We start from the raw sequence: 56,556 nt of genomic DNA on the forward strand, positions 1-56,556 counted from the left end.
TCGGCGTGATCATCGTGGCCAGCTACCCGCAGTACTCCAGCCAGGCGGACACCACCGCGGCGAACCTCCAGGTCGCGCTGAAGAGCAGCAACATCGTCCTACCTGTGGTCGGCGGCACCGCCGCCGCGCACGCCGCCGGCCTCTGACCGGCTGACCGGCGGGGCCGCCCTGCGCGGCTCGTCACCGGGGCGGCCCGGCGATCAACCCTCCGCGGAGGGTCGACGATCGCCGGGCCGTTCGGTCGTCATTGGACAGCTGACGAGGGCTGCGGCAAATGCCGGTCGTGCTCGGCCGGCACTTCGGTGTGCGGTGGGGGAGAATCGAGTCATGTTTGTCATCAAGGAGCGGTTCTTCTCGATCGGCGACGACTTCGACGTGCTCGACGAGCACGGCACCAAGGTCTTCCACGTCGACGGCATGGTTCTCAGCGTCCGCAACAAGGTCGTCATCGAGGACGCTTCCGGCCAGGAGGTCGCCACGCTGCACCGGCACCTGGTGGCGCTGCGCCCCACGTACGAGATCCGGATCGGCGGCGAGAAGGCCGCAGAGGTCCGCAAGAAGCTGCTCACGCCGTTCCGCGACAAGTTCACCATCGATGTGCCGGGGCCCGGCGACCTGGAGATGAAGGGTGACCTGCTCGACCACGAGTACGTGATCGAACGCGACGGCAGCGAGGTGGCCTCGGTCTCCAAGCGGTGGCTGACGATCCGGGACACCTACGCCGTGCAGGTCGCGGCCGGCGTCGATCCGCTGCTCATCATCGGCAGCGTCCTCGCGCTCGACCTGGCCATGGACCGCGACAAGAAGAAGGACGACGAGGGCTGACCCCCTCGGCGGTAGCCGCGCTGTTCGGACCGGCCGCGTCGCGGCGGACGCCGAGCGCGATATCGACACCGCGACGGCCCAACCCCCTGGCCGCGCCCCGGTAGCGACAGCGGTCTGCCGGTTCGTGGCCTGGGCGGGCGGTCCGGACCGCCCGCCCCGAACGTTGCCGACATCAACACCGCATTGACACAGATTTATGTCTCGGTCACACTCTTCATGCGAGAGAGCGCTCTCTGCGTTGTCCGATGCCTCCTCCGCCACCGTCGATCCGCAGTCGACGCGTGGCCGGGAGCTGGAAGGATCGCAATGAACCGTCTACCGAGGATGTTCGGCATCGCTGCCGTGGTGCTCGCCACGCTCGGACTCACGCCGGCCGTGGGCTTCGCCGACGGGGGCCCGGCTCCTGACGCGCCGACCGCTTCGCCCACCCTGGACATGGATCCCGCGATGGTCGCCGCCATGCGGCGGGATCTGCGCCTCACCGACGCCCAGATCGTCAAGCGGGCACGGGTCGAGGCCGTCGCGCCGGCTGTCGAGCGGCGGCTGCGCGAGAGGCTCGGCTCGTCGTTCGCCGGGGCCTGGATCCCGGAGGGCGGCGATCGCCTGACCGTCGCGGTCACCGACACCTCCGCCACCACAGTGGTACGCGCGCAGGGCGCGGACGTCAGCGTCGTCTCCCGCAGCGAGAAGCAGCTCAACGCCACGCTGGCGGCGCTCGACCGGCACGGCGTCAAGGCCGGCAGGAGCGTCCACGGCTGGTACGTCGACGTCCAGGCCAACCGCGTCGTCGTACGGGTGCAGCCCGGCGGCGAGCCGGCCGCCAGAGCGTTCGCCCGGGCGAGCGACGTCGCCGTCGACGCCGTCGCCGTCGTCGAGGCCCCCGAAGCCCCCCGGCCCCTGTACGACGTCCGCGGTGGCGACCAGTACGTCATCAACGGCAACACGCTCTGCTCGGTCGGCTTCGCGGTCGTCGGTGGCTTCGTCAGCGCCGGACACTGTGGCGGCGTCGGTAGCCCAACCCTCGGCTACAACAACGTCGCACAGGGCAGCTTCGCCGGCTCGTCCTTCCCCGGCAACGACTACTCGTGGATCCGTACCAACAGTTCCTGGACACCTCAGCCGTGGGTCAACAACTACTCCGGCGGCAACGTGACAGTGGCGGGTTCGCAGGACGCCGCGATCGGCAGCTCGGTGTGCCGGTCCGGCCGTACGACCGGCTGGCGCTGCGGCACGATTCTGGGCCGCAACGAGACGATCAACTATGCCCAGGGCGCCGTCTCCGGCCTGAGTCGCAGCAACGCCTGTGCCGAGCCCGGGGACTCCGGCGGTTCGTGGATCTCGGGGAACCAGGCGCAGGGTGTGACCTCGGGCGGGTCCGGTAACTGCAGTTCCGGTGCCACGATGTGGTTCCAGCCGGTCAACGAGATCCTCAGCACCTATGGACTCAGCCTGATCACCACCGGTGGTGGCGGGAACACCCGCTTGATCAGTAACTGGAACAACAAGTGCATAGACGTACCGTCGTCCAACTTCTCCGAAGGAGTACCGCTGCAGACCTGGGTGTGCAATGGCACTGCCGCCCAGGCCTGGACGTTCAGTGGCGGGGCGCTGCGGACCCAGAACAACAAGTGCATGGACGTCTCCGGCGGGTCCACCGCCAACGGGGCGGTCGTCCAGCTCTGGTCCTGCAACGGCACCGGTGCTCAGCAGTTCGTTCTGTCGGCGGCCGGCGACCTGGTGAATCCGCAGGCCAACAAGTGCGTCGACATCGACGGTTGGAACGGCAACGACGGCGCCCGTCTGATCATCTGGGACTGCGCCGGCACCGCCAACCAGAAGTGGCGCCAAGGCTGACCGTTTCACGAGTTGGGCCCGCGCACGGGAAGGCAGAGTGGTCCGACGTCGACCGGCTGCAGAGCCGACGTGACGGCCGCACACCTGGACGCCGCCGCGCAGCCGGCCGGTCGATGATGGTCGCCGTCCGGCTGCACAAAGCTGGTGGTGCGCTGTCGGGCCTACCGTCGCATGGCGGGTCGTCTGCCGTGGGTCCATGCGCGCAACGCCCATTCGAGGGGGCCGTACCGGAACCGCCGCATCCACCAGTAACTGGCAGCCACCTGGACCACAAAGATCGTCAGTGCGATGAGCAGCGTCTGCGCCGGCGAGGTGTGGCCGGCCAGGCCCAGCCCGACGCCGGTGAAGACGAGCACGCAGATGAGCGACTGGCCCAGGTAGTTCGTCAGCGCCATGCGCCCCGCAGGCGCCAACGCGTCCGCGACGCGCGGACGTCGTGTGAACAGACGCAGCAGAGTCGCGGCGTAGGCCGCCGCGAGGAACGGAGCGGTGACGATGCTGACCATCAGTCCGGTCATGTTCGCCGTACCGCCGCCGATAGCGAACACGGCGGCGCCGGCCAGACCGACCGGATAGCCGACCCGCTCGCATCGGCGCAGCAGGTCCTCGTGGGCGTGCGCGGCGGCGAGCATCCGGTGCTTGCCAGCGGCCAGACCGACGAGGAACGCGGCGAAGGCCAACGGTCCTTGCACGGCAAGTGCGCCGAGCATCGCCGGCAACGAGCGCAGGTGCTCCAGGACGACATCACCGAACCCGCCGCGTAGAGCCTCCGTCGAGTGCGCACCGGCGGTGACGGCAGCGGCCTGGTCCGGGACCACCGCGGCACCGAGAACCGCGGCCAGACCGACAACGAACGCGGTAACGCCCACGATGATCGCCGCTGTACGCAGGGCGGTGCGCGGCTCGATCCGTCGAACGGCGAGCAGCACGAGACCGAGCAACGCGTACGTGGTGAGGATGTCGCCGTGGAACAGCAGCACCGCGTGTAGCGCCCCGAGCACGAACAACCCGGACAGCCGGCGCAGGAACGTTCGGCCGAAGGCGGTCCCACGCCGAGCCGCCGAGTCGAGTTGCAGGGTGAAGCTGTAGCCGAACAGGAAGGAGAACAGCAGGTAGGCCTTCATCGCGAACAGCAGTTCAACCGCACCTGCGACCAGTCGGTCGAGCGCGCCGTAGGTCGGGTCGCTGACCAGTTGGAACGCGTATCCGGAGCTGAAGTACCACACGTTGACCAGCAGGATGAGCAGCAGCGCAATCCCGCGCAACGCGTCCACAACGTTGATCCGGGCGCCGTCAGTGTTTTCTGCGGCCCCATCCACGGCGTGGCCGCCGCGCTGGTCGGCGAGCACTGGGCCACCGTAGGTCCCGCGAAGCGGCTTCAGAGGATCGAAATCAGTCATGTCGTACAGCGTATGAGTGCACTAGCACCCGACAATAGTGAGGCTGTCCCCCATATTCGTCTACGGGGTACCGTGACTGCACTAGTGCACGGGAGGCTGCTGTGGAGGAACCGCCGTACCGCCGGATCGCCGCCGATCTCGCGAACCGGATCGCGTCAGGCGAGCTCGCGCCCGGGGCGAGGGTCCCGTCGACCCGGCAGCTCACGGCCGAGTACGGGATCGCGATGGCGACCGCGACGAAGGTCCTGGCAACCCTGCGCGAACGGGGTCTCGTTGAGCCCATGCGGGGCGTCGGCACAGTGGTCGCCGCGGCCGGCGTGGGTAGAGCACCCGACCCCGACCGCGAGCAGGTGGTCGCCGCCGCCGTTGCCATCGCCGCCGCCGAAGGGCTGCACGGTCTGTCGATGCGCCGGCTCGCCGGCCAGCTCGGCATTCCGACGATGGCGATCTACCGGTACGTGGCCGACCGGGAAGAGCTGGTGCTGTTCATGATCGACAAGGTCATGGCCGACAACCCGCCTCCGGCCCTCACTCCGGACCGCGACGGCTGGCGGGTCTGCCTGGAGGCCGTCGCCCAGCTGCAGTGGGCGATGTACCGTCGGCACACCTGGCTGGCCCAGGCACTCTCCTTCACCCGGCCACTGCCAGCCCCGCACGCCATGGCCCACACCGAGTGGGCGATGCGGGCCCTGGACGGGCGCGGGCTCGACCTGAACGCACAGTTCACGGCGGCGGTGACGGTGGCCAACTACGTGCGCGGCACGGCGGTGAACCTGGCCGAGGAGGCGCAGGCCGAGCAGGACAGCGGCCTGACCGACACCCAGTGGATGGCGGCCCACGGAGAGCGGATCGGCACGGTCCTGGCCGACGGGCGGCTCCCGCTGATGGCCCGCTTCATCACCGCCGACGACATGGTCTGGAGCCTGGACACGCTCTTCGAGTTCGGCCTCCAGCGCCTCCTCGATGGCCTCGCCCCGATCCTGCGATGACGTCAGGGACCTTTACCGGGCCGGCGGCGATGGAGACCGCCGGCGCGGCGCGGCGTCAGAGTCGGGAGGTGAAGGTGGCCAGGAAGCGGTGTGGGGCGACTGCGCCGGTGTTGTCGAAGCAGATGACGTCAACGTCGGCGTTGGTGGTGTACGTCCAGGGTTGGGTGAGGTGGCAATAGTTGCTGCCAGTGCCCTGCGCCACCACCTGGGCGTGCGTCTCCTTGAGGCCGACCTGCGGGAAGGTCGCCAGGTAGCGGCCGGCGGGTGCCAGCGGCGCCACGGTGTTCGCACCCACACCGAGCACCGAGTTGTCATTGGTCGGCCCGCCGACGGCGGTGCCCAGGTAGCCGAAGTGCGACGGCGGTCCGAGCGAGCCGATCACGGGCCGCCGACGGTGGTACGAGAGGACGAAGTCGGTGTTGACGAACGCGCCGGCCTGGTCGTAGCAGGAGACGTACACCTGCACGCCGCTGCCGACCGCGCTCCAGGTGTAGACCTTGCAGCGACGCGGACCGGCGTTCGGCTGCACGGCGGTGACCTGCACGTTGCCGGCGAGGACTCCGGCCAGTCCCACCCCGGGCAGCCGCACCAGGTACTGCCCGACGCCCAGCGGCCCGACCGTGTTCACCGCACCCGTGGAGTTGTATGACTGCGCCACCAGGCCGCTGCTCCACTGCACGTACGCGTGGGAGGTGCCGGCCGGCAGCACGCCCGAGCTGGTTGTCCAGAGCACTGTGAACGGGGTGTCGTCGCGCGTGCCGCCCGGCTTGTGGCACTGCACGTCGACGACCTCGTCGGCGCCGGACTGGAACCAACGGACCACCTCGCAGTAGTGCCCGGTCCGGTTCACCGGGGTCACGTGCGGCACACCCCGTGCGCCGGCACCTATCTGCGGGAAGCGGACCTGGAACCGGCCGGGTGCGAGCTTGATGCCGTCGGCCCAGGCGGCGGGGAACGCGGTCTTCCAGCTACCCCACTGCCGGCTGGTGTCCAGCACGGTCCAGACCGACACTGTGGGGTCCTTGACGTACGCGAAGCCCCAGCGGTCGGCGGTGGCCGCCGCGGCCGGCGTCGGCGGCGCGAGTGCGCCGGCGGCCAGGACGGCGGCCAGTGTTGCGGTGACGAATGATCGGAGACGCATCTGTCCTCCAGTCGACGGGAACATGTCGGAGAGGAGTGTGCGCGTAGTGATTTCATGGTCACAGTCGGCTACCTCGTGCTGCGGTGTCGGCTGTCCGCTACTGGTGGCCGAATTTCTGCGCAGTGCACGACGCACGTGGGGGCGCCTCGAGTCGGCAACAGCACCTCAGCGGAGGTGGTCGGCGAGATCACGCACCGCCTCATCGAACGCCTCATCGGATTCGCAGGGCCGATGCCCTTTGATCGGTGGCGGAAAGATGTCGCCGGCCGGAGCTGTGACGTCGGACGGGTCGCGAAGTCGTCGGTCCACCGTCGCCTCCCGGTCGGATGCGGCGGGTGCCTCGTCGGGCCGTTGCGGCGGGAAGACGCGGCCACCAATGGGATCGGTGTCTCGCCACAAATTCACCCACCGCCAGTCCACCCGGTTGGCGATCTCGTGAATCACCTCGTCGCTGACGTACGCGGGAAAGAGCCGGGCGTACAACCGTCGAAGGGGCGAACCGTGGGTCAGCAGCGCGACCCGGTCGGTGACCCGTGGCGGCAGTTGGAGCACTGTCGCGGCAAGCAGGACGGAGCCGTGGCTGTGTCCGGTGAGCACCACCACGTTGCCGGAGTCGACGAGGTGAGTGATCCGGCAGGTCAGTTCGGGAACGGCCCGCTCGGCGTAGCAGGGTGGCGCGAACGGGTGTGCGGCTCTGGGCCAGAAGGTGCCCAGGTCCCACAGCACGCCGACGTACCGGCGGAATCCGGGGGTGCGGTAGGCGAAGATTCCACCGACGATCAGGCCGACGATGAGGGCGGCGATCAGATAGCTGCCGACACCGATGCTGAAGTTGACGAAGCTGACCGGCAGCCCGACGTAGCGCTGGATCAGTTCGCCGGGAGGCGTCGGCAATAGGCCGAGCGCGACCGCTGCCGAGCCGATTCCGGCAAGGCAGGCGTAGAGCACCGCGAGCGGCACCAGCCGCTCGGTGAACCGGGCACGGGCCAAGGCTCTGCGCACCTGCCGCAGCCGTAGCGTCGCGTCGGTCGGCGCGTCTGGGAAGTCACGAGCGACGATCGCCGACGCGGCCCGAATCCGTCCCGGTCGTGACGCCACCGACACCACGCCGGCGACGGCCAGCGTCACCAGCACCGCCAGCGAGAAGCCGAGGATCGCCCAGATGCAGGCGCGCGGTGGGCTGGTGATCAGCGCCTCGGCGGTCGGCGCGCCCCTGTTCAGGACGTCGGACACCCGATAGGCCAGTTCAGCGGAGAACGTGAGCGCCAGACTGATCGCGGCGACGGAGGTCGCGAGGGCGCCGAACCCGAGCGCGGGCGCGACATCCGGCTCTCGACGCCGGTGCCAGAACAGCACCACCCCCAGGGCAGCCAGCAGCACCGCCTGAGCGACGAACAGCCCGACGACGGTCAGGTTGTAGCCGGGCAGCCCGTTGCGCTCCGGCCAGGAGGCCGAACTGTTCAGGACGTGGATCCAGACCAGCACGGTCAGACCGAGGGCGATCGTGCGCAGCACGCTGACCAACCGGTCGAGCCGCCCCTCCGTGGGCGTGGTCAGGGGTGGGGTGCAGAGCAGAACCGCACACATGATCAGCAAGAGCCCGGAAATTGCCGCCAGCGCGACGGTGCCGATCGACAGACCCTGTGCGGCCCGGGCGCCGAGCAGGCTGAGGTCCAGCGTGGCAAACGCCGCCGCGACGTGAATCGAGCGCAGACGACCGACCAGCGGCTCATTGTCCCAGCGGCCGACGGCGGTGAGCCGGTTCGCCGCAAGAGGCTGGTCGGCCGCGCGGAAGACGTGAGACGGGAGTGCCGGGCGAGCGCTGAGCCCCCACACCAGGCTGATGGCCGCAGCCGGCACCAGCGCGAGTACCGCCAGACGCAGTCCGGCAGGACGCCCCCCGAGCCAGGAGAGCCAACTGCGTCCCGCCAGGCACTCCGGTGAGGACATGCACTTCCACGCAATCACATCCAGCGCGATCCCCACCATGCTCAGCACGTACATCCCGGTCAGGCTGAGCGCCAACAACCGGCACAGGGCCTTGATCACCGGGTCGGAGCCGGCTCCGGCCGGACGCATCCAGATGGCGAGGTTGATCAGCATGAAGGGCAACAGGATCACCATCGACAGCGTTCGCACCGCGTTGCCGGCGGGCAGATTGTTCCAGCGGTAGGCCTCCAGCGTCACGCCGTCCGCCGTGCCGCCCTCGTGGTTTCCCGGCCGGGGTCGGTAGAAGCCGCCCCTGTGGTCACCCGCCACCTGCTGCACGTGCGGTCGATCCAGGAGGTCATCCGGGCCGGTGGAGGACACCCCGTGCACCCGCAGTTCCACGAAGCCGTCAGCCCCAGCGCGCCCGCCCGCGTCTCGCTGATCCATCCGGTTCCGGCCCCCCGGCGTGTACGCGGCTCACACCGACCCGCTCGGCTGATCCGACGGCACCCGCGTGGCGCAACGGGCGTACCCCACGAAGGGAGATGCAACCCCGTGCTCGTAGTGCGCCGTTCGCGCCGATTACCACCGGCATTCTTCCGGTATCGACTCGACGACCCGCCCGGCGTGGTACCAATACCCGGATAGGCGAAGCCGGCAGGAATGGGCGGCCCATGTCGACAAGGGCAGCAGCGCTGCTTCGAAAACCCGGGCAACCCCAGCGACCGAGCCTTTTGGAACTCTTCTTCGACCTGGTCTTCATTTTCGCCCTCAACCGGGTCTCACAGCGGCTGGTCGAGGAGTTGACCGAGCGGCCTGTCGTCCTCATCGACGTCGGCGAGACGCTCCTGTTGCTGCTGGCCTTCATCGTGCTGTGGTTCGTCACCGCGTGGGTCACCGACCTCTATGATCCGCAGCGGCCGCAGCTTCAGGTGCTGGTCTACACGGCCATGCTCGGCGCGCTGGTGATGGCAGTCGCGGTGCCGCATGCGTTCGGGGACAGGAGTCTGGCCTTCGCTGGCGCGTACGTGGCCGTCCACATCATTCGTGGGCTGGTCATCGTGCCGCTGCTGCGCGGCCACGAAGCGCAGCGCCGAGCGGCTGGGGTGTTCTTCTGGTTCACGTTGTCGGCAGTGCCGTGGATCGCCGGCGCGATCGTGACGGATCTGGCCCGCACCCTGCTGTGGACGCTCGCGATCGCCATCGACGGCACGGCACTGCTGCTGTTCTATCCCGCGCCGTGGTCCCGCCCCACCCAACGGCAGTGGCCCGTCCTGGCCGAATACCTGTCTGAGCGCTACCGACAATTCTTCATCATCGCTCTGGGTGAACTGATTCTGACGACCGGCTCGGCCTACAGCGACACATCTTTTCGCCAAGGCGGAGCCGCGGCGGCCTTCGCGGTCGCATTCATCACCACTGTGCTGCTGTTTCGCGTCTACATCTTCAGGGCGGGCCAGCTGTTGCCCGAAGCCATCAGAGTCGCCGCTGAGCCCGCGCACCTCATCCGGGAGGCTTTCCTCGCGCACGTACTCATGGTGGCCGGGATCGTCGCTGTTGCCGTCGGATACGAGATCGTGATCGAACATCCGTTCGGGCACACCAACGCGGCGTGGATCCTCGTCGTCCTCGGCGGACCGATGCTCTTCCTGATCGGGCGGGCCTTGGTGGAACATGCCGTATTCGCCCGGGTGTCCCGCTCTCGGATCGTCGGCGCTGTGGCGCTTGCCGGCGCCTCGCCGTTCATGATCCTTCTGCCGCCGCTGGCCGTGGCAGTCATCGCCGTCATCGTCCTCGCCGGCATCGCCGCTTCCGACGCCGTCCACGCCAAGGGAAAACCACCCGAACGACCGCATCCGGCCAACTCCAGGCTGTGAGCGTAGAAGCTGTCACCGACCCGCACGCGTCCGTCGGTCGTGTGGAGGCCGCTGCCAGGGCGCGGCGTGCTCCCGCATCCTGGCAGCGGCGTCGACACCGGACGGGGCGAGATACCCAAGCGCACGGCTCATCGTCGTACTCCCTCGCTCGTCGTCGACCGGCGACGCCAATTGCTGACACCGATGTCAGCGGCAAGGATGTGCAGCCCGGCTCACAATGACTGGACCGGCCTGGTCTCGCGCGCCCTAGCTTCGAGGAAGCACTGTGATGGCCGCGATGGCGCTGTTGACGACGGTGGCCGTCACGGTGCGGGTCACGGCTGCCGCTGCAGCGTCGGCACCCCAGGTGCCCCGCTCGAGTTCCTTGGCCCGGCTGATCACCGATGACGTCCACGGGATCTCGCTGTGGAACTGCGGGAGTGTCCCGCTCGCCGAGAGCAGCGCCGCGAGCGCGGCGACCCGCGCTTGCGGCTCCGCGCCGTCGACGAGGACCCGCCGAACGTCGGCGAGCAGGGCGGCCCGTCGTTCGGTCCTGCCGCCCCGCAGGGCCGTCGTCCGGAACAGGCCGAGCACCTTTCGGGGCTCCTGGTCGATGTCCCCTCGTTCGATGAGCCGCTCCAGCACCGGCTGGCGCAGGGCGGGACCGATCGCGGCCAGGGCCGTCTGCACCCCTCTCGGTTTCTCGGCGAGGTAGTCCCAGGCCGGGCGCAGGAGGCCGTCCGACGGTGGGTGACCCGCCACGCTCCCTAGCCGACCCCGGTCCGCCGTGGTCAGGTGGTCGCCGAGGGCGAGGTCCGCGAGAATGGCTCCGCCGAGGACGTAGAAGAGGGTGTTCTCTCCCGCGATGGTCCCGGACCTGGGTTGGAACAGGAGCAGCAGGAGATCTTCCACCAGGGTCGGCGCGTCCGACCGGGCTTCAGTGGTCATCGGCGGGGCTCCCAGCGGAAGAGTCGGGTGGCCAGAGCGACGGCGATGACGACCCAACCGAGCGTGGGCGCGAGCAGGAGCAGGGAGTCGGTCACCGCGACGCCGCCGTTCCAGGCGTTCATTGTCAGTTCGGTGGCCGCACCGCCGGGCAGCAGCCGCTTGAGCCAGGCGAGGTTCTCGGTGCCGGAGATGCCCACCCAACTGGCCATGGCGATCACTCCGAGGGTAACGGGCAGGGTGGTGACCTGGGCGTGTTCGGGGGAGTTCGTCAGCCCGGCCGTGGCCAACGCCAAGCCGATCATCATGGCCACTGTCGCGAGGAACGCCACCACCAGCAGAGCGACGTTCGCCGGTCCGCCGGCGACCACTGCCAGGGCGGTCAGGATCGCGGTCACCTGCACCACGGCGAGAAGGAGTACGGGCAGCAGCAGGCCGGCGAGGATGCTGGTGTCGCTTGCGGCGGTGGAGCGCAACCGCTTGAGGAAGAGGTTCTGCCGTCGGGAGGCCAGGGTGGTGACGGCGGTGGCGTAGAGCCCGAACGCGGTGATCGTGAACAGGACGATCGCGGCGATGTAACCGAGGCTGCCGAGGGCGGCGTAGGTCTCGTGCTGGCGGACGAAGAACGCGCTGACGACTACCGGGATGATGAGGCTGGTGATCAGTACCAGCCGGTTGCGGAAGATCTGGATCAGTTCGCTGGACGCGATGGACAACACGGTGAGGCTCCTCGCGGAAGATCGGATCAACTGTTGATGGCGCGGAAGACGTCGTCGAGCCGGGTCGGCCCTGCCGCCAGGTCCCGCATTTCCACGGCGTGGTCCTGCGCCCAGCCGAGCAGGAGGTGCAGGTCCTTCTGCAGCTCGAAGGTCTCGACCACGACCTTGCCGCCCGCGTCGACGGCGGCTCGCACCGGCAGCGTCGGCGCCGGTGCCGGGAGGGAGAAGCGGATGACCGCGGGCAGGGTGCGGGTCAGCTCGGAGACGGTGCCTTCCCGGTGGAAGGCGCCCTCGTGCATCAGCCCGATCCGGTCCGCGCGCTGTTGCGCCTCCTCCAGGTAGTGCGTGGTGAGCACGATGGTCGCGCCGTTCTCCCGGAGCCGGTCCACCGTCGCCCAGACCGCATCGCGGGACTGGATGTCGAGGCCGGTGGTCGGCTCGTCCAGGAAGATCAGTTCCGGGGTGCCGTAGACCGCTGTGGCGAAGTCCAGCCGCCGCTTCTCCCCGCCGGACAGCTGCGACACCTTGCGGCCGGCTCGGCCGGTGAGGTCGACCATGTCGAGCACCCGGTCGACGTCGTCGGTGCGTCGGGTGAGCCGACCGACCAGACCGACGGACTCGCGGACGGTGAGGTCCGGGGAGAATCCGCTCTCCTGGAGCATGACGCCCATTCGGGGACGTACCGCTCGCCGGTCGTCGGGGCTGCGCCCGAAGACGCGTACGGTGCCCGAGGTTGGCTTCCGGTGTCCCTCGACGACCTCCAGGGTCGAGGTCTTCCCGGCTCCGTTGGTGCCCAGCAGTGCGTAGAGCTCTCCGGGTCGTACCTCGAAGGAGAGGTCCTTCACGGCGTGGAAGTCGCCGTAGGTGAGGTTCAGCCGTTCGACTTCAATGATGGGTGTGGTGGACATGGACCAATGACAGCGCGGGCGCGGCCGACCTGTCAGTGGCGCCACGTCATCACCGCATGTGACGTGGTGTCACTGGTCGGGGCCCCTGGCTGCCGGATACTGACATGGTGACCGCGAGATCGCAGCGCTTCACCGAGTCGACGCAGGGAAGACTGCGCCGGCTCAACCTCGCCACGTCACTGCCGCCGGTGGTGTTCGCCGCTGTGGTCCTGCTCTGGACCGACGCGCGTGCCTGGTGGCACATTGTCGTCCTTGCGCCCGGGGCCGTGGCGGCCGTGGTGGCCTTCGAACGGTGGACGGCCAACGACCTCGCCCGGGTCGCGCTGCCCTGCCTGGTCGTAGCGGCAGCGGTCTGGCCGCTCGGGGTCCTGGTGACTGGCAGCCCCAACGCCTACTGGGGTGTCTGCGCCGTGGGTTCGCTTGCCCTGCGCGAGGTGCGACGACACCGGGCTCGGACGATGGCCGGGCTGTTCACCTACGTCGCCGCCGTCGGCGCGGCGCGGCTGCTGGTGCAGCCTGACGACATTGGTGGCGTCCTGGTCACCTACGTTCTCATCCCGACAGCTCTCACCGTCCTCGTGACGCTCTTCACTGTGTTGGGCGAGCGGTTCTACGACCTCATCCGGGAGCTCGAACAGACTCGGGAACGCGAGGCGGAGCTGGCAGTCGTCCGGGAGCGCGTGCGGTTCGCCAGCGACCTGCACGACATCCAGGGCCACACCCTGCACGTGGTCAAGCTGAAGATCGCCCTGGCCCAGCGACTGCTGCTGCGCGACACCGCTCGGGCCGAGAAGGAGCTGCGGGAGACGTACACGCTGGTCAGCGACACCATCGCGCAGACCAAGGAACTCGCCTACGCGCAACGGCGGCTCAACCTCACAGCGGAGATCGAGAACGCGAAGAACCTGTTCGAGGCCGCCGGCATCCGGGTCCGGGTGACCCGGGAGGCCGAGGTCGATGCCCGCGCCAGCGAACTGCTCGGGCAGGTGCTGCGGGAGACGACCACGAACATCCTGCGGCACGCGCAGGCGACCCAGGTGCAGATCACGCTCGCCGCGTCGGGCATCACCATCGCCAACGACGGCGTGACCGCCAGCGCGCCCCCCGAGCTCCGGGGACTGGCGGCATTGAGGCAACGGGTGGCGGGCGACGGGGGTGAGCTGACAGTGGAACAGAAGGACGGGCGGTTCCTGACCGCAGCGGTCTTCCCACCCGCTCGGGCCGACGCGGCCCCGACCGTCACGGGGGACGGCCGATGACCACCATCGTGCTCGCCGACGACGAGGCCCTGCTGCGCACGGCCCTGGCAGCGCTGTTGCCGATGGAGGGCGACATCACCGTTCTCGCCGAGGCGCAGGACGGCCGGACGGCGATCGCCGCCACCCTGCGGCACCGGCCCGACGTGCTGGTCATCGACCTGGAGATGCCGGGCGTGGACGGCCTGGGCGCGGTCGCCGAGATCCGCCGGGAGCGACCGGAGCAGGTGATCCTCATGCTGACCCGGCACGCCCGCCCCGGCGTGCTGCGCAAGGCGCTGAAGCTCGGCGTCCAGGGCTTCGTCAGCAAGTCCGCCGAGCCAGCCCACATCACCTCGGTCATCGCCACCCTGCACGCGGGGAAACGCTGGATCGACCCGGACGTGTCAGTGCTCGCCGTCACCGACGACTCCCCCCTCACCGACCGTGAAGCCGACGTCCTGCGGGTCACCGGCGAGGGCTACTCGGTCGCCGACATCGCCGCTCGGCTGCACCTCGCTCCGGGCACCGTCCGCAACTACCTCTCCAACGCGATGCGCAAGACGCAGACCCGGACCCGCCACGAAGCGGCCCGCTACGCCCGCGAACACGACTGGCTGTAATCGCCCTGGCGGCCGAGGCCGCGATCCCCACCTTGTGACGGTGGTCGGGACGCGTACGGCCAAATGTCACGGTGACGTGGTGACGCGGCGGCACTGCCGGCGAGGCGCGGCGAGCGCTGCAATGGGGATGCCCACCCCTTCGAAAGCAAGCACCCCGATGAACGCAGGAAGCTCGCGCCTCCGACCCGATGCCAGCGACCTTCACGCCGTTGAAGTTCCTGGCCGTCAACCTCAGCATCGGCGCGGCGGGCGCTCTCGCGATCCTCCTCCTGGTGTGGATCGCCAAGATGCCGTGGCGCAGCCTGATCAGCTCACCCCGAGCCTTCGACGCACGCCGCCTGACGTACTACCTGATCGGCACGGCGCTGCTGGTGGGTGCCGGGATCGGTGTCGTGGCGCTGGTCGCGCCCGACGCCCCGGGGGTGGACCGCGTTCGGTGTCACCGGCACGACGGTCGGCATGCTGGTGATCATCGTGCTGAGCACCCACGTGCAGGCCGTCGGCGAGGAGCTGATGTTCCGAAGTGCCGTGCTGCCCGCCGCCGCGTCCTGGGTGCGTGCGGTCCGCCCGGCCCTGGTCGTCGGGCTCGTCGTCTCCGGCCTGGGCTTCGCCGTGGTCCACCGGTCGGCTGATCCCTGGCTGTTCGGTTACTACACCGTGGTCGCCATCAGCACTGGCCTGATGGCGATCATCAGCCGCGGCATCGAGGTGCCGGTCGCCTTCCACGTCGCCAACAACGTTCTGTTCACGACCGTCAACACGGTGATGGCCGACGGCGAGGCCTTCGCGATCGACCGGTCCAGCGACTCCGGTGACGCGTCCCTGCTGATCCTCGGCGCCGTCAACATCGCCATGGTGGTGCTGGTCTGGCTGCACGAGCGGCGAGCCCGGGCCGTCAGTAGTCGGTGAAGGCGTTCACCCAGGCGGGCAGCTGTTCGGATGGGAGGAACACCTTGAGGTCGCCGACCGTCTGGGTCGCCGTGCCCCACACCTCGTACCGGCTCCCGGCGCTGATCGGAGTGCGGTCGTGCAGCAGTCCGTGAAGCAACTCCAGGGTGATGTCGTCCACCCGGCCGTGGAGCCGGGCGGTGTGCATCAACGCGAGCAGGCTCTGCCGGCGTGTCTCCGGATTGGGCGAGCGTAACCCGCGGGCGACCCTGGGCAGGACCGCGTCGGTATCGGGGTTGTTGTAGACCAGGGCGATCAGTGCGGCCCCGACGTGCTGTTCCCCGCGGTCGAAGGCCGCGTCGATGTCCGCGGGTTCCTGGCAGTGGTTGAGGTTGCTGGCCCGCTCCCAGTCAAGGTCGACGGGCTCGGCGTCGTCGTCCTCCGGTGCACAGTCGCCCGCTGCCGCATAGATCACCGGTCGAGTATCCGCCGATCGGCACGTCAGTACTAACCAGTATGTGAGGTCAGGCGTTGAGGTCGGCCCACTGCGCCTGCCGCTTTGGGGTCAGCGAACTCCGCCAGCCAGCCGGCACCGTGATTGCGGTTCAGTCGGCACTCGATCGCCTGGGCGTCGAGCCGGATCAACTCTGACGTGTCAGGCGGCGATCCCGGTTGTCAGCCGAGGGCGTCGCGGATGCCGATGACGGTCTACCGTGGACGTACACTCCCGAGCCATCAATGCCGGACGGACCGCTGCGGGACGAGCTTGCCGACCGCAGAAGAGCCGTTTGCCGAAGCGTTCTAGACGTGACAGCGGCATGCGGCACCAGAGCCTCCGGTGTCCACAGCAGATATGGGGGAGTACCAGTGGATCAGTCATATGACTCCGTCGCCGCCTGGCGGACCGCCGGCGAGGCCCGTGACGCCGCCGGTGCGGTCGCCGCCCTCAGCCCTGATGTCACACTGGTCTCGCCGATCACCGAGCAGTTCACCTTCCAAGGCCGCCAGCAGGTACGCACCCTGCTCGAAGTGGCCCTGGCCGCGATCGACGACATCACCTACACCGACCAGGTCGCCGAGGGTCGCACCGTGGCGCTCTTCTACGAGGCGCAGGTCGGCGAGGTGCGTCTCTACGAAGCCCAGCGACTGCGCCTGGGTGCCGACGGCCTGATCAGCGACATCACCCTCTACGTCCGGCCCTTGCCGGCGCTCACCCTCCTGATGGCTCGCCTCGGGCCCGACCTGGCCCGGCGCAACGGACAGTCGGGCCTGGCCCGGCTGATCCCGCTCGCCAGCGGCGCGATGCACTCGATGGCCGCCACCGGCGAACGGAGAATCATGCCGAGAGTGGCACCCCGGTAACAGCCCTTGCTGTCAACAATTGCCGGGTTTGGTGCGTTGACACTCCCGCACCTCGCTCTTCCGGGGGAGTGAAATCCACCCAGGGCGGGAGGCGTCACGGTGTTGGCTTGGCGAGGGTGCTGGTATGCCCACTTTCAGAGGTCGTCGCTGGGCGTACGGCGCCTTGGCTTGGTTGATCTTCTTTGTGGTGTCCCACGTGATCCTGGTGTTCTTCCCTGGGCCCGATCCAACCGGTGATGGACCGTGGGGAATGAGGGCCTACGTGATCTTCAACGTGGTGCTCATCTCCATGTCGACCATCGGAGCAGCCGTCGTTCTCGCCACAGTCCGCCCGTGGGCTCGACATCTTCCCCGGTGGCTACTTCTGACGCCACTGTTGTGCGGCAGCGTGCTGCTCGTCATCCGGGGTGTTCCAGGAATGGTCGAGAATCTTCTGATGGTCACCGGTATCCGTCGCGGTGGTTTCGTGGGGGTGGCGGACGTCTCCACGGGCGAGTTCTGGACCGGCATCGCAATCAATACCTACTTCTTCGCAGGAGCAGTGTTGCTGGTGGGGACAACCGTTTCCTACGGCTGCCGATCAGCGGAGAGCGCTCCGGAAAGCCGTCATCCTCGTTCCGTCGAGCCGGGCGACGACGAACCCGCCCGCTGCCGGTAGTCATTCAGGCCCGCCGCGGTCGACGTGGTGCCGCGAGCTCAGCGCCTCGCGGACGATGACCAGGTTGGCCATGTCGACGACCGGCCGGTAGCCGAGGGCGGCGTAGATCTTGTTGGACGTCGGGTTGGCTTGGTCGGTGAACAGGCAGGCCCGCGCGCCCTCGGCCTGAATTCGCCGGGAAACCTCGGCGACCGCGTTGCTGGCCCACCCGCGTCCGCGTTGAGCCGGCGGTGTGTACACCGGGCCCAGGCGGGCCACCCCGAACGACGGCGGGTTGGCGCCGGTGAGGTGCACCGGCTCCCCAGTTCCGTCGACCCAGAACCACAGTCGTCCGGCGTGGAGCCGACGCAGCATCTCCGCGCGGTCGGGCACTTCGTGTGCGCTGGCACCGCGCGGGCGGCCCGCCTGTTCGTCGGCGTCGCCCATGAAGGCGGCGGACCACTCCGTGACCAGTCCCACGTCGCCCTCGGTCGCGGCCACCAACCCGCCCGGCACCGGTGGCGGCCACGTCAGCTCGCCGAGCTCGTGCAGCCGTGTGTGCTGGTTGACCTGGACTCGACCGCCGCCGAGGCGGGTCAGCTCGGCGGCGCACAGGTCAACGGCGGGCAGGGCCCCGTTGACCGCGAGGACCTCCTCCCCGCGCTCGTGCAGTGCGCGGGCCAGCGCAACGGCCGCCTCGTCGGGCATGGGCAGCAGGAATGGCGGACAGGGGGCGTACGGCGCCGTGCGCATCCCGGCACCGACCACGGCGCCGGAGTCGTCGCTGACCACCAGCCACCAGTTGCGGTCGGGCTGCGAGATCCCCTCGGCCCGCTGCGACAAGTGCCGGTTCGCGATGGTGGTCACGACCGTGCTGACGACCGGATCGGCGCTCAGGTAGTCACCGGCAGCGGCCAGGAACTCGCCCGGATCGGCGCAAAATCGCAGCCGCAGTCCGGCCCTCGGGACAGTGCTCATCCGCGTACGCTAGCCACCGCCTACCACATCGACACGGGAATTTGCGGCGGCCCGAGGACCTGCAAGCGTCCAGCCAAGCGCGAGGAAGGCCCACGGTTGGTCTCGGCCGGGCGGGGTACACCGCCGCGAGTGGCGCGAGGGCTGGTTCACCCGGCTTGGCCACCGTTCGGAGGGGCCGATGTCGGGTGCATCAGCGCGGTCACGCGGGCCGGGGATGTCCGATGACGTGGTGGAGCTACGGGTACACGGGGCCGCCAGCGCGAGCGCCGCGCAGGTGTTGAACGTGTCGCAGGTCGAGCAGGTCGCGGGCGACCGCAGTGGGGGCTTCTACCGGCCCCGCCGCGACTGTTCCTGCCGTAGCGGCGAGCGGGTGACGGAGGCGTACCGCTGGGGTGACCTGCCCGCCGGAAGCGTGGTCCGCACACTGACGCTGGTGTTCCTCCTGCCGTTCATGCTGGCCAACCTCGCGATCTGGATGCGACCGGCGAACCCTGGCTCCGATGGGATGGTCAGATCCCTGTGCCGGTTGCTGGCGCTCACGCTCACCGCGCTGTACGTGCTCGCCTTCGTCGGCGTCACGCTGGACCTGATCGCGTGGAAGTGCATGGGCTCGTCACGCTGCCTGGCCGGGCGCACCTGGTTGTCCTGGCTGGGTGGGCAACCGGTGGGCCTGCGCCTCGCGGTCCTCGCGGTGGTTCCGGCCGCGGCCATCGGCCTGCTCTGGCGGTCCGGCACGCGGCCAGGGAAAATGTTCGACGCGTTCCGCGCTCCCGCGGACGAGGTCTCCGAGCATCGACTCAGCGGGATCGGTCAGTGGGACGCCGGGCCGCTGGTGGGTCGGCTGCGCTCGATTCACGTCGCGGCGGCGTTCGCGACACTGGACGTCGCTCTGCTCGCCGCCCGAGCCGCGACCGGCGCCTCGGCCATCACGATTGCACTGGCCGTGGCCACCGGGACGGTGCTGGCCAGCTGCGTGGTCCTGCTCTGCTTGCCCCCGCTGCTCGACCGGGCGGCCTCGGATCAGCGACTGGACCGAATCACCCGCACGGTGCGGACGGTGGCCGTGGCCCTGACCATTGTGGTGACGGCCCACGTCCTCGCCAGCCCGGCACCGTGGCACGAGGGGGGTGGGCTACCCGGCTACGGCGCAGTTCTCACCACGCTGTTCGTTGCCCAGACGACCCTGCTGGCCGCCCTTGGAGCGGTGCTTCTCTGGCCCCGGGGCCGGCGGCGGGACACCATCCCGCTGCTCGGGCTGGGCGCACTGGTGATCGCGGCCAGCGCGGTCAGCCTGGCGGTGGCAGTGTCCGCCGAGTTCGTCTACCGGGTGGCGGATTTCCTGGACCGCGACGCGCCTACCGGAGAGGGTCTGGCCTCCGGTCTGCCGCCAGCGTTCACCTGGGCGATCTTCGGCTTTCTCCGGACAGTGCTGTTCACGCTGGTGGTAGCGGTTCCGGTCATCCTCATCTCTCGACGGCGCCGACTCCGTGCCGCGGCGGCGATTGTCTCCTGCGACTACCCGGACCGGCCGCCCAGGGCCGCGACCCGACTGCGGCAGGTGCAGAAGGCGATAGCCAGGGCTCGCTTCACGGAGAGACTGATCCCGTTGGCGGTGGTCTACGCCTGCCTGGCCGGGATCGGCACGGCCACCACCACCCTCGGTCTGCTGGAGTTGCTTCCGAGCGAGTCTGTGCAGCGGTACGCACGGGTGCCCGGCGACCTGATCACCTTCTCCATCGCGTTCGGGAGCTGGGGGATCGCCGCGATCATCCTCGCCCTGGCCGTCGGCGGAATCTTCGCCTACCGGACGGCCGAATTCAGGCGCCACGTTGGTGTCCTGTGGGACCTCGGCACGTTCTGGCCCCGGGCAGCCCACCCGTTCGCGCCACCCTGCTACGCCGAACGAGCCGTGCCGGAGCTGACTCGCCGAATCACGTACCTGGTCGGACGCGGCAACCTCGTGCTGCTCACCGCACACAGCCACGGTTCGGTCCTGGCCGCCGCGACAGTCCTCCAGTTACCGCCCCACGTCAGCAGCCGGGTCGCTCTGCTCACCCATGGGTCACCACTGAGCCGCCTCTACGCGCGACTGTTCCCCGCCTTCGTCGACGACGAGGTGCTGCACGAAATCGGCGATCGGGTCGAGTGGCGGTGGGTGAACCTGTGGCGCGACACCGACTCGATTGGCGGCTGGATATTCTCCGCCCACCGAACAGTCGCGCCGGTTAGCGTCGGCCGGCCGGCGGCAACTGTGGACCGCCGGCTACGAGATCCCGCCGACGTGGTGCCGCTGCCCGGCGACAGCGTCCCGCCGCCGATCCAGGGACACCGGCCCCGCGGGTCGGAGCAGCGGTACGCCGAGGCGGCCCGCGAGTTGATTGAGCGCCTTCGCCGGCCGGTGGACTCAGGGCCACGTCCGGGCGACCCGCCGACCGGGCAGTGACGGATTCGGGGGAGCAAGGCGAGCGCGCGCGGACGGCTCACACGGTGGCGAATCCCTGCCGCCAGGACGGATAGGTCGGGCTCCAGCCGAGCTGCGCGCGGGCGTGATGGTTGCTCGCTCCCCGCGCCCAGCCATGCCGCTCGCCTTCGGTCACCGCTGGCGCCGGCACCCCGGCCGCCGCGCAGAACGCGGGCACCCACTGAGAGGCGGCCGCGGGCTCGTCGTCGCAGACGTTGACGACGCCGGTGGTCCACTCCAGAGCCGCGATCGCGGCGGCGACGGCGTCGTCGATGTGCAGCAGGCTACTCACGTCCGCGTCGGCGGGGACCTTGCCGGCGGCGGCGAACTGGGCCATCATGCCGTCGCGGGCGTACCAGGTGTCCGGGCCGTAGAGGGTGCCGTACCTCAGCACGACCCACTCGGGCGCCTCTTGAACCGCGGATTCGAGCGCGGCGGCACCGCCCACACTGGTCTGCCGCGGCTCCGCGGCGTCGAGGTCGAGGGGCGTCTGTTCGGTGGCTGGCTCGGCGCCCGGCTCGTACGCCCAGGCGATGCTCTGTGCCACGATCCGGCGTACCCCGGCGGCGAGCGCCGCGTCGACCAGGTTGCGGGTCCCGGTCCGACGCAGCCGCGAGTTGGCGGCGAAGTCGCCAGTGCTCAGGCTGGTCAGCTGGTGCATCACCACGTCGGGCCGGGCGTCGCGGACGGCGGCCGCCACCGCGTCCCGGTCGAGCACGTCGACGGCGACCGGGCCGTTGCGGGCCAACCCGATGACCTCATGCCCCTGCGCGGTCAGGATCGGCGCGAGTCGGCGGCCGATGACGCCGGTCGAACCGGCGAGAACGATACGCATGACGTGCCTCTCCGTCAGTTCGGCCGCGATGAGCGGCGGTCTTTACGCTGTTCGAGCTCCTCGGGGCTCACCAGCACCAGCATTTCCTGGCCGGGCGCGCACACCATCACGACCACGAATGTGGTCACCCGATCGGGCAGGTTGTTGGCGGACCGGTAGTGGATGACGTCGCCGCCGGGCTCCCAGAACGCCTCACCGGCCTTGACCACCCGTTCGGGCTCGCCCTCCAGCTCGAAGATCATCTCGCCCTCGAGCAGGTAGCCGAAGACAGGGCCGGAGTGCCGGTGTGGCGGCGTGCCCGGGTCGCCCGGCGGCAGTTCGATCGTCGCTGTCATCACATGCGAGCCCTCCGGCAACTCCGGCGGCATGGCCGTGCCCAGCAGCACGACCTCGTTGTTTCCGATCTTCATGGTCTGCATGAATCGAACGTATCCCCGACCGGACCAACAGGATGGACCGGTTGGCGACCGGTCTGCTGGACCAGTTGGCAGAGTCCGGACAGTGCCTCCTGCCAGGCATGAGCCGGCGGCGCCGCGTATCCGAGGACCAGCGCCGCCGCCTGCCGCTCATCCGCCGGATCGTGCCAGTACCCGTTGCCGTGCAGGCCGATCAGGTGCAGTCCCTCGTGGCGCCCGGCCTCGACCAACCAGCGCTCCTCCGCCACGGAAGCCAGCGGTAACAGCGCGTGCACGCCGGCAGCGATGCCCTCCAACGCAGTGGTGGTCACCTCGGCCAGGCGGCCGGCCAGCTCGGTCCGGCGACGCCGGTAGGTGAGGCGCATGCGGCGGATGTGCCGGTCGTAGTCGCCGTGCGTGAGCAGGTCGGCCATGGTGAGCTGATCGATCGCGGAGACTGCGGCGCCGGCCTCCACGATCGTCGTCGTCAGTTCGCGACGCAGTGGCTCGGGTACGACGAACCAGCCCAGGCGTACGCCCGGCGCCAGCGACTTGCTCGTGCTGCCGGCGTACACGATCCGCTCCGGTGCCAGCGCCTGCATGGCGCCCACCGGCCGCTGGTCGTAGCGGAACTCGCCGTCGTAGTCGTCCTCGATCAGGAACGCGTCGTGCTTTCGTGCCCACGCGATGAGCCGGTAGCGGTGCCGTGGGGCGAGCACCACCCCGGTCGGATGCTGGTGCGCCGGGGTGAGCAGCGCGGCCTGACCCGCCGCGTCGTCCGGGTCGGCCCCGCCTGGGCCGACGCTGAGCGGGGTGACTGTCAGCCCCGCGGCCCGCAGCACCATGCGGTGATGGGCCAGACCGGGGTTCTCGGTGGCGATGGCACGTACTCCCCGCCGGTGCAGCGTCCGCGCCAGCAGGGAGAGGCCCTGGGTGAAGCCCGCCGTGATGACCACCGAATCCTTGTCGCAGAGCACTCCACGAGTGCGCGCGAGATAGCCGGCCACCGCCGCCCGCAAACCGGGTAGGCCGGTCGGCTCGGAGTAGTCCAGCGTGCCGTGCGGAGCCGTTGTCAGCGCCCGGCGGACACTGTCCGCCCAGGCCGTGCGGGGAAACGACGCGAGATCGGGAATCCCCGGCCGCAACTCGATCATTGGCCCGGCCGGGGGCGACGGCTGCGGTTGCCGGCGCGAGCCGGGCGGATCATGGACCACGTCCGCGACCCGGGTGCCCGAGCCGGTTGCCGCCAGCAGCCACCCTTCCGCCACCAGCTGCGCGTACGCCTGCACCACAGTGCCCCGGGCCACGCCGAGGTCGGCGGCCAGGCTCCTGCTTCCAGGCAGGCGCGACCCGGCCCGCAGCCGGCCCGTTCGAATGCTCTCCCGTAACGCGCTCTCCAGCGAGCGACCCGGGAAACCCGCACTCCGATCGAACTCCAGATGCAGGTCAAGCGACTTCGTCACTCAGCAACGATCCCATTCGTGCGACCAGCACCGGCAGCTTCGGCGACGACTCACGCGCCAGACCATCGACCTCGACGTACGTGCCGTCGACGAGGCAGGCACCGGTGCCGACGGTCACCGCTGGAACTGGGCTAGTTTCTGCGGGTTGAGGATGATGAACACTCGTTCGATCCCGGCGGGTGAGGCGTCGATGGTGACCAGAGCGACAGTTGCCCCCGGCCGCGAGACGAGGATCGCGGCCTGGCCGTTGGATTCGACGATCTCGGGTGAGAGGTCGCGGCCGAACTTCCGGATCAGTCCCAGGAGGTAACGCGCGACGTTGTCACGTCCGACGACGGGTAGCTGGGCGGCCCGGACGGTGCCGCCGCCGTCGGCGTAGGAGATGGCCGTTTCGGCGAGCAGTTCCTCGAGCTGGGTCAGCTCACCGGAGCGGGCTGCGGCGAGGAAAGCATGCAGCAGGCGGTCGCGATCGGTGTGGCCGACCGGTTCGCGCCGCTGCCGGGCAAGGTGCGTGCGGGCGCGGTGGCCGAGCTGTCGTGCGTATGCCTCGCTGACGTCGAGTACCTCGCCGATCCGCCGGAATGGGTAGTCGAACGCCTCCCGCAGCACGTACACCGCCCGCTCGGCCGGGGTGAGCCGTTCCAACAGGAGTAGCACGGCGAGTTCGAGTGACTCGTTGCGTTCGGCCTGGAGTATCGGGTCGGCGGAGGTGTCGACGGGCTCGGGTAGCCACGGTCCGGGATACAGCTCGCGGCGGGCGCGAGCCGACGTCGCGGCGTTCAGAGCGAGCCGAGAAGTCGTCGTGACCAGGAACCCGATCGGGTCCCGTACGTCGCTGCGTTCGGTCTGCTGCCACCGGAGCCAGCTTTCCTGCACGATGTCCTCCGCCTCCGCGACGCTGCCGAGCATCCGGTAGGCGATGCCGAAGAGCCGCGGACGGACCGCGTCGAACACCGCTAACGCGTCGACCAGTGCCCCGTCTTTTCCTTGCCCTGCCATGGCCGCCGCCTCGTCGCTTCCATCCCTGATTGTGCGGGTGAGTTCGAACTGCCGCCGATATCGCTGCTGTCCGTGGAGCACCAGTGACACAGGTACCCCTGCGGGGCCGTACTACAGCATCTGACCGGCCGTATGGCCTGCGGCTTGGGTCGGCGACGATTCGAGCAGACGGATACAGATCTGCACGAGTGTGCCGACGAGCCAGGTAAAGGGACTGTCGACGCCGTCCTGTTTGTCGTCAGGCGTCGTGTACCAGACGGTGTAGGTCGCTTGTACCGCGTGTTCGGCGGCGTCGACCGAACCGAGCAGGTGGTACGCGAGGTTCTTGAGGAGGCGTCGTTCGGCGACGACGACGCAGAACGCGCTGGGCAGCGCGTTTGACCGCAGTGGCCGCAGGGGTTCGGGAACCATCGGCTCTCCCAGTGGTTGGCGCAGCAGGATCAGTGGGCGGCCCGAGCCGAGGCGAGGCCGCGCCGAGCCGCCGAACGGTCTCGTAGCGCCGTCAGCAGGATGATCACCAGGCCGATGAGCGCCACGGCCGCGTTCGCGGTGGTGAGGAGGATTGCCTCACCTACTGTCGCCCCCTGCATGTTCGTGAGGTGATAGAAGAAATGGGGCAGCGCGAAGACCGAATAGGCAGCCGCGGCAGGGATGACGAAGTGGGCCTTGGGTTTGACCGCCGCGATGCCCAGCAGCAGGGCGATCGCCAGTGACGCCGTACCGAAGTCCCGCGCATAGTGCTCGCTGAACGGCGGCGTGAGATCCACTGTCGGGAAGTTCGCGTAGAAGCTGGCCGGCCAGATCGCGTTCCAGACTCCGACCACGAAATTGTCGAGAAACAAGATCGCCAGTGCGATGCGGATGATGGCGGTCATGATCGTCGCTCCTTGCGCTGTACCGGTGGTGGGTGAGTGTCACCAGGTAGGGACCGAGCAGGTCTCCGATTCGTGACACACGGTCCCGGCTGCGGCCTCTGCTGTCACGAATCGGGGGGCCGCTCGGTCCTGTTCGCAGACGCCGCGGTCGTTCGCGGCGGAGGGGAGCACGCCATGAAGAGAAGCGTTGCGGCGCGCGTGACCGACAAGTCAGACGCCGGTCGGGCGCCTCGCATTCGTCGTAGCGTCAGACTGATCGTCACGGTCGCGCTTGCTGCCGGTCTCCCGCTGGCGGTCACGCCCGCGCCCGCGTACGCGCACGGCGCGACGCATTCGATCACGCCGACCGCCGGTGCCGCGCTCGCCAAAGCCCCGCAACGGGTCGAGGTGGTGTTCGCCGCCGAGATCACGTCTGACAGCAGTGTCACAGTGATGGACCACACGGGAACGGATTGGGCAGGCGGTCGGCCGGTCATCCGCGGAGCAACGCTGCGCCATCAGGTGAGGGCGGACATGCCTGACGGCTGGTACGAGATCAGTTGGCGAGCAACCTTCACCGACGGACACCCGGTGGCCGGCACGGCGGAGTTCACTGTGGGAGCGGAAGCTGCGGCGGACTCTGCGGCGAATCCGTTTCGGGCCCGTCTCACACACGGCGGAGTCGTCGCGTTGTACGCCGCCTCGGGTGCAGCCGTACTCGCTCTCCTACTCGCGATCTTGACGCTCTCACGCGGTGTCTACACCGCCGGCAAGCGCACTGGTACAGGTGAGGGCTCCACCCTTTAGGGCTATTTGCGCAGTCAATTCCAGGACGAGAAGTCTCGGAGAGGTAGAACCAACAGTGACATCACAGTGGCTGATCCCCCTTTCACCCCGGCCCCCGGTCCGGGCTACGCGCCACCGCGGCGTTGCGGCGAACGCAGATCGGGAGGTAGCTCAGTGCGTATCGCGGTAGCTGGCGGGACCGGCTGGGTTGGACGTCTCGTCGTCAACGCCGTACGGGCCTCCGGCCACGAGCCGGTCATCCTGGCCCGCTCCACAGGCGTAGACCTGATCCGCGGTTCCGGGCTGGACGAGGCGCTGACCGGCGTACCGGTCGTGATCGACGTCAGCAACGTGTCGACGATCAACCGGAAGAAATCGGAGAACTTCTTTGGTACGGCGACAACCAACCTGCTCAGCGCAGGCCAGCGCGCCGGGGTCGGGCACCACGTCGCGCTGTCGGTCGTCGGCGCCGATCGGGTGAATTGGGGCTACTACGCGGGCAAACGACGCCAGGAGAAGCTCGTCCTGGACAGTGCGGTACCCGCGACGGTGCTCCGCTCGACGCAGTTCTACGAGCTGGCCGCGCAGATGCTCGCCACCATTCCCGGCCCGATCGCGGTGGTGCCCCAGATGCTCATGCAGCCGATCGGGGCCCACGACGTCGCCAACTGTCTCGTCGACCTCGCCCTGGCAGACCCGGCCGGCCGGGCGCCCGAGATCGCCGGCCCGCAACAGTTGCGCATGTCGGACATGGCCCGTCGCCTGCTACGCACCCGCGGCCGTCACCGCGTTGTAGTGCCCGTCCGCCTTCCGGGAGCGACCGGTCGAGCCATGGCCGGAGGTGGCCTGCTGCCCACGGGCCCCGGTCCGCGGGGCACACAGACCTTCGACCAGTGGCTGGCCAGCCCGGCAGCACAGAACGCCACCGGACGGACCCGATGAACGAAGGCCGGTCACCCACCCCCGCGGCACCGCAGGCAACGTCAACAGACGGTCGGGACGCTGTGCTGACCGCGCTGATCCGGATCGCTCTGGCCGTCCTCTTCCTCGACGAACTCGTTGTCGGGTTCTGGAACCAGGTCTTCCCCGAAAGCTTCTACAACAACTTCCCGACCGTCACCCTCACCCCGCCGTTCAGCGACCACTACGCGCGAGACTTCGGCGGAGCCACCCTCGGCCTGGCCGTCGTCCTCGGCATAGCGCTCATCGCACCCCGAGCCGCCTTCACCATCCCCGCCGCGGCGGGGTTCTCCACCTTCGCCATACCCCACTTCTTCTTCCACCTGACCCACCTCCACCACGCCACCCGTGGCGAGAAGGTGTTCCTCACGACCGCCAATGCCGTCGTCGCCTTACTCGGCCTTCTCGTCATCGCCCTGACGTTGTTGCGAGACACCAGGCGTCGCCGCCCTCCGGCCACGTGATGCGGGCGGACCCGGCGCGACGGCGGGTCCGCCCGTTTCAGGTGTGCTGGATCTCGCCCTGCACAGGGTCGAACAGGTGGTGCGCAGAGTCCGTGATCAACGCGCGAGGGCGGCGAGCCGGAACTGTTGGTTGGTTTGTCCGTGGCAGTCGTAGAGCTGGATCTGGGCTCCGTTGGTTGTGCTCCAGGCGTCGAGGCATCGTCCGGACTGGACGTTGCTGATGGTGCCGTTGGAGTTGATGTTCCACTGTTGGTTGGTCTGGCTGTGGCAGCTGTAGATCTGCACCGCAGCGCCGTTGGCGGTTCCTGCCGCGTCGAGGCACATGGTGCCGTACACCTGGAGTTGTTTGTTCGAGGTGTAGGTCCAGGCCTGGTTGGTCTGTTTGTTGCAGTTGTAGAGCTGGACCCGGGTGCCTTTTGTGGTCGCGGCGTTGGGTACGTCGACGCACCGGCCGGACTGCGTGCCGACGATCTCGCTGGCGGCGCCTGGTGGAACGGTCGGCGGGTCGGTGGGGGTCGGCGTCGGGGTGGTCGGCGTCGAGGGCAGCAACGGGCAGGTGCTGCGGTACGTGACCACGCCGCTGGAGTTCAGCAATGGGCAGAGGAACTGGCTGTACCGGGTGTCGTTGTCGATGAACATCTTCACGAACGGCAGCATGGTCCGGACCATCACCGGGTTCGACCGTCCGACCATGAAGCCATGGTCCGCGCCGGCGACCTCCACGTAGACGCTCTCCGTCGTGGCCGGGAGGCTGTTGTACAGGCCGGTGGCGTAGGACGGGGTGACCACAGTGTCCGCCTGCCCGGCGAAGATCATGGTGGGCACCCGGTCGTTGGCCAGATTCGACGACGGCGAGTACGGCGCGATGCCGACCGCTGCCTTCAGCGACGGGCGCCGGGTGGCTGCGCTCAACGCGCCACCGCCGCCCATCGAGTGACCGGCGACCGCCAACCGGTTGGGATCGACCCGGTCGCGGACCGGACTCTGCTGTGTGAGGTAGTCCAGTGCGGCGAGCAACTGGGTGCCTCGGGCCGTGTCGAAGTCGTTGCGGCTGTTGGTCTCGATGCCGATCACGACGAAGCCGTGGGAGGCGAGCCACGGTCCCATCCAGGCCAACTCGGCGGAGAACAACGCGGTGTAGCCCGGTGAGATCGCGATGGCCCCGAAGGTGCCCTGGCTGGTGTCGGTCGGGTAGTAGATCCGGCCACCGTTGAAGCCGTACCCGGTCGGGACGCTGACCGAGGTGTTGGCGAAGGGGCCGTTCACGGCGGTGACGCTGGTCTGGGTGGGGTCCGGGCCCCGCTGGTACGGGTTGTCGGCGGCCGACGCCGACCCGGTCGCCACGGTGATGGTGAACAACCCGACTGCGACTGCGATCCCGGCCGCGGCGAGCTTGACCACCCGTCCCCGAAGTCGGGCAGACACCCGGGCTGGGCGGGTGTCCGCTGAGGGTGGGGGGTGGTGTCCGTGTCCTCGCACTGTCGGTACCTCCTGGTGGTGGTGGGGTGGGTGCGGGACGGGCGGGCTCGGTGTGGTGCCGAGCCCGCCCGCCCGGGGATGTCCGGTCGTCAGCGTTGCAGCGTCAGCAGGCCCGGCCGGTACGGCAGGAGGCCGTAGTCGCCGCCGGAGCTGGGGGATCGCCCCTGGTAGAGCAGTTGCAGGTTGCAGGCGTCAACGGTCATGGTCTGGTCGGCGTTGCTGCGGATCAGTTCGCCGTGACTGATGTCGTTGGTCCAGGTGGCGCCGCTGTTGGCCTTGCCGGCGAACGGGTTGCTCTCGGACGTGGCTTGCGGCGTCCACGTACCACCCAGGCTGGTGGCCGTGAACGATCGGAAGTAGCGCCCGTTCGCGCCGATGGCCTCGACGATCATGAGGTACTTGTTCAGGCCCTGGAGCTTGTAGACCTGGACGGCCTCGAACAGGTTGTTCGTCGAGTCGGTCATGATGGTCGTGTAGTTGGAGCCGAAGCTGCCGGGGAAGTTCCCGATCGGCATGCTGGCCCGGTAGATCCGGCCGTTGTCGCCGGCGAAGAACAGGTACATGTTCTGGTCGTCGCCGATGACGGCCTGGTCGATCGGACCGGTATTCGAGTTGGAGATGCTGCCGCTGAACAGCGTCTGCGGCGACGACCACCCGTTCGGGTTGGTCGGGTCGCTGGAGGTCCGGTACGAGAAAGCCGGCCCACCCCACTGGTAGGCCAACACCCAGATGTTGCGCGGCGCGAAGTAGAACAGCGACGGCGCGACGGTCGCCGAGTTCATCGCGTTCTGGCTGGCCGAGCCCATCTGGGAGTAGTTGCTGAAGAGGCCGAAGTTCATCGAGCCCCACGTGGTGCCGGTGTCGTGGGTGGTGGCGTAGACGAGCTGCTGACCGTTGTACGGCGCGACGGTGAAGTCCTTCAGCGACACCCACCCGGACCTTGGCTGCGCCAGCGCACCCGACGACGACCAGCGGTACGACGAGGGAAGGTCACACGTGCCGCCGGTCGGCGGCGGCGTGGTCGGGGTCGTGGTCGGCGTCGGGGTGGAACCGCCCAGGGCGGCGAGACGGAACTGCTGGTTGGTCTGGCCGTGGCAGTCGTAGAGCTGGATCTGGGCCCCGTTGGCGGTGCTCCAGACGTCCAGGCATCGTCCGGACTGCACGCTGCTGATGGTGCCGTTGGAGTTGACGTTCCACTGCTGGTTGGTCTGGCTGTGGCAGCTGTAGATCTGCACCGCAGCCCCGTTGCCGGTGCCTGCCGCGTCGAGGCACATGGTGCCGTACACCTGGAGTTGTTTGCCCGAGGTGTAGGTCCAGGCCTGGTTGGTCTGCTTGTTGCAGTCGTAGAGCTGCACGCGGGTGCCGTTGGTGGTTGCCGCGTTGGGTACGTCCACGCACCGGCCGGACTGCGTGCCGACTATCTCGCTGGCGGAGCCGGGCGGGTTGGTGGGCGGGTCGGTGGGTGGGTCGGTGGGCGGGTTGGTGGGGGTGGCGCTGTTCAGCGCCTCAAGGGTGGCCGTGTAGGCGGCCTTCTTGGTGCCGTTGCAGTCGAAGAGCAGCGGAGTGCCGCTGGAGCGCCACGAGTCGCAGTCGCGCACCCCCCACACGGTGAGCCCGTTGCAGCGAGCCACGGCCAGGCAGTCGTTGACCACACTGCGGTAGGTGTTGGCCTGCGTCGTGCCGGAGCCCTCGATGTCCAACTCGGTGATCTGCACGTCGACCCCGAGGGCGGCGAAGCTGGACAGCGTCGTGCGGTAGTTGCTGTTGTACGGCGAGTTGGCGTTGAAGTGCGACTGGAACCCGACGCAGTCGATCGGCACCCCACGGGACTTGAAGTCGCGCACCATGTTGTACACGGCCTGGGTCTTGGCCCAGGTCCAGTTGTCGGTGTTGTAGTCGTTGTAGCAGAGCTTCGCGTCCGGGTCCGCCGCGTCGGCGGCACGGAACGCCGCCTCGATCCAGTCGTTGCCGGTGCGCTGGAGGTTCGAGTTGCGCCGGGCGCCGCTGTTGCCGTCCTCGAACGCCTCGTTCACCACGTCCCAGGAGTAGATCTTGCCCCGGTAGTAGCCGGCGACCCGGGTGACGTGGTTGAGCATCGCGTTGCGCAGCGCGGTGCCCTCCATGCTCTGCATCCAGCCGGGCTGCTGCGAATACCAGGCCAGGGTGTGGCCGCGGACCTTCCACCCCCGGGATATGGCGTGGTTCACGATCCGGTCCGCGTTGCCGAAGGTGAAGTTGTTCTGCTGCGGCTCGGTCGCGTCGATCTTCATTTCGTTCTCGGGAGTGACGCTGTTGAACTCGCGGTTCAGGATCGTCGTGTAGGCGCTGTCGTTGAGTTTGTTGGCGGCGACGGCGGCACCGAAGTACCGGCCGGACTGGGCCGCGGCGGCGCCGAGGGTCGTCTCGGCGGCCTGGGCCAGGTTGGGCAGCAGCGACACGGCCAGGGCCAGAATTATCGCGGCTGTTCCGGAAAATGTGAGCGTTCGCAGACGGGTGCGTCCGACGGGACGGGTCCGGGAGACCATGCTGATCCTCCAGTGGTGGGGTAGGAGCTTCCTGTCGTTGTTCCGTTGGGAGGCCGCGCTCGGGTCGCGGCGGCCACGATGGTGAGTCCGCCCGAGCGGGCCGGGACCCCCGTCAGGCGTCCGTCCGGATGGGAGTCGGCTCGGGCTGCCTGGCCAGCGGGTAGAGGGTGGTGACGTGGAGGCCCGGTCGCCCGTCGGGGAGTGGTTGCGGGCGCTGGGCTCGTTCGGCGGTGGACGTGGTCACCTGGCAGGTCTGTGGGCCTGACGGTCGGGTGGAGCACCTCCAGTGCTGAAGTGATCTTGTTAACGTTCACACTTGTCGATGGCTCCCAGGCTGGCAGAAAATTCCAGAGTTTTCAACCGGTAGTTTCGGGCCTGTTACGGATCAGCGCGGTAGGGCGCGAGGCCCCCGGGACTGGCCGTACTCGGCACGGCGTTCGTCGCCTCGCCAGGTGTGACTGTTGGACACGATCTCGCCGGGGCGAGCGTCCCGGTGCAGGACCGGCTGCGCGCGAAGAGCGAAGTCCGGAAGACGATGCTCCAGGTGGTCGCCGGCCTGGTGGTGTCCTTCGTACGCGGCGCGGAGCGCGAGTCGACGAACCGTTTTGGCTTACGGCTGTTCGTCGGCCTCGGGGGTGAGCTGCCGCATCAGCACCGCGAACCCTTGCCCCGACTCCACAAAACCCAGTTTCCGGTAGAGCGCCAGAGCGGGGTGATTGCTGTCGGTGACCTTGAGTCGTAGTTGTCTGACGCCGGCTGAGCGCGCACGGTGCAGGACCCGCGAGATCATCGCTGTGGCCACGCCACTGCGCCGCCAGGCTGCACGGGTGCCCAGACAGTGCAGAACCGCCGTCGGCGTGTCAGTGCTGCCGTCGGCGAGCGCGAAGAGGAAGGCGGCCACCGGATTGTCGCTTCGGTCGGCCTCGGCGAGTACCAGGCAGGAGAGGTCGGGCAGGAACCGCGGATGTCCGGTCGCGTGCTGGGGCCAAGTGAGCTGGTCTGGTCGAACCGCTGCCGGGCTGTCGACGTAGGCCTCATTGTGGGCCAGCCGGGCCAGCTCGTCGTAGCGCTCGTCGACAGGTGTCAGCACCAGACCGGGCGGCAGCATGGGAGCCGGCGACTCGTCAGGCACCGCCAGGACGAGGTCCCGTTCGTGCCGAACCAGCGCGAAGCCGCCACGGATCAGCAGCTCGCGGCCGGCCTGGTCGTTCTCGGCACACCGGATACCGAGGACGGCCTGTGCCGATCCTCGGTTGTCCCGCAACTGCTTCGCCTGGTCGATGAGCCAGTGGTGCAGCTCTGCGCGGACGTCGTCCGAGATGTCGGGATGCAACACGTTGGTCAGGCGGATCCGGAGCACGTCGTCCGCTGTTCCCATGTCGGCGACCTCACCGTATGCGGTGACGCTGCCGGTGTCATCGCGGCCAACTCGGGTGCGTCCGGCACTGTCCGGCCCGAGAGTGGCCAGTCGATTCCGGACGTCCTCAGCGCGCTGCTCCATGCCGACAGGGGCGACCGCCTCGGTGCGCTGGAAGAGTGCTGCCAGCGCCGCTGCCTCGGCTGGTGTGGCGCGACTCCAACCCGCGATCCTCATCGATGGTCATCCTATGGAACCGATTCGATGAAGGTCAATCACGTCCGGGGAGCGTCGACGCCGCCGTTGATGGTGATCTTGTGGCGCGACCGGTCGACGTCGGCCGCCTCCATGTCGACAACCTAACCTCCTAGGATGCTCTGCGGGTTGCGCCTCAGCCGACCGTGTCGCCCGCGCAGCAGGGGGGCCGGGACCGCCAGCAGCTTCAGCTGATCGGGCCGCCCGCAGCAACGCCCCTGACAGGGGGAGCGTCACGCTACGGAGGTGGCCGCACACGTACTGAAGACACCGCGTTCCACCGACGAGGGTGGCTGAAAATTCACGCCGAAAAGCGGTAACCAAATCGGCTGGCCAACCCGTCGTGTCAGTGATGGATCGCCACTGCGGGCGGCCGGCTGAGGAGGGATAAGGGACATGGGCGACGTCCGTGGGCGTTTGAGGGACGACCTGGCCCTACACCCCGCCCCGCCGTTGGGTGACCTGGTCCAGCAGTCGGTGATGCAGGGCCGCCGACTGCGCCGCCAGCGCCGCCAGGCGCAGTTCGGCGTCGGCGGAGCGGCGTTGGCGATGCTGCTCGTGATCGGCCTGGCCGCCGGGCCGCTCGGTGTCGGCGCGGATGACGCCGGTCAGCCCGGCGGGCCGAACGTGGTTCTACCGGGTGGGTCGGCAGACACCGCCACGCCGTCCCCGGCAGAGCCCCCGGATGGCGCCCCGGGCGGGTTCGAAGAGGACACCGACGAGGAGCAGCAAGGAGACCCCTATCTGTCAGTGTCGCCGACTCCCTCGACCACGGTGATCGACACCGTGAGGATGGGGCCGGGGCCGGACGGTGAGCTGCTGACCACCACGCCGCAGGGCGCGCTGGAACTGCTGACCCGGCTTCTGCCCAAGGGGAGTACGAGCGGTTACGCGAGTCTGGAGAGCAGCGGGGCGGGCCCCGGCATGCCGTACGTCCAGCTCTACCTGGACCGAGGCGACGGACCGGGCATGCTGCGGCTCTCCATCTACCGGGACCGCCTCGGCGGCGACCCCGCCCCGGGGACTGTGGAGCTGACCGAAGTACCCGACAACTGCGTGCAGACCCAGATGGTCACCGTTCACCACCGCGCTGGCCTCCAGGTCGATCTCATGATCTCCACCTGTCTGGCCTGGGACGCCAAGGGAACCTCGCCGGCACCGCCCGTCCTCTCCGTGAGGGAGGCGACCGAGATCGCCGCCAACCCGACCTGGGAGACGAAACTGCCGGCCGAGTTCGTCATCAGCGGTGCCAAGAGGTTCCCGAAGCTGGCCCGGTCGAATGGCTGACGAAGACTTCGTGGAGTTCGCGCAGGCGACAGTTGGCCGGCTGCGCGACGCCGCGTTCCTGATGTGCCGCGACTGGCATCTCGCCCAGGACCTCACCCAAACGACGCTGGCCAAGGTGTACGCCAACTGGAGGCGAGTCCGCCGGGCCGATGACCCCCACGCGTACGCCCGGAAGATCTTGCTGCGCTGCATGATCGACCAGCAACGGCGTCGCTCCAGCCGCGAGTTGGCGATGTCGGCGCCGCCGGAGCGCAGCGAGGAACATCCGGCCGAGCTGCGCATGACGTTGCTGGACGCGGTCGCGACCTTGCCGTTGCGGGATCGGGCGATCATCGTCCTGCGTTACTGGGACGACCTGAGCGTGGAGACAACCGCCGAGGTTGTGGGCGTCTCCACCGCCGTCGTCAAGAGCCAGAGCATGCGCTCCCTCAACCGCCTGCGCGAGCTGCTCGGCGAGACCCGTTCCGAGCTGTTCGCCGAGGAACGCCATTGACCGGTCCCGCCTGTCGCCAGGGTGCGGCGAATCCCGGTGGTGTTGAGCCGACGGCCGGCAACCGCCGCACCGGTGCTGCGGCGGCGACGAACGTGCCACCACGCGTCGTCGGCTGAAGCGCCACCTGCTGTGGCAAGTATCTGTGTTGGGGGAGGTTTTCGGTGTCCGTGTCAAACAGCAGGACGAGCCGGGGCCGGATTCGCGGCAGAGGCCGAGGTTCGCTCGCCGTCGTGCCGGCGGTCCTGTCGGCGTTGGTGGTGATGGCCGCAGGCTGCCATCGGGGGGAGTCCGGTGTCGGCCCCGACGAGCTGCACTCCGCAAACGCGGAACGGAGTTATCCAAGCCCGCTGCTGGGGGCTGGCGACCTGGGAGCGGACTGGCATGAGGACGACGCGCGAACCGGTCTGGCGTCCTGGCCGTGGGAGCAGGACAGCTGCCCCAACTACAAGGGCAGCGACTACCCGGCCAAGTCGCATCGGCGCGCTGCCGTGGAGCGCTACTACCGGCTGTCTGACGGCTCGTCGCCGGCGCACCACGTCGTGGAGACGTACGAACCTGGATGGGCCGAGCGGAACGTCGAGGACGTCCGTCGGGTCCTCCTGCGGTGCGCGAGCTACAAGGTCCTCGGATCGCAGGTCTCGTTCGACGTCGTCGATCCGCACTATCTGGAGGGCACCGGCATGCTCATTCGAGGTCGCATCGCGCATGCGGACACCCCGAACACCGTCACGTACTTCGTGATGGTGAGACGAGGCGAGACGGTCTCGACGGTCCGCCTGACCGATCCGGGCAGCCAGGTCGTGGTGGATCAGATCGCGGCGAGGGCGGTGGCCCGCCTTGGCTGAGCGGAGTCGACAGCTGCCGCGCCGCTGGGTCATCTCCGCGGCCACCATGTCGCTGGCCGGCGTCGCGACGGCCGCCTTCGGCGCCACTCGCGGTCGCGACGGCGACGGGGCCGGACCATCGCACGGTTCTTCCCCTGCCAGTCCGATCCCCACGACGCCGGCCATCGACCGGATCGACCAGGCGAGAACGCGGATCAAGGCCTACGTGCAGCGGTACGACGGCCACCTGGCGGTCGCGGCACTGGATCGACAGGGAACGGCTGCGGTGACGGTCGGCGCCAAACGGTTCGAGACCGCCAGCATCGTCAAGGTCAACATTCTCGCGGCTCTTCTGCTGCGCCAGAACCCGCCGGGCAAGGCCCTGGGTTCTGGCACCCGGCGATTGGCCGAGGCCATGATCGTGTCCAGTGACAACGACGCGGCGGTGGCCCTGTGGCAGCGGATCGAGGGCTCGCGTGGGCTCAACGCCGCCAACCGCGTGCTCGGTCTGCGCGAGACCAAGCCCAACACGCACTGGGGACTCACCACGACCACTGTCGCCGACCAGCTCCGGCTGCTGACCGCGCTGACGTCGCCGACGGGACCGCTGACCCCCCAGGACCGTACCTTCGTCATGGGCCTCATGAAGAAGGTGATCCCCGAGCAGCGGTGGGGAGTCACCGCCGCGCGGGAGCCGGGCAGTCGTTCCGAGTACGTCAAGAACGGCTGGGACACCGCTGATGTCGACGGGGGTCGCTGGCTGGTCAACAGCATCGGGCGGATCGTCGAGGCCCGTCATGACTGGCTGATCGCCGTGCTCTCCGACCATCACGTGAGCCAGAAAGAGGGCATCCGCGTCGTCGAGAAGGCAGCCACGTACGTGCTCAAGGAGCTGCGCGCCGCCACAGCGGACGACGGCGTCTGATCCGTCCTCCCGAACCTGTCGGAATTCAGCAGCAGCGGTACGCCGTCCACCGGGCGAGAACTACGCTCTGTCGGGCGCCGCTTCGCGTTGTCTTCACGCGTCCCCACCGTCTCCAGGCGAGGTCTGCATGACTGCCTCCCGCGTTTCCGACTTCTCTCTGGTCGTGTCCGCCGAGGACGGCACGGGCGGAGACGGCGTCGACGAGTTGGCCGAGATGCTGCGGTTCGCGCTGGCCGAGGCGGGTGCCACTCGGATCGATCAGACGACGACAGGGGCCGCGCCCGACGGCACCCGCGGAATCGAGCTGCTCGGCGCAATCGCGTTCATCGTCGCCGCCGTGCAGACCGTAGAGGCCATGACAAAGGTGGTGGAGGCAATCCGTGGCTGCCTCGCCCGCGTCGCCGGCCGCCGCCGACGAGTGCGGCTGACAGTAGCCGGGGTCGACGTGGAGGTCGCCGCCGACAGCGACGTCGCGCCGATCGTGGCCGCGCTCCTGGCGCAACCCGGCCGGCCCATGACCGGGCTACGGCGGGCACTCGTGGTCGCGAACGCCCGGTACGACGACCCGGCGCTCGCCGCCCTGCGCGCTCCGACCCACGACGCGGACGCGCTCGCCCGGGTGCTCGGCGACCCGGCGATCGGCGGCTTCGACGTCGAACTGCTGATGGACGCCGACGAGCGCACCGTTCGGCGGCGGGTCGCGGGTTTCTTCGCCGACCGCGACCGCGACGACCTGCTGCTGCTGCACTTCTCCTGCCACGGCGTCAAGGATCCGCACGGCCGGCTCTACCTCGCCGCGCGCGATACCGACCTGGCGTCGCTGGGCGCGACCGGGGTTGCCGCCGCGTTCGTCAACGATCAGTTGGCGCAGACCCAGTCCAAGCGCGTGATCCTGGTATTGGACTGCTGCTACAGCGGCGCCTTCAACCGGGGCGTGGCCGCTCGCGCCGACCGGAGCGTCCACATCGGCGACGAGTTCAACACCGGCACCGGCCGGATCGTGCTCACCGCGTCCAGTGCGACCGAGTACGCGTTCGAGGGCGGCGACCTGACCCGCGCCGAGGCTGGCACGTCGGTCTTCACCACAGCGCTGGTCGACGGGCTGGCAACCGGCGAGGCGGACCTTGGCGGCGACGGCGAGATCTCGGTCGACGAACTCTACGACTACACCTACCGGCAGGTCCGTGAGCGGACCCCGGGTCAGACGCCGATGAAGTGGACGTTCGGCGTCGAGGGCAGCCTGACCGTCGCCCGCAGCGTCCGGCCCGCGGCTCTGCCCGAGGCGGTGCTCGCCGACCTGGCCAGTGAGCGGGTGGCCCTGCGACTGGAGGCCGTCACCGCGCTGCGTCGGCTTCGCGGCGGATCGAACGCGAATCTCGCCGAGCGGGCCTCGACCGAACTGCGTCGTCTGCGCGACGAGGACGACAGCGCGCGCGTGCGGGTGGCCGCGACGACAGCACTGGGTGGCACGGCCGGTCCGGTCCCGCCGCCCGCCCCAGTCCCCGCGCCGGGTCTTGACCCGGTACCGAGTCAACGGCCGGCTCGGGCGCGCACTCCGGCAGCGGCGCCGACGGCCTTCTCAGAACCGGCATCCACCCCAGCGTCGGCACCGACGCCCAGTAGAGAGCCCACGCCGAAGCCAGCCGCAGTCGCACCGCGCGTTCGGGATGAGCGGCCGGGGGAGGCGTCTCCGACGGCTGTGCGGTGGCCCGCGACGGTGGCGCATCCGACGTTGTTCGCCGTGCTGGTGGCCGTCGGACTGATCGCTGTCATCCAAGCCGTCGAGATGGTGATTGTCGGCCAGGACGCCCGCAACTTCACCGGCATCAACGTGCTCGCCGTCGTCCCGGTCGTCGCGGCGATCGCCCTGGTCACGGCTGCGCGGGCGCAGGAATGGCGCTGGGCTGCCGGGATGGCCGCGGTCCTGGCTCTCACGCTGGGCCAGGCACTCCTCACGCTGTTCAGCGACACCGTCTACGACCACGGTGTGGTGCGTAGCGGTGTCCTGTGGTTCGACGGCAACGCCAGCGCCGAAGGTCCCAGTGGATTCCTGCTCCGACTGGCGGTCACCGTGCCGCCGATGCTCTGGTTCGCGCTGGTCGGCCCGGCGCGGTCATCCCGGCCGCGGGCGTGGCGCGGGGTGCGCCATCCCGGCCTGCTGCTGACTGTCGTCGTCGCCCTCGTCGTGTCGCTGACCGGGGCGGCGATGCTCGATCCGGTTTCCGATGGCAGCTCAAGCGTTTTCGGCCTCATCCGGCCGCAGCACAGTGCTTCCTACCGGCCGAGTGCCGTCGTCGGCCTGGGCAACGTGGCATCGACGTACGCTCAGACGGGCCACAACTGGGCGACCGCACTGTGGTGCGCCGGTTGGCTGGCGTTGATGGTCACCGCGGCTCTCACGCTCGTGGCGCTGATCCGAGGGCGGCGGACCCGCTGGGCGGTCGTCGTCGGCGTCGCGGTCCTTGCCTCAGTCGCCGTCGGGCTCGTTGCGGGTGGCCGCTACGGACCCTCGGCGCAGTACCTCCTCGCCCGGTACCTGGCGGTGATGACCGTCAGCGTGGGCGTCGGTGTGCTCGCGTACGCGCTGTTCGGCACCCGGCGGGAACCCCAGACGAGCCCCGTCGGCGGGAAGTAGCCCCGGCGACGTTCAGTTGTCCTCGACGAACAGGTTGGCGTAGCGGGCCAGGTAGAGCGGCCAGCCTTCGTCGTGGGCGACACCGTCGCGGACCGCGGGCCAGCCGGGGCCGTCCGGGAAAGAATCCGGGGCCGGGACCAATCCGCTGGACGGAAGGCGACGAATCCCTCACGACAGCACCTGAGCATCGACGCCGTACCCAGGCGGAGACGGAGATTTGTTGTGAGATTGTCCCGAGCCCTGCTCACCGTGCCAGCGGCCGCCCTGATCCTCGCGTTTCCGGGCGTCGCGCACGCCGACGAGAGCGTGCAGGTCCAGTTGCAGGACCTCAACGAGACCGGCGCGACCGGTACCGCCACCTTGACTGCCACGAGCGGCGGTGACCTGAAGGTCATGATCCGGTCGAGGGGCATGACGCCGAACTCGCCGCACGCCCAGCACGTGCACGGCGCGGCGAACGGCATGGACTTCCACTGCCCGGACAAGTCCGCCGACGCCAACGGCAACGGCTACGTCAGCACCGAAGAGGGCCTCAAGATGTACGGGGACATCTTCATCTCGTTGACCACCACCGGGGACACGACCAAGGCCAGCGGCCTGGCGGTGGATCGGATGCCGACGGCCGACGCGAAGGGCAACCTCAGTTATGAGCGCACCATCCCCGCCGCGGACCTGCCCCAGGGCACGATCGCGCACCTGAAGGACCTGCACCTCGTGCAGCACGGCATCGACGCCAACAAGAACGGCAAGTACGACATGGAAGCGCTCGGGGAGTCGACGTTCGCCAAGTCCGTCGGCGTCAACGGCATCCCCGCCGAGGCCACCGACCCCGCGACGTGCGGCATGGTCAGCGGCGCGGCCGCCGGCTCCGTACCCGCAGGGGGTGTCGCCACCGGCGACGGCAGCACCTCCGGCGGATCGCCGATGATGATCTACGCCGTCGGTGGCCTCGCGCTGCTCGGCGCGGCCGGTGCGGTCGTCGCGCGTCGCCGGCTCGCCGGCGAGCGCTGAGCCGACGGCGATCGTGATGGACACCGGCGACGCACCAGTGCCGGCCGGCCGTCGCCGGGGGCGCCACGCGCTCCTGGCGGCGGCCGGCATCCTCACCGTGACGGCGGCCCTGACGATCGGTGTCGCAGTCGCAGTCGCCGACCGGAGCGGCGACCCACCCCGACCCGACGCGTCCGCTGCGGCACCAGCCGCGAACGCGTCGCCTGTCCCGGCGAGCGGACCGGGTGAGTTGACCTCGGGACCGCTGATGGCCGGCTCGCCGCCCACGCGGGTGTCGATCCCATCGCTGAAGGCCACCGCCGCCATCGTCGCCCTCGGCCTGCAGGCGGACGGCGCGATGCAGGTTCCGGACAGCGCCACCGACGTGGGCTGGTTCACCAAGGCGCCGACGCCCGGCGCTCTCGGCCCGGCCGTGCTGGCCGGGCACGTCAACTGGAAGGGCCGCCGCGGGACGTTCTTCGACCTGGGCAAGCTACCCGTCGGCGCCGGGATCACCGTCGACCGTCAGGACGGCAGCACCGCGATGTTCACCGTCACGAAGGTCGAGCAGCATCCCAAGGACCGCTTCCCCACCGCCGGGGTGTACGGAGCGACCGACCACGCGGCGCTACGCCTGATCACCTGCGGCGGCGAGTTCGACGACACCACCCAGCACTACCGCGACAATGTCATCGTCTACGCGCGCCTCGCCCACGCTCATCCCGCCTAAGCACGACTGCGGCGGCACACCGAACCGTCGTCAGCACAGGAGAGGACATGCCGAGAATGAGCGGTGACCCGGAACAGGGGCGGCGGCTGCGTTCGGTGCCGTCGGACACCGCGGCCCCGCCGAACGCCGACGAGCTGCTGCAGCGGGTGGCGCGGGGTGACGAGGCGGCGTTCGCCACGCTGTACGACGCCATGGCGGGCCGGGTCCTCGGGCTGGCCCGGCGGGTCGTCCGCGATCCGGCGCAGGCGGAGGAGGTGACGCAGGAGGTGATGGTCGAGGTGTGGCGCACCGCTGGCCGCTTCGACGCCGGCCGCGGCTCCGCTTCGGCGTGGATCCTGACCATGGCGCACCGCCGCGCGGTGGACCGGGTGCGCTCCGAACAGGCCCACACCAACCGCACCCAGCAGGTCGCCGCGACCGAGACCCACGTCCCCTACGACGAGGTGGTCGAGGATGTGACCGCCCGGTTGGAGCGGGAACAGGTCCGCCGGTGCCTGGACCGGTTGACGCCGGTGCAGCGGGAGTCGGTGACCCTGGCGTACTACGGCGGGCACACGTACCGAGAGGTCGCCGAGAAGTTGCAGACGCCACTGCCGACGGTGAAGACGCGGATGCGCGACGGACTGATCCGGATGCGCGACTGCCTGGGCATCGAGATGGAGGGACGGGCATGAGCGCCGATGTTCACACCCTCGCTGGTGCGTACGTCCTGGACGCGGTCGACGACGTCGAGCGGGCTGCGTTCGAGCGGCACCTGGCCGAGTGCGAGCCGTGTCGGGTCGAGGTGGCCGAGTTGCGGGAGACCGTCGCGCGCCTCGCCGACGACACCGTCATCGAGGCGACCCCGCCGGGTTTGCGGGAGCGGACCCTCGCCCAGGCGGCCCGGACACCGCAGCTGCGCGTCAGCGCCGCGGGTGCCAGCGGCGGCAGGCAGGCGGGCAGGTGGCGACAGCTCACCGTGGCCGCCGCCGCGGCCGTTCTCGTGGCCGGCGGCGCGAGCGCGGTCACCTGGACCGTCAGCAACGATCGGATCAGCGACGAGCAGGCCAGCAGCGACCAGGCCCGGCAGATCGCCGCCGTCCTGGACGCCCCGGACGCCCGGGTGTTCGAGCGGTCGCTGCAGCCCGGTGGTGCTGCCACAGTGGTGGTCTCCCGCGACCGCGACCGCGGTGTGGTGCTGCTGCGCGACCTGCCCGCGCCCGGTGCCGGGCGGATCTACGAACTCTGGCTCATCCGTGGTAGCGAGCCGCGCAAGGTGGGACAGCTCGCCGAGGGGGACAGGGCGTCGACCACCGTCATCGGCCCGGTCGGCGAGGCGGGCACGTTCGGGGTGTCCAACGAGCCCGTCGGTGGCTCGGTCGCACCGACGCGGATCGTGGGTACGGTCGAGCTGAGCTGAGCTGAGCCGGCCACCGTCACACCGGCGGCCGGCCCGACCCCGTCCGCTGCCCGAACCCTGGTGCTTCTGGTCACCCCCACCCATCCGGACGGCGCACCGCTCCGAATCACTCGCATGGATGACGAGTTGCTCGCCGGCCGGTACCGCAGGCTCCTGCTGATCGGCGACACCGCGACCCCGGGACGCGTCTGGCTGGCACGCGACGAGGTGCTCGACCGGCACGTCGCGCTCAAGCAGATCACCCTCCCGGGATGGGTGAGCGACGCCGAGCGGTCCCGGCTGCGGGACAGAACGCTCGGGGAGGTGGGCGACCTGGCCGCTCTGGATCACCCAGGCGTGCTCGGGATGTGGGACGTGCTGAGCACCGACGGATATCTGTGGCTCGTCATGGAGCACGTACCGTCCCGGTCCCTGTCCGAGGTGGTTGCCACCGACGGTCCGCTGGCACCGGCGGAGGTGGCGCGGGTCGGCCTGCACCTGATCGCCGCACTGAGTGCCGCCCACGCGAGGGGAGTGACTCATCGGGAGATCCGGCCACAGAACGTGCTGCTCGCCGACGATGGGCGGGTCATGCTCGGCGGATTCGGTCTGTCGATCTTCGACACCCGGGATCCGGCGACCGTCACCGCGACGCGCCTGTCGACGATCCAGTACACCGCGCCGGAGCGGGCCCGCGACGGGAGGGCCACCCCCGCCACCGACCTGTGGGCCCTCGGCGCGACGCTCTACCTGGCCACGGAGGGCCGCCCCCCGTGGAGTCGAGTGTCGACCCTGGCCATGCTCGCCGCCCTGGCCACCGAGCCGCCGGATCGGATGACCGTCGCGCCGCTCGAACCCGCGATCACCGGTCTCCTGCTGCGCAACCCCCGTCAACGCCTCTCCGCGCAGGAGGCCCGCGACCAACTGGGGCAGGTCGCCGCGGCGACGCCCGCGCCGGCACCGCGAGCGCGCCGCTGGCAGCGGATACGCTCCGATTCGCGCCGTCGGCCCCGGGCCGTCACGCCGACGAATCCGGTCGCTGCGGACGCGATCACCACAGTGGTCATTCCGGTCCTGGCGCCCACCACCAGCGATCGGAGGACCGGCTGGGCGTTCGCTGGCGCCGTGGTGGGCCTGCTGGGGGTCGTGGCCGTCGTCGTCACGGCAACCGGCGCCGTGATCGGCGGCTGGCGAGGCCAGGACAGCCTTCCGGCGGCCGAACCAGGCGGTGCGGCCGCCGGCGTGGTGGAGCCGACCGCGACGGCACCGCCGGCCCACCCTTGCCTGGACGATGCCGCCTCCAGCGAAGCCGAGCCTCTGCGGGAGCCCGGCACACCGCTGCCGTATGCCCTGCCGAACGGGTGGGCGTGGCACCAGGACCCCGCCGGTTTTCTGCTGGCGGTGCCCGGGGGATGGACCCGGCACACCGAGGGCGCCTTGGTCTGCTTCCGAGACCCCGGCGAGGTGCGGGTCATCGCCGTCGACCCCGCCGCCACAGCGTCCTCCGTACCGTCGAAGCGGTGGGAGGTCGCCGAGCGCGACGCGCTGGCCACCGGGGCGCTGGCCGGCTACCAGAAGATCAGCATCGGGCCGGTCATCCGCCCGGGGGGCGCGGCCGAGTGGGAGTACACCTGCGACCAGGCCGGCGGTGTGCGGCTGCACGCCCGCCGGGTGCTGGTCAACGAAAGCAGGACCCGCGCTTACAGCCTGTCCTGGATCACCCGGGACAGCCGGTGGGACGAGACCGAGCCCTTCCAACGACTTGCCCTCGCAAGCATCCGCCTCGACTGACGCGGCGGCGGCCGGTCAGACAGGTCGACATTGAGGTGGGAAGCCTGAGGGTGGTCGAGTGCGGGAGGGTGCGCCCCGCGCTCGACACAGCGAATCCACGAACTCCGCACCCCGACCGCGGGGCAGCGTGGTGATGGTCCTGAACGGCATAACCGCTCGGCCGATCGAGGGCAGGGACCGGAAGAACACTCCGGCTCAGGGCGTTGGCGCCCTGAGCCGGAGTGATTCTGGAGCTGGTGGTGCCGCCGCTCAGGTGACGTTGATGTCGCTGCACCACATGTAGGTCTGGTCCAGGTGTGACGCCCTCCAGAGCACGAACAGGATGTGGTTCCCGCTGCGCGACGGGAGCGAGACGTTGAACGAGATGTTCTGCGCCGGCGCGTAGCGCCCGGTCGTCGTGATCAGGTCGAGGTTGCCCCACCCGAGCTTCTGGGTGGATGGGTTGAACCCCTGCTTGGTGACGTAGACCTGGAAGTAGTCAGCGCCGTGGCTGGCCTGGTCGTACAGCTGGACCGTGAGGTTGCGGCTGACGGTGGTCGTCTTCCACGCCCCGGGCTGGTTCACGCTGTCGTTCCTGGACAGGGCGTTGCTGCACAGTTGCCCGTCCGGGGTACGACCCTGGTACTGGCCGCCGAGGCCGTCCCGCAGCTGGCTCATCCAGTTCCACATGGTGTCGGGGTTGGCCTGGAACGCCCGCCAACACATGGGGTCCTGCTGCTGCATGGCGGGGTTCATGTGCTGGTTGCCCCACGCCTTCCAGCATTGGTAGGCGCGACTCATCGGGTTGATGATGGTGCCGTGGGCCTGGGCTGCCCCGGTGAAGGGCAGCATGCCGGCCACGATGGCGAACACCATGACGAACGCTCGCAGGGACCGACGGACTGGTGACCGGGATCGTCCGCCGGATCGATCGGACTTGAGTGAACGCACTGTTCATCCTCCGCTCTTCGGGACTGCAAATCAGTATGGGAACGCTCCCAAACCAACTGTTGCATCTATTGACTTAAATATCAATCGTTATCTATCTATGGTCGGATGTGGATCGAGCTGACCGGGGTGTCCGCAGCCGCCCGGTTCTGATCCGGGTGCGGGTGACGACCGCGCCACCGGCCGCCCGGCATGGTCACAGGCCGGCCGCGGCGTCGTACCGGCGGCGCTGGTCGGCCATCTCCGACTCGGTCAGCGCCTCCTTGAGCGCAAGATCCGCATACTTGGGCGGGAGCATCTGCCGCACCCGGTCGGTGAACATGACCTCGGCGGTCGCCTCGACCACCTGGATGCCCGCAGGCTCGGTGGACATGTCCATGATCACGGGACCGGCCAGTTTGACCGCCACGTCCCACGGGCGCTTCTGTTCGGCGACCCCGCAGAGGTGGAAGCCGTAGACCGTCTGCACGTCGGCGAGCGCGGCGGCCTCGGCCGGCTCGTAGCCGTAGACACGGACCCCGCAGATCACCGCCGGCTTCTCCGTGGTGGCCGCCTGCTGGGCACCGTGTCCGGCGTGGTTGTGCTGCCCCGGGTCCGCCTGTTCGAGCGTGGTGCGCATCCGGGCCGTGATCTGTGCTTGCAGATCCGCCGGCTCCGCCTCGGGGTCGGCCCGGTTGACCAGTACGACCGCGCCGGCCGACACCACCAGCAGGATCACCGCCACCCACACGAAGCGGTTCCGGTACCAACCCGCGAAGTTCTCTCGGGAAATCATGATTGCTTCTCACCTCGTCGCCGGTTCTGGTGCTGGCAGGCCGATTCGGGCGCCCCCGGCGGGTCAGGCGTCGAGCGCGTCAGCCGTTGGGGACACGTACCGGGGGTTACCTACGGCGGGCGAGGATGGTTGCCCGGCAGGGCGCCCGTCGTCGTAGAGGTGGCCCGGCGAACCGCCAGGCGAGCGTGCGCCAAGGGCGGCGCGCTGCCGGCGCTGCGATGCTCCCGTGCTGGCCGTTCCCAGCGCGGTTGCCCCCGCGCTGCGGCGATATGAGCCATTCCAGCACGTCTGGATCGGCTTGGCAACATCGACGGGCATCAGCGTGGTTTTCGGCCCGGTCCACCCGCACGTCGTCGCATACGGGTGCTCATCGCCGCACCGTCGTCGGTCCCCCGGAGCGGATCCGCGGCGAGCGCAACCAGGATTGGATATGGTCGGTAGCACCCGATTTGCCGCTTCCAAGGGGAAACATGAGTCGCTTGCCGTACGTGAACTCGGCCGAGGCCCCGGCGCCGGTCCGCGACGCTTTGCAGGCCGCGCTACCCCTGAGCTTCTTCCACGTCATGGCCCACGCCGAAACGGCGTTTCCGGCCTGGATGCGCTGGGGCGGCACGCTGCTCAAGGACCTGGCGCTCGACCCACTGCTGCGCGAAATCGCGATCCTGCGGGTTGCCCAGTTGAGCGACGTGACATACGAGTGGGCTCAGCACGAGCCCATTGCCCGCTCCGTCGGCGCCACGGACGAGATGATCCACGCACTCGGGCGCGACGAGATCGGGGACGACTGCTTCACGTCAGACCAGCGGATCGTCCTGCGTTTCACCACCGAAGTCGTCCGCGACGTCCGCCCGCCCGACGACACCACCACCGCACTGACCGGGCTGCTCTCCCCGCGCGAGGTGGTCGAACTCCTGATGGTGATCGGGCAGTACATGATGATCGCCCGGGTCGCCGCGGTAACGGACCTCGACGTCGACAAGCCGATGGGCGCCGCCGTCTACGGTGTGCGGGCCTGACCGCACGGCAGTGTCGGGATCGGGCTGGTCCTCGACCAGTACCTGCGCCACCGGCCCGACGACCGGCCGGAACCCGTGGCGCCTACGCGGATGGCGGCGCGGTCGACTCCCGGATCCGCAGCGATGGGCTGATGACGACCCGGTGGGTGGGACGGTCGGGGTCGGCGAGCCGGTCGGCGACGAGACGCACTGCGGCTCGTCCGATCGAGCGTCGCGGCGGTCGGACCGCGGTCAGCGGCGGGCTGGAGAGCCCGGCGACCTCGTCGTCGTACGCCACGATGGAGAGGTCGCCGGGGACGGACAGGTGCCGCTCCTCGCAGCGCTGCACCAGCGCGATCGCCTCGGCGTCGGCGTGCACCAGCAACGCCGTGGTCCCGGTCGCCTGGCACCGGTCGAGGATGCTGTTGAGCACGGTGTCCCGCTCCGGTGACCGTGCGTCGGGTACCACAGCCACCACAGTCGCGTCCGGGTCGAGGCCGCACTCGGTCGTGGCGTCGAGCCAGCCGCGCCGTACGTGCTGGCTGGTGGGGCTGTTGGCGTCGAGCACCAAGCCGACTGTGCGGTGTCCGAGCGAGGTGAGGTGGCGCACCGCCATGGCCGCGCCGAGCGCGTGGTCGGTGACCACCGACTCCATGACGGCGTGGTGGCTGCCTACCGTGGCGGTGCGTTCCAGCAGGACGACAGGGACGCCGACCTGATTGAGCCACTCGATGGTGCGCTCGGCGCTCGGTGCGTCCATGCTCGGCGCAATGATCAGCGCGTCGACGCCCATCCGCTCCACGAGGCGGGCCAGATGCGGCTGGTCGTCCTCGCTGTCGTAGGAGGAGCCGCGCAGCACCACACGCATGTCGAGCTCGCGGGCGGCCCCCTCGACACCGCGAGCCACGTCCGGCCAGTAGTAGTCCAAGGAGGGCACGAGCATGCCGAGGGCGCGCCCGGCCAGCGGGTCCAGCCCGGCGGCGGGTGGCTCGTCGGCCGCCGGGGCGTTGTCCGGCAGGATCAGGGAGACGCCACCGTGGACGCGGCGCACCAACCCTTCGGCGGCCAGCTCCGCGATATCGCGCCGGATGGTGACCGGCGCGGCGCCCAGCACGTGGGACAGGTCGGAGATGCGCATCGAGCCGTCCCGTTGCAGGGCTGCCAACAGTTGCTGGCGGCGGGCGACCTGAAGCGGCCCTCGGGACCCCTCCGCCGTGGCGACGACAGGACTGTCCTTGGTCATGGGGGACCTCCGGGGAACGCTTCGTGCGGCGGGAGCTCTTGCAGGGTGCGGGCGAGCTCGCCGGCCGGGTCGAACGCGGTGACGAGCGGCTGTGAACGTTTGTGATCGTATCAGAGCGCTTGGCGCTTCGATGTAGCGCTGTGCGTTCTATTGATCGGTTGTGTCCGTATTAGTTTGAGAGCGGCATTGACTTGCTCTGTTGTGAGCGTTTTACTTCGGAAACCCGGCGGATGTCTGTACGTCACATTCATGGGCACCGCCCCGCTCGCCACATTCCACGGAGACGGCTCGATGCGACAGGACCTCGGATGACGTTCGGGACAGCCAACCGGCTGGCACCGGGGACGAACCCGGATGCCCCGGAAGCCGCGACCTGGCACCGGGATGACTGGTTGGCCCTCGCCGACCGGATGCTCGCCGCCGCCCGACCGTTCGCGTCGCCCGGCCACGCCCTCGTCACCTTCCCCGGACCGGAGGGCGGTTACGGGCGGGCCATCGACGGCCTGGAGGGGTTCGCTCGCACCTTCCTGCTGGCCGGCTTCCGCATCGCCGGTGCCCGGGGCGTGGGCGTGGACGAGCTCGTGGACCGGTACGCGGCTGGTATCGCCGCCGGCACCGACCCGAAGTCTCCGGACCGTTGGGTGCGCTTGGACGAGCACCCTCAGGCCAAGGTGGAGGCTGCCTCCATCGCGCTGGTCCTGGACCTGACCCGCCCGTGGATCTGGGACCGGTTGCCGTCCGCCGTGCGGGAGCGGGTAGTGGACTATCTGCGCCCGGCGGTCGGCGACGACACGTACCCACGGATCAACTGGGTCTGGTTCCGGCTGGTCGTACAGACGTTCCTGCGTTCGGTGGGCGGGCCGCACTCGCTCGACGAGATGGCTGAGGACCTGCGTACGCACGACGGCTTCGACCGCGGGGACGGCTGGATGTCCGACGGGCCGGACCGCGCCTACGACCACTACGTGGGCTGGGCCCTGCACCTCTACCCGACGCTGTGGGCCCGGATGGCCGGCGCAGCGGACCTGGCCGAGCAGCGCCGCGAACGGGACCTGGCCGGCCTCGACCGCTTCCTGAGCGACGCGGTCGCGCTCGTGGGCGCCGACGGATCACCGTTGATCCAGGGGAGAAGCCTGACCTACCGCTTCGCCGCGGCGGCGCCGTTCTGGGTCGGCGCCATCGCCGGCGTGCCCTCGGTCAGCCTCGGCCGGTTGCGCGGCGCGGCCACTCGCATCGTGCGTCACTTCGTCGCCAACGGCGCCCTGGACGAACGGGGCCTGCTCACCCTTGGTTGGCACGGGCCGTGGCCGCGACTGGCGCAGTCGTACTCCGGGCCGGGCTCGCCGTACTGGGCCAGCAAGGGCCTGCTCGGCATCGCGCTACCCGCCGACCATCCGGTGTGGACGACCCCCGAGCAGCCGCTGCCGGTGGAGGAGCGGGACACGCTGCGGGCGGTGCTCGCGCCCGGCTGGCTGATCTCTGGCACCCGTTCCGACGGCATCGTCCGCGTCGTCAACCACGGCACCGACCACGCCGTCGAGGGTGCCACCGTCTCAGATTCCCCGCTCTACGCCCGACTGGGCTACTCCACCGCCACCACCCCGGTCCTCGACGACAGCGGCTGGGCCAGTCCGCTCGACCAGTCCGTCACTCTCGTCGACGACGCGGGCCGGGTCACCCACCGCGCCGGCATGCGCCTGCTGACCGTTCACGTCGACACCGACGGCGTGGGCGTGGCCGGGTCACGTGCCCTCGCCCACTGGGTCGACCCGGATCCGGGTCAGCGCGATCACGGCGGCGGCCGCGTGGGCCGATCCCGACCGGCCGGGCACCTCACCGTGTATTCGCTGGTCCGCGGCCCCTGGGAACTACGTCTGACCCGCGTCGACGGCCTCGCCGACGGCGTCGAGGCGGCTGCGCTGAGGCTACGGATCGGCGGCTGGGCCATTGCCGGGGATGCGACGGCCACTGCTGGCGGCGGTGTGGCGGTCGTGACCGGGGCCGGCCTGACCAGCCGGCTCGAAAGCGTTCACGGCGGCGGAACGGCCGGCGTCACCGCCGTTCCGCACGGCGGGCCCCTGGCCGGCGGGCTGGTGGTGCCCTGGCTGGACCACCCCGTCCGGCCGGGCGCATGGGTCGCCACCTTCACCGAGCTGTCCAGGGTGCCGGTGGCCACGGCCGGGCAGGCATGCCAGGCCGTGGTCGACGAGGACGGCCACGGCCTCCACCTGGCGGTCGACTGGCCCGACGGGATCAGCACGTCGACCCGTCTGGACACGGAGCATGCCAGGCCCACCCAGGCGTCCTGGTAGCAGTGCGGGCCCGTCCGGGCCCCTTGACCTAAGGAGAAAGGGATGAAGCGTGCGATACCGGCCGTCATCAGCGCTGCGACGGCCCTGACGCTTGTTCTCGCCGGTTGCGGCGGCGGAGACGAGCCGGTCGACCCCAATGCCCCGGTGACCATCACGCTGGCCGGCTGGAGCCTGTCGTCCACGCCCGAGTTCAAGACGCTCGCGGACGGCTTCAAGGCGACCCACCCGAACGTGACGGTGGAGCTCAAGGAGTACGCCCCAGGCAACGACTACGACACACAGATGATCACTGACCTGGCCGCCGGCACCGCCCCGGACGTCTACGTCATGAAGAACCTCAAGAACTTCTACACGTACCAGAGCGGTGGTCAGCTGCTCGACGTCTCCGACGCCACCTCCGGTCTCGGGTCGAGCCCGGCGCTGGCGTCGTACCAGGTGGATGGCAAGGCGTACGCGGTGCCGTACCGGCAGGACTCGTGGGTGTTGTTCTACAACAAGGACTTGTTCGCGAAGGCCAAGGTGGCGCCGCCGGACGGCAGTTGGACCTGGGACGACTACACCGACGCGACGAAGCGACTGCACACCGGGCTGAAGGGGGCCGGTTCGAAGGCGACCGGCGCCTACCAGCACACCTTTCAGTCGACAGTGCAGGGATTCGCGCTCGCCCAGACCCCCAACGCGGACCTGCTCTCCGGGGACTTCGGCTACCTGAAGCCGTACTACGAGCGGTCACTGGACCTGCAGGCGGCCGGCGCGCAGCCGACCTTCGGCACTGCGAAGACCAACAAACTCACCTACCAGGCACAGTTCGGCAAGCAGCAGTCGGCGATGCTGCTGATGGGCACCTGGTACGTGGCCACGCTGCTCAACCAGCGACAGAGCGGTGACGCCGACAAGTTCCAGTGGGGGATCGCCCCGGCGCCGCAGTTCGACAAGTCCACCACCGGCACCTCCGCCACACCTGTCACCTTCGGTGACCCGACCGGCTTGGGGATCAACCCGAAGATCAGCAAGTCCAAGACCGCCGCGGCCAAGGCCTTCCTCGAGTACGCGGCCGGCCCGGATGCCGGCAAGGCGCTGGCCGGGATCGGTATCACCCCGGCCCAGGTCACCGACGCGGTTACCGCGAGCCTGTTCGGGCTGGACGGCGTGCCGCAGGACGACCTGTCGAAGTTCGCCTACTCCAAGCACACCATCAAGCCGGAGAACCCGGTGTCGAAGCACACCGCCGGCCTGCAGAACCTCCTCAACGAGATGCACTCGGCGATCCTCTCCGACAGTAAGGGCGTCGACGCGGAGCTGAGCAAGGCGCAGTCCCGCGCCAAGAACGAGGTCCTCAACCAGTGAGCTGATGGCGGGTCCGGCGCGCCTGAGCCGCACGCCGGTCCCGCCACCAAGCCGAACGCTTCCGGAGACTCCCTATGGCAACATTGCCGCGCACGAGACCCAGGAACCGGCGGCTGGTGTCGCGCAACATGGTCGCCGGCTGGTCGTTCATCCTGCCCAACTTCGTCGGCTTCGCCGTGCTCACCCTGCTACCCGTCGTCGTGCTGTTCTACGTGGCCTTCACCAGCTGGAACGTCTTCGGGGTGGCCGAGTGGACCGGCACCGCCAACTTCCGGCGAATGTGGGGCGACGCGAGCTTCTGGACCGCTCTGCGCAACACCGTCTACTACACCGTCTTCCACATCCCCTTGACCCTCGCGGCGTCACTCGGGCTGGCGCTGCTGCTCAACCGCAAACTGCGCGGCGTACGGTTCTTCCGCACCGTCGCCTTCTTCCCCTACGTCACCTCGATCGTGGCGATCGCGATCGTCTGGAACCAGCTGTTCAGCCCGGAGTACGGCCCGATCAACGCTCTCCTCGGTGCCGTCGGTGTGGACAACGCGCCAGGCTGGACCACGTCGTCGACCTGGTCCATGCCGGCGGTCATCATCGTCGGCACCTGGCGGTACATGGGCTACTACATGCTGCTGTTCCTGGCCGGCCTGCAGACCATCCCGGCCCAGCTCTACGAGGCGGCCGAGACCGACGGCGCCACACCGTGGCAGCGGTTCGTGCACGTGACCCTCCCCGGGCTGCGACACACCACCTTCTTCGTCACAGTGCTGCTCACCATCGAAAGTTTCAAGGTCTTCGACCTCATCCTCGTGATGACCGGCGGCGGACCTGGCCAGTCGACACTGGTGCTCTCGCAGTACATCTACCAAAAGGGCTTCGAGGAGAACCAGTTCGGCTACGCCTCGGCGGTCTCCGTCGTCCTGTTCGCCATCTGCTTCAGCATCACGGTCGTCCAGTTCATGGTGAACAAGCGGAGGAACAGCTGATGACCGCGACCGACCTCTCCCTGCCCTCCCCGGCCGTCGCCGCGCCCGACAACCACAGCGCGCCCGGCCGACCGGTCCGGTCCCGGGGCTGGCGGCTCGTCGGGTACGCCGCCCTCGTGCTCGCGGCGGCCGGGCTGCTGCTGCCGTTCTACTGGATGGTGGTGGCGTCGTTGAAGACCAACAGCGACGTCTTCACCATCCCGATCAACTGGCTCCCCGATCCCGTGGTGTGGAGAAACTACCTCGACATCTGGCAGCGCTCGGACATGACGACGTGGTTGGGGAACACGCTGCTGCTGTCGGTGGTCGTCACCCTCCTGCAGGTGGTGACCGGCAGCTTCGCCGCCTACGGCTTCGCCCGGGTCCGGTTTCCCGGCCGCAACGCGCTCTTCCTGGCGTACGTCGGGACCATCGCGGTGCCCTGGCAGTCGTACATGATTCCGCAGTTCATCCTCATGTCGAAGTTGCAGTTGTCGAACACGTTGTGGTCGATCGTCGCGATACAGGCGTTCGGCGCGTTCGGCGTGTTCCTGATGAAGCAGTTCTACGAGACGATCCCCGAGGAGCTCAGCGAGTCCGCGCGGGTGGACGGGCTCAGCGAGTTCGGCATCTACCGACGGATCATGCTGCCGCTGTCCCGACCTGCGCTGGCCAGCCTGGCCCTGCTGACGTTCGTGACCACCTGGAACGACTACCTCGGCCCACTGATCTACCTGCGCAGTCCGGAGCTGCGCACCATCCAGCTCGGGCTGAACACCTTCATCTCCCAGTACAACGCCGAGTACGCGCTGATCATGACGGGCTCCGTGCTGTCCGTGCTGCCCGTCGCTGTCATCTTCCTGCTCGGCCAGCGCTACTTCATCGAGGGCATCGCCACGACCGGGCTGAAGGGTTGAGGTCCATGCGTTCGCGCCACAACACCATCACCGCCGTCTTCGACGGGGTCTACGTCGCACTCGTCACCAACCTGCTGCTGGTGCTCGGTTGCCTGCCACTGGTGACGCTCGCGTTCACCACCGAGGCGGCGCGCTCCTGGCCGCTGTACGCGCTGACCGCCCCGCTCTGCGCGCCAGGGCTCTGTGCGGTCTTCGCGGTCATGTCCGCCTACTCCGCCGGTGACTCCGGCGGTGTGCTGCGCACCTACGGCCGCGCCTGGCGAGCAACCGCCCGGCCGGCGATGCTCTGGACGGCGGGGGCCATGGCTGCCCTGGTGGTGCTCGCCGTCGACGCCCGCGCCGCCTGGGGCCACCGGGTCGGGGCACTCGCCCTGCCGGTGCTGGCGACCCTGATCGTCCTCACCGTCGCCACCACGCTGCTGGGGTTGGTGACCGTCGCCGAGCGACCCACCGCGCCGCTGCGCGAGGTGGCCCGCGCCTGCGTGTATCTGGCGGTACGCCGGTGGTACCTCACCGCCGCGTCCCTGCTCGTGCTCGTGCTGCTCGCCCAGATCCTGGCGGCCCGCCCCGCGATCGCGCTCGGCCTCGCCGCCGCGCCACTGCTCTACGTCGTGTGGGCCAACAGCCGCTTCACCCTGCGCGCCGCCCTCGACCCGCCGGCGACCGCACCCCAGAGCACCTGAACACACAACGTCCCGGCCACCGCGCCGGGACGCGATGACACACCTGCCCGGCACCGGACCGGACCCACGAGGGAGAACAGCATCCATGACGGCGACCGACGTCCGTCCCAGCTCCGACGCAGAAGCCACGGCGGCCGCGGTGGCCGCCGCGCTACGTACCGTCGACGCGAACATCGCCACCTTCGGCGACCGGTACCCCGCGGACACCACCGACGCCAACCGCTACCCGTTCCGGCCACCGAGTGCTGGTCAGCCCGAGGGCGCCAACGTCGGCTGGACCACCAGCTTCTGGCCGGGCATGCTCTGGCTGGCGCACGACCTGACCGGTGAGGATCGCCACCTGCGGGCCGCGCTCTCCCACGTGGACAGCTTCGCGGCCCGGATCACCGACGGCATCGACCTGGACACCCACGACCTCGGGTTCCTCTACACCCTCGCCTGCGTCACCGCGGCCCGCCGTACCGGCGACCCGCGGGCCCGAGACGCGGCTCTCGCCGCCGCCGACCACCTGATGACGCGCGTCCTCGAACCCGCCGGAATCATCCAAGCCTGGGGGGACCTGAACGACCCCCGCCAACGCGGGCGCACGATCATCGACAGCCTCATGAACACGCCGCTGCTCTTCTGGGCCAGCCAGACCACCGGCGACGACCGCTACGCCGCCGCGGCCCGCCGGCACACCGATCAGCTACGCCAGCACATCCTGCGTCCGGACGGCACCACCTTCCACACCTTCTACTGGGACACGGACAGCGGTGCGCCGGTGCGCGGGGAAACCGAACAGGGCCACTCCGACCACTCCTGCTGGGCGCGCGGGCAGGCCTGGGGCATCTACGGGTTCAGCCTCAACCACCGGCACATCGGCGACCCGGCGCTGCTCGCCGCCGCGAGGACCTGCGCCGACCGCTTCCTCGCCCACCTGCCCGACGACCACGTCGCCTACTGGGATCTGGAGTTCGGCGACGGCAGCGGCCAGGAGCGGGACAGCTCGGCCGCCGCCATCGCCGCCTGCGGCCTTGTCGAACTGGCGGACGGCCTTACCGACGACACGGCCAGCGCCGACCGGTACCGGACAGCCGCCGCCGAGATCCTGCGCTCGCTCATCGGCCACTACTCCACCGACGGCCATCCGGTCTCGAACGCGCTGATCCTGCACGGCGTCTACGACAAACCCAAGAGCGTCGGCGTCGACGAGGGAACCCTGTGGGGCGACTACTTCTACCTGGAAGCCCTCACCCGCGCCACCATTGCGGGCTGGACCAGCCCCTGGTGACCACCCCGCACCGCCCCGCACCGCCCCGCATCCCGAAAGGTGACCATGGACTACCGCTACCACTGCACCATTCCCGCCGGCGACGGCAGGAACTCGCTGCCCGTCAATCCCTGCCGGCTGCTGGACTTCACCCTGCTGCGGCTGTCGGCCGGCGAGTCCTGGACCGGCGAGTCCGGTGACCGGGAGATCCTGGCCGTCATCCTCGGTGGCACGGCCAGCTTCACCGTGGCCGGCCGCCACTTCCCGCAGGTCGGCCAGCGTCCGGACGTCTTCTCCGGCAAGCCGCACTCCGTCTACGTCCCGGCCGGCTCCTCCGTGACAGTCGAGGCACTCACCGCCGTGGAGATAGCCCTACCCAGCGCACCCAGCGAACTGGCCGCAGACCCCTACGTCATCGCACCGGAGCAGGTGGTGAGCGGCCGCTGGGGAGCGGCCAACTTTGGCCGTACCTACCACCAGATCCTCACCGAAGTCTCCCAGCCGGACCTGCCGGCCCGCCGGCTCATCGTCGGCGAGACCTACACGCCCTCGGGCAACTGGAGCACCTACCCGCCACACCGGCACAAGGTCGACGACCTGCCCGCCGAGGCCGCACACGAGGAGATGTACTACTACCGGGTCAGCCCGGCGAACGGGTTCGGCATCAGCCGGGTCTACACCGACGACGGGTACGAGGAGAACGTCACCATTCGCGACCATGTGATGCAGATGATGCCCGAGGGGTACCACACAGTGGTCAGCGCACCCGGCTACACCACCTATTTCCTGTGGTTCCTGGCCGGCGCGCAGCGCACCCAGGGCGCTCGCGAGGACAGCGACCTCGCCTGGGTGGGCCAGACCGTACCGACCCTGCGGGGCCTGGGCCTGTAGTGACGTCGACGCGAGGTGACGCCATTCTCTAGCGCACAGGCCACTCATGACCCTATTGTGCTAGGCAACTAGTGGAATGG

Annotated in this window: 54 protein-coding genes (1 of these 54 cut by a window edge); 32 read left to right on the top strand and 22 right to left on the bottom strand. The window is 69.4% G+C overall.

Features of this window, described 5'->3' with window-relative positions:
• The 3 genes from ACLJOK_RS05540 to ACLJOK_RS05550 all read left to right on the top strand — a co-directional run.
• On the top strand, positions 1-146 hold the end of the coding sequence (locus tag ACLJOK_RS05540) for a CocE/NonD family hydrolase (RefSeq protein WP_410816553.1). The gene continues 1,750 nt to the left of window position 1, outside the view; the window shows 146 of its 1,896 coding nt (coding positions 1,751-1,896); its start codon lies beyond the left edge, outside the window; the stop codon is at positions 144-146.
• 163 nt (positions 147-309) lie between these two features.
• The gene (locus ACLJOK_RS05545) at positions 310-825 is read left to right on the top strand and encodes an LURP-one-related/scramblase family protein (protein ID WP_410816554.1); all 516 of its coding nucleotides are present in this window, start codon (positions 310-312) and stop codon (positions 823-825) included.
• Between the two features lie 306 nt (positions 826-1,131).
• Positions 1,132-2,679 carry a ricin-type beta-trefoil lectin domain protein gene (locus ACLJOK_RS05550; protein WP_410816555.1) on the top strand — a complete coding sequence of 516 codons (1,548 nt, stop codon included), beginning with the start codon at positions 1,132-1,134 and terminating at the stop codon, positions 2,677-2,679.
• 161 nt (positions 2,680-2,840) lie between these two features.
• Here ACLJOK_RS05550 and ACLJOK_RS05555 read toward each other — a convergent pair whose 3' ends face one another.
• Positions 2,841-4,079: a DUF418 domain-containing protein gene (locus tag ACLJOK_RS05555; RefSeq protein WP_410816556.1), complete on the bottom strand. Its 1,239-nt coding sequence runs from the start codon at positions 4,077-4,079 to the stop codon at positions 2,841-2,843.
• A gap of 101 nt (positions 4,080-4,180) precedes the next feature.
• On the opposite strand from ACLJOK_RS05555, the gene ACLJOK_RS05560 reads away from it, so the two are divergent.
• Positions 4,181-5,068, top strand: a complete 888-nt coding sequence (locus ACLJOK_RS05560; RefSeq protein WP_410816557.1) for a TetR/AcrR family transcriptional regulator C-terminal domain-containing protein — start codon at positions 4,181-4,183, stop codon at positions 5,066-5,068.
• A gap of 55 nt (positions 5,069-5,123) precedes the next feature.
• Here ACLJOK_RS05560 and ACLJOK_RS05565 read toward each other — a convergent pair whose 3' ends face one another.
• Both ACLJOK_RS05565 and ACLJOK_RS05570 read right to left on the bottom strand, forming a co-directional pair.
• A complete protein-coding gene (locus ACLJOK_RS05565) occupies positions 5,124-6,209 on the bottom strand; it encodes a hypothetical protein (protein ID WP_410816558.1) in 1,086 nt (361 codons plus the stop codon).
• Between the two features lie 165 nt (positions 6,210-6,374).
• Positions 6,375-8,585 (bottom strand): hypothetical protein, encoded by a 2,211-nt coding sequence (locus tag ACLJOK_RS05570; protein WP_410816559.1) that lies wholly within the window; start codon positions 8,583-8,585, stop codon positions 6,375-6,377.
• A 287-nt stretch (positions 8,586-8,872) separates the two neighbouring features.
• Here ACLJOK_RS05570 and ACLJOK_RS05575 point away from each other — a divergent pair, with 287 nt between their 5' ends.
• Positions 8,873-10,015 carry a low temperature requirement protein A gene (locus ACLJOK_RS05575; protein WP_410816561.1) on the top strand — a complete coding sequence of 381 codons (1,143 nt, stop codon included), beginning with the start codon at positions 8,873-8,875 and terminating at the stop codon, positions 10,013-10,015.
• A 246-nt stretch (positions 10,016-10,261) separates the two neighbouring features.
• Here ACLJOK_RS05575 and ACLJOK_RS05580 read toward each other — a convergent pair whose 3' ends face one another.
• From ACLJOK_RS05580 to ACLJOK_RS05590, 3 genes are read right to left on the bottom strand one after another with little or no spacing between them, the layout of a single operon-like run.
• Complete coding sequence (locus tag ACLJOK_RS05580) at positions 10,262-10,942, bottom strand: GOLPH3/VPS74 family protein (RefSeq protein WP_410816562.1); 681 nt, start codon at positions 10,940-10,942, stop codon at positions 10,262-10,264.
• A complete protein-coding gene (locus tag ACLJOK_RS05585; RefSeq protein WP_410816563.1) occupies positions 10,939-11,658 on the bottom strand; it encodes an ABC transporter permease in 720 nt (239 codons plus the stop codon). The genes ACLJOK_RS05580 and ACLJOK_RS05585 overlap by 4 nt, the downstream gene beginning before the upstream one ends.
• Before the next feature lie 26 nt (positions 11,659-11,684).
• On the bottom strand, positions 11,685-12,566 hold the full coding sequence (locus ACLJOK_RS05590) for an ABC transporter ATP-binding protein (protein ID WP_410816565.1): 882 nt from the start codon (positions 12,564-12,566) through the stop codon (positions 11,685-11,687).
• Positions 12,567-12,670: 104 nt separating this feature from the next.
• Between ACLJOK_RS05590 and ACLJOK_RS05595 the strand changes: the two genes are divergently transcribed.
• The 3 genes from ACLJOK_RS05595 to ACLJOK_RS05605 all read left to right on the top strand — a co-directional run bounded on the left by ACLJOK_RS05595 (position 12,671) and on the right by ACLJOK_RS05605 (position 15,333).
• Positions 12,671-13,825: a sensor histidine kinase gene (locus tag ACLJOK_RS05595; RefSeq protein ID WP_410816567.1), complete on the top strand. Its 1,155-nt coding sequence runs from the start codon at positions 12,671-12,673 to the stop codon at positions 13,823-13,825.
• Positions 13,822-14,424 (top strand): response regulator, encoded by a 603-nt coding sequence (locus ACLJOK_RS05600; RefSeq protein WP_410816568.1) that lies wholly within the window; start codon positions 13,822-13,824, stop codon positions 14,422-14,424. The genes ACLJOK_RS05595 and ACLJOK_RS05600 overlap by 4 nt, the downstream gene beginning before the upstream one ends.
• 375 nt (positions 14,425-14,799) lie before the next feature.
• A complete protein-coding gene (locus tag ACLJOK_RS05605; RefSeq protein ID WP_410816569.1) occupies positions 14,800-15,333 on the top strand; it encodes a CPBP family intramembrane glutamic endopeptidase in 534 nt (177 codons plus the stop codon).
• On the opposite strand, the gene ACLJOK_RS05610 is transcribed toward ACLJOK_RS05605, so the two are convergent.
• Positions 15,320-15,787 carry a hypothetical protein gene (locus tag ACLJOK_RS05610; protein ID WP_410816570.1) on the bottom strand — a complete coding sequence of 156 codons (468 nt, stop codon included), beginning with the start codon at positions 15,785-15,787 and terminating at the stop codon, positions 15,320-15,322. The genes ACLJOK_RS05605 and ACLJOK_RS05610 overlap by 14 nt on opposite strands.
• Before the next feature lie 392 nt (positions 15,788-16,179).
• Between ACLJOK_RS05610 and ACLJOK_RS05615 the strand changes: the two genes are divergently transcribed.
• Positions 16,180-16,674: a nuclear transport factor 2 family protein gene (locus tag ACLJOK_RS05615; protein WP_410816571.1), complete on the top strand. Its 495-nt coding sequence runs from the start codon at positions 16,180-16,182 to the stop codon at positions 16,672-16,674.
• Positions 16,675-16,798: 124 nt separating this feature from the next.
• Positions 16,799-17,332: a DUF3995 domain-containing protein gene (locus tag ACLJOK_RS05620; protein ID WP_410816572.1), complete on the top strand. Its 534-nt coding sequence runs from the start codon at positions 16,799-16,801 to the stop codon at positions 17,330-17,332.
• On the opposite strand, the gene ACLJOK_RS05625 is transcribed toward ACLJOK_RS05620, so the two are convergent.
• Positions 17,333-18,289 (bottom strand): GNAT family N-acetyltransferase, encoded by a 957-nt coding sequence (locus tag ACLJOK_RS05625; protein ID WP_410816573.1) that lies wholly within the window; start codon positions 18,287-18,289, stop codon positions 17,333-17,335.
• Positions 18,290-18,518: 229 nt separating this feature from the next.
• On the opposite strand from ACLJOK_RS05625, the gene ACLJOK_RS05630 reads away from it, so the two are divergent.
• Positions 18,519-20,732, top strand: a complete 2,214-nt coding sequence (locus ACLJOK_RS05630; protein ID WP_410816574.1) for a hypothetical protein — start codon at positions 18,519-18,521, stop codon at positions 20,730-20,732.
• 37 nt (positions 20,733-20,769) lie between these two features.
• On the opposite strand, the gene ACLJOK_RS05635 is transcribed toward ACLJOK_RS05630, so the two are convergent.
• From ACLJOK_RS05635 to ACLJOK_RS05665, 7 genes are all read right to left on the bottom strand, one after another.
• Positions 20,770-21,585, bottom strand: a complete 816-nt coding sequence (locus tag ACLJOK_RS05635; protein WP_410816576.1) for an NAD-dependent epimerase/dehydratase family protein — start codon at positions 21,583-21,585, stop codon at positions 20,770-20,772.
• 14 nt (positions 21,586-21,599) lie between these two features.
• A complete protein-coding gene (locus ACLJOK_RS05640) occupies positions 21,600-22,004 on the bottom strand; it encodes a cupin domain-containing protein (protein WP_410816578.1) in 405 nt (134 codons plus the stop codon).
• The gene (locus tag ACLJOK_RS05645; protein ID WP_410816579.1) at positions 21,992-23,443 is read right to left on the bottom strand and encodes a PLP-dependent aminotransferase family protein; all 1,452 of its coding nucleotides are present in this window, start codon (positions 23,441-23,443) and stop codon (positions 21,992-21,994) included. The genes ACLJOK_RS05640 and ACLJOK_RS05645 overlap by 13 nt, the downstream gene beginning before the upstream one ends.
• The gene (locus ACLJOK_RS05650) at positions 23,427-23,561 is read right to left on the bottom strand and encodes a hypothetical protein (protein WP_410816581.1); all 135 of its coding nucleotides are present in this window, start codon (positions 23,559-23,561) and stop codon (positions 23,427-23,429) included. The genes ACLJOK_RS05645 and ACLJOK_RS05650 overlap by 17 nt, the downstream gene beginning before the upstream one ends.
• Entirely contained in the window at positions 23,558-24,442 is an 885-nt protein-coding gene (sigJ, locus tag ACLJOK_RS05655) for an RNA polymerase sigma factor SigJ (protein ID WP_410816583.1), read from the bottom strand. The genes ACLJOK_RS05650 and sigJ overlap by 4 nt, the downstream gene beginning before the upstream one ends.
• A gap of 111 nt (positions 24,443-24,553) precedes the next feature.
• On the bottom strand, positions 24,554-24,853 hold the full coding sequence (locus ACLJOK_RS05660) for a sigma factor (protein WP_410816584.1): 300 nt from the start codon (positions 24,851-24,853) through the stop codon (positions 24,554-24,556).
• 29 nt (positions 24,854-24,882) lie between these two features.
• On the bottom strand, positions 24,883-25,317 hold the full coding sequence (locus tag ACLJOK_RS05665; RefSeq protein WP_410816585.1) for a hypothetical protein: 435 nt from the start codon (positions 25,315-25,317) through the stop codon (positions 24,883-24,885).
• A 174-nt stretch (positions 25,318-25,491) separates the two neighbouring features.
• Here ACLJOK_RS05665 and ACLJOK_RS05670 point away from each other — a divergent pair, with 174 nt between their 5' ends.
• The 3 genes from ACLJOK_RS05670 (at position 25,492) to ACLJOK_RS05680 (ending at position 27,506) form a co-directional block, all read left to right on the top strand.
• Positions 25,492-26,103: a copper resistance protein CopC gene (locus ACLJOK_RS05670; protein WP_410816587.1), complete on the top strand. Its 612-nt coding sequence runs from the start codon at positions 25,492-25,494 to the stop codon at positions 26,101-26,103.
• A gap of 153 nt (positions 26,104-26,256) precedes the next feature.
• Positions 26,257-27,024, top strand: coding sequence for an SDR family oxidoreductase (locus tag ACLJOK_RS05675; protein ID WP_410816588.1), 768 nt, complete (start codon positions 26,257-26,259; stop codon positions 27,022-27,024).
• Positions 27,021-27,506, top strand: a complete 486-nt coding sequence (locus ACLJOK_RS05680; protein ID WP_410816589.1) for a hypothetical protein — start codon at positions 27,021-27,023, stop codon at positions 27,504-27,506. The genes ACLJOK_RS05675 and ACLJOK_RS05680 overlap by 4 nt, the downstream gene beginning before the upstream one ends.
• A gap of 96 nt (positions 27,507-27,602) precedes the next feature.
• Here the strand turns inward: ACLJOK_RS05680 and ACLJOK_RS05685 are convergent, their stop codons facing one another.
• The 3 genes from ACLJOK_RS05685 to ACLJOK_RS05695 form a co-directional block, all read right to left on the bottom strand.
• A complete protein-coding gene (locus tag ACLJOK_RS05685; RefSeq protein WP_410816591.1) occupies positions 27,603-28,931 on the bottom strand; it encodes a ricin-type beta-trefoil lectin domain protein in 1,329 nt (442 codons plus the stop codon).
• A gap of 143 nt (positions 28,932-29,074) precedes the next feature.
• Entirely contained in the window at positions 29,075-31,510 is a 2,436-nt protein-coding gene (locus ACLJOK_RS05690; protein WP_410816592.1) for a non-reducing end alpha-L-arabinofuranosidase family hydrolase, read from the bottom strand.
• A 610-nt stretch (positions 31,511-32,120) separates the two neighbouring features.
• Positions 32,121-33,104 (bottom strand): GNAT family N-acetyltransferase, encoded by a 984-nt coding sequence (locus ACLJOK_RS05695; protein ID WP_410816593.1) that lies wholly within the window; start codon positions 33,102-33,104, stop codon positions 32,121-32,123.
• 414 nt (positions 33,105-33,518) lie between these two features.
• Between ACLJOK_RS05695 and ACLJOK_RS05700 the strand changes: the two genes are divergently transcribed.
• The 5 genes from ACLJOK_RS05700 (at position 33,519) to ACLJOK_RS05720 (ending at position 39,286) form a co-directional block, all read left to right on the top strand.
• A complete protein-coding gene (locus ACLJOK_RS05700; RefSeq protein ID WP_410816594.1) occupies positions 33,519-34,409 on the top strand; it encodes a hypothetical protein in 891 nt (296 codons plus the stop codon).
• Positions 34,402-34,902: a SigE family RNA polymerase sigma factor gene (locus ACLJOK_RS05705; protein WP_145792748.1), complete on the top strand. Its 501-nt coding sequence runs from the start codon at positions 34,402-34,404 to the stop codon at positions 34,900-34,902. Before ACLJOK_RS05700 ends, ACLJOK_RS05705 begins: the two co-directional genes overlap by 8 nt.
• A gap of 230 nt (positions 34,903-35,132) precedes the next feature.
• Positions 35,133-35,747, top strand: coding sequence for a hypothetical protein (locus ACLJOK_RS05710; protein ID WP_410816595.1), 615 nt, complete (start codon positions 35,133-35,135; stop codon positions 35,745-35,747).
• Positions 35,740-36,651 carry a serine hydrolase gene (locus ACLJOK_RS05715; protein ID WP_410816596.1) on the top strand — a complete coding sequence of 304 codons (912 nt, stop codon included), beginning with the start codon at positions 35,740-35,742 and terminating at the stop codon, positions 36,649-36,651. Before ACLJOK_RS05710 ends, ACLJOK_RS05715 begins: the two co-directional genes overlap by 8 nt.
• A gap of 127 nt (positions 36,652-36,778) precedes the next feature.
• Entirely contained in the window at positions 36,779-39,286 is a 2,508-nt protein-coding gene (locus ACLJOK_RS05720; protein WP_410816598.1) for a caspase, EACC1-associated type, read from the top strand.
• Between the two features lie 12 nt (positions 39,287-39,298).
• Here the strand turns inward: ACLJOK_RS05720 and ACLJOK_RS05725 are convergent, their stop codons facing one another.
• A complete protein-coding gene (locus ACLJOK_RS05725; RefSeq protein ID WP_410816599.1) occupies positions 39,299-39,427 on the bottom strand; it encodes a hypothetical protein in 129 nt (42 codons plus the stop codon).
• Positions 39,428-39,508: 81 nt separating this feature from the next.
• Here ACLJOK_RS05725 and ACLJOK_RS05730 point away from each other — a divergent pair, with 81 nt between their 5' ends.
• The 5 genes from ACLJOK_RS05730 to ACLJOK_RS05750 all read left to right on the top strand — a co-directional run bounded on the left by ACLJOK_RS05730 (position 39,509) and on the right by ACLJOK_RS05750 (position 44,175).
• On the top strand, positions 39,509-40,297 hold the full coding sequence (locus ACLJOK_RS05730) for a hypothetical protein (protein WP_410816600.1): 789 nt from the start codon (positions 39,509-39,511) through the stop codon (positions 40,295-40,297).
• 16 nt (positions 40,298-40,313) lie between these two features.
• On the top strand, positions 40,314-41,006 hold the full coding sequence (locus ACLJOK_RS05735; RefSeq protein WP_410816601.1) for a class F sortase: 693 nt from the start codon (positions 40,314-40,316) through the stop codon (positions 41,004-41,006).
• Positions 41,007-41,053: 47 nt separating this feature from the next.
• On the top strand, positions 41,054-41,680 hold the full coding sequence (locus tag ACLJOK_RS05740) for a sigma-70 family RNA polymerase sigma factor (protein WP_410816603.1): 627 nt from the start codon (positions 41,054-41,056) through the stop codon (positions 41,678-41,680).
• Positions 41,677-42,405 (top strand): anti-sigma factor domain-containing protein, encoded by a 729-nt coding sequence (locus ACLJOK_RS05745; RefSeq protein WP_410816605.1) that lies wholly within the window; start codon positions 41,677-41,679, stop codon positions 42,403-42,405. Before ACLJOK_RS05740 ends, ACLJOK_RS05745 begins: the two co-directional genes overlap by 4 nt.
• A 114-nt stretch (positions 42,406-42,519) precedes the next feature.
• Positions 42,520-44,175 carry a serine/threonine-protein kinase gene (locus ACLJOK_RS05750; RefSeq protein ID WP_410816606.1) on the top strand — a complete coding sequence of 552 codons (1,656 nt, stop codon included), beginning with the start codon at positions 42,520-42,522 and terminating at the stop codon, positions 44,173-44,175.
• Positions 44,176-44,424: 249 nt separating this feature from the next.
• On the opposite strand, the gene ACLJOK_RS05755 is transcribed toward ACLJOK_RS05750, so the two are convergent.
• Positions 44,425-45,030 (bottom strand): lytic polysaccharide monooxygenase, encoded by a 606-nt coding sequence (locus ACLJOK_RS05755; RefSeq protein ID WP_410816607.1) that lies wholly within the window; start codon positions 45,028-45,030, stop codon positions 44,425-44,427.
• Between the two features lie 268 nt (positions 45,031-45,298).
• Entirely contained in the window at positions 45,299-45,877 is a 579-nt protein-coding gene (locus tag ACLJOK_RS05760) for a hypothetical protein (protein ID WP_410816608.1), read from the bottom strand.
• A gap of 470 nt (positions 45,878-46,347) precedes the next feature.
• On the opposite strand from ACLJOK_RS05760, the gene ACLJOK_RS05765 reads away from it, so the two are divergent.
• Positions 46,348-46,893, top strand: coding sequence for a carboxymuconolactone decarboxylase family protein (locus ACLJOK_RS05765; protein ID WP_410816609.1), 546 nt, complete (start codon positions 46,348-46,350; stop codon positions 46,891-46,893).
• A gap of 82 nt (positions 46,894-46,975) precedes the next feature.
• On the opposite strand, the gene ACLJOK_RS05770 is transcribed toward ACLJOK_RS05765, so the two are convergent.
• Entirely contained in the window at positions 46,976-48,115 is a 1,140-nt protein-coding gene (locus tag ACLJOK_RS05770; RefSeq protein ID WP_410816611.1) for a substrate-binding domain-containing protein, read from the bottom strand.
• A gap of 308 nt (positions 48,116-48,423) precedes the next feature.
• Between ACLJOK_RS05770 and ACLJOK_RS05775 the strand changes: the two genes are divergently transcribed.
• From ACLJOK_RS05775 to iolB, 7 genes are all read left to right on the top strand, one after another.
• Positions 48,424-50,427 (top strand): DUF2264 domain-containing protein, encoded by a 2,004-nt coding sequence (locus ACLJOK_RS05775; RefSeq protein ID WP_410816613.1) that lies wholly within the window; start codon positions 48,424-48,426, stop codon positions 50,425-50,427.
• Positions 50,428-50,469: 42 nt separating this feature from the next.
• The gene (locus ACLJOK_RS05780; protein ID WP_410816614.1) at positions 50,470-51,774 is read left to right on the top strand and encodes an ABC transporter substrate-binding protein; all 1,305 of its coding nucleotides are present in this window, start codon (positions 50,470-50,472) and stop codon (positions 51,772-51,774) included.
• 116 nt (positions 51,775-51,890) lie between these two features.
• Positions 51,891-52,754, top strand: a complete 864-nt coding sequence (locus tag ACLJOK_RS05785; RefSeq protein ID WP_410816615.1) for a carbohydrate ABC transporter permease — start codon at positions 51,891-51,893, stop codon at positions 52,752-52,754.
• Entirely contained in the window at positions 52,754-53,650 is an 897-nt protein-coding gene (locus ACLJOK_RS05790) for a carbohydrate ABC transporter permease (RefSeq protein ID WP_410816617.1), read from the top strand. Before ACLJOK_RS05785 ends, ACLJOK_RS05790 begins: the two co-directional genes overlap by 1 nt.
• A gap of 5 nt (positions 53,651-53,655) precedes the next feature.
• Positions 53,656-54,333 carry a hypothetical protein gene (locus ACLJOK_RS05795; RefSeq protein WP_410816618.1) on the top strand — a complete coding sequence of 226 codons (678 nt, stop codon included), beginning with the start codon at positions 53,656-53,658 and terminating at the stop codon, positions 54,331-54,333.
• A gap of 85 nt (positions 54,334-54,418) precedes the next feature.
• Positions 54,419-55,606 (top strand): glycoside hydrolase family 88 protein, encoded by a 1,188-nt coding sequence (locus ACLJOK_RS05800; RefSeq protein WP_410816619.1) that lies wholly within the window; start codon positions 54,419-54,421, stop codon positions 55,604-55,606.
• A 45-nt stretch (positions 55,607-55,651) separates the two neighbouring features.
• Complete coding sequence (gene iolB, locus ACLJOK_RS05805) at positions 55,652-56,476, top strand: 5-deoxy-glucuronate isomerase (protein WP_410819273.1); 825 nt, start codon at positions 55,652-55,654, stop codon at positions 56,474-56,476.
• Positions 56,477-56,556: the final 80 nt, after the last annotated feature.

This window comes from Micromonospora sp. 050-3, assembly GCF_046549335.1.
Taxonomy (GTDB): domain Bacteria; phylum Actinomycetota; class Actinomycetes; order Mycobacteriales; family Micromonosporaceae; genus Micromonospora; species Micromonospora trifolii.

Bases quoted from the DNA above. Each gene is read 5' to 3' on its own strand.
- ACLJOK_RS05745 (WP_410816605.1), top strand. From the start codon at position 41,677: ATGAGCGCCGATGTTCACACCCTCGCTGGTGCGTACGTCCTGGACGCG.
- ACLJOK_RS05670 (WP_410816587.1), top strand. From the start codon at position 25,492: ATGAAGAGAAGCGTTGCGGCGCGCGTGACCGACAAGTCAGACGCCGGT.
- ACLJOK_RS05595 (WP_410816567.1), top strand. From the start codon at position 12,671: ATGGTGACCGCGAGATCGCAGCGCTTCACCGAGTCGACGCAGGGAAGA.
- ACLJOK_RS05665 (WP_410816585.1), bottom strand. From the start codon at position 25,317: ATGACCGCCATCATCCGCATCGCACTGGCGATCTTGTTTCTCGACAAT.
- ACLJOK_RS05705 (WP_145792748.1), top strand. From the start codon at position 34,402: ATGGCTGACGAAGACTTCGTGGAGTTCGCGCAGGCGACAGTTGGCCGG.
- ACLJOK_RS05590 (WP_410816565.1), bottom strand. From the start codon at position 12,566: ATGTCCACCACACCCATCATTGAAGTCGAACGGCTGAACCTCACCTAC.
- ACLJOK_RS05790 (WP_410816617.1), top strand. From the start codon at position 52,754: ATGACCGCGACCGACCTCTCCCTGCCCTCCCCGGCCGTCGCCGCGCCC.
- ACLJOK_RS05625 (WP_410816573.1), bottom strand. From the start codon at position 18,289: ATGAGCACTGTCCCGAGGGCCGGACTGCGGCTGCGATTTTGCGCCGAT.
- ACLJOK_RS05735 (WP_410816601.1), top strand. From the start codon at position 40,314: ATGGACACCGGCGACGCACCAGTGCCGGCCGGCCGTCGCCGGGGGCGC.
- ACLJOK_RS05570 (WP_410816559.1), bottom strand. From the start codon at position 8,585: ATGGATCAGCGAGACGCGGGCGGGCGCGCTGGGGCTGACGGCTTCGTG.
- ACLJOK_RS05780 (WP_410816614.1), top strand. From the start codon at position 50,470: ATGAAGCGTGCGATACCGGCCGTCATCAGCGCTGCGACGGCCCTGACG.
- ACLJOK_RS05640 (WP_410816578.1), bottom strand. From the start codon at position 22,004: ATGCAGACCATGAAGATCGGAAACAACGAGGTCGTGCTGCTGGGCACG.
- ACLJOK_RS05740 (WP_410816603.1), top strand. From the start codon at position 41,054: ATGCCGAGAATGAGCGGTGACCCGGAACAGGGGCGGCGGCTGCGTTCG.
- sigJ (WP_410816583.1), bottom strand. From the start codon at position 24,442: ATGGCAGGGCAAGGAAAAGACGGGGCACTGGTCGACGCGTTAGCGGTG.
- ACLJOK_RS05690 (WP_410816592.1), bottom strand. From the start codon at position 31,510: ATGGTCTCCCGGACCCGTCCCGTCGGACGCACCCGTCTGCGAACGCTC.
- ACLJOK_RS05800 (WP_410816619.1), top strand. From the start codon at position 54,419: ATGACGGCGACCGACGTCCGTCCCAGCTCCGACGCAGAAGCCACGGCG.
- ACLJOK_RS05620 (WP_410816572.1), top strand. From the start codon at position 16,799: ATGCCCACTTTCAGAGGTCGTCGCTGGGCGTACGGCGCCTTGGCTTGG.
- ACLJOK_RS05635 (WP_410816576.1), bottom strand. From the start codon at position 21,585: ATGCGTATCGTTCTCGCCGGTTCGACCGGCGTCATCGGCCGCCGACTC.
- ACLJOK_RS05700 (WP_410816594.1), top strand. From the start codon at position 33,519: ATGGGCGACGTCCGTGGGCGTTTGAGGGACGACCTGGCCCTACACCCC.
- ACLJOK_RS05695 (WP_410816593.1), bottom strand. From the start codon at position 33,104: ATGAGGATCGCGGGTTGGAGTCGCGCCACACCAGCCGAGGCAGCGGCG.
- iolB (WP_410819273.1), top strand. From the start codon at position 55,652: ATGGACTACCGCTACCACTGCACCATTCCCGCCGGCGACGGCAGGAAC.
- ACLJOK_RS05750 (WP_410816606.1), top strand. From the start codon at position 42,520: ATGGATGACGAGTTGCTCGCCGGCCGGTACCGCAGGCTCCTGCTGATC.
- ACLJOK_RS05555 (WP_410816556.1), bottom strand. From the start codon at position 4,079: ATGACTGATTTCGATCCTCTGAAGCCGCTTCGCGGGACCTACGGTGGC.
- ACLJOK_RS05550 (WP_410816555.1), top strand. From the start codon at position 1,132: ATGAACCGTCTACCGAGGATGTTCGGCATCGCTGCCGTGGTGCTCGCC.
- ACLJOK_RS05680 (WP_410816589.1), top strand. From the start codon at position 27,021: ATGAACGAAGGCCGGTCACCCACCCCCGCGGCACCGCAGGCAACGTCA.
- ACLJOK_RS05755 (WP_410816607.1), bottom strand. From the start codon at position 45,030: ATGGTGTTCGCCATCGTGGCCGGCATGCTGCCCTTCACCGGGGCAGCC.
- ACLJOK_RS05565 (WP_410816558.1), bottom strand. From the start codon at position 6,209: ATGCGTCTCCGATCATTCGTCACCGCAACACTGGCCGCCGTCCTGGCC.
- ACLJOK_RS05760 (WP_410816608.1), bottom strand. From the start codon at position 45,877: ATGATTTCCCGAGAGAACTTCGCGGGTTGGTACCGGAACCGCTTCGTG.
- ACLJOK_RS05600 (WP_410816568.1), top strand. From the start codon at position 13,822: ATGACCACCATCGTGCTCGCCGACGACGAGGCCCTGCTGCGCACGGCC.
- ACLJOK_RS05795 (WP_410816618.1), top strand. From the start codon at position 53,656: ATGCGTTCGCGCCACAACACCATCACCGCCGTCTTCGACGGGGTCTAC.
- ACLJOK_RS05580 (WP_410816562.1), bottom strand. From the start codon at position 10,942: ATGACCACTGAAGCCCGGTCGGACGCGCCGACCCTGGTGGAAGATCTC.
- ACLJOK_RS05660 (WP_410816584.1), bottom strand. From the start codon at position 24,853: ATGGTTCCCGAACCCCTGCGGCCACTGCGGTCAAACGCGCTGCCCAGC.
- ACLJOK_RS05775 (WP_410816613.1), top strand. From the start codon at position 48,424: ATGACGTTCGGGACAGCCAACCGGCTGGCACCGGGGACGAACCCGGAT.
- ACLJOK_RS05765 (WP_410816609.1), top strand. From the start codon at position 46,348: ATGAGTCGCTTGCCGTACGTGAACTCGGCCGAGGCCCCGGCGCCGGTC.
- ACLJOK_RS05770 (WP_410816611.1), bottom strand. From the start codon at position 48,115: ATGACCAAGGACAGTCCTGTCGTCGCCACGGCGGAGGGGTCCCGAGGG.
- ACLJOK_RS05720 (WP_410816598.1), top strand. From the start codon at position 36,779: ATGACTGCCTCCCGCGTTTCCGACTTCTCTCTGGTCGTGTCCGCCGAG.